Genomic DNA, 46,479 nt, shown 5'->3' on the forward strand with positions numbered 1-46,479 from the left:
CTTCGTGTCCGTGAGGCCGCACCACCGGGCCCCGCCGACGTTCCGGGCGGGGCCACGGTGTCGGCACGGCCTAGGGGCTGTCCCGCAATTCCCGGCGGGCGCACGACGACAGCTGCGGCACCTCGCCGCGTTGTCGAAACGCCCGAATACGTCCAGTATGCGGGCGCCTCTCCGCCTTGCGATGCACCGCATCTGACGCCGCGCGCTGATCCACCGGGAATTGCAAGACAGCCCTTAGGGGACGGGAAAGAACGCCCGGACGAAGCGTTCGAACATCCTGTCCCCGATGGTCCACCGCATCCGCGGCAGCAACCGGGACGGCATCCCGATCCGGTACCTGATCTTCGGGTTGTCGCTGGTCACCGCCTTCTCGATGACCTTCGCCACGGTCTCCGCGCGCACCGCCATCCGACCGCGGCCGCTCGGCTTGTCCGTCTCCCGGTAGGCGCCGTGCCAGTCGACGAAGTACCGCCAGAAGTCGTCGTACAGACCGCCGCGTTCCTGCCCGGACATCCCGAGGTCGGCGACCGACATCGGGACGAACCCGCCGAGCACCGGGGACGGCTCCACCAGCACGACCTTGATGCCGAACGCGTCCACCTCCAGGCGCAGCGAGTCGCTGATGGCCTCCAACGCGTGCTTGGTGGCCTGGTAGTAGCCGCGGCCCGGGGTGGCGAACTGACCGAAGATGGACGACATCATGATCACCCGGCCGCTGCCCCGCGCCCGCATGCCGGGCAGCACGAGCTGGGTGAGCCGGCACAGTCCGAAGAGGTTCGTTTCGAACTGGCTGCGGACCTCGTCCATCGGCGTCTCGCCGATGGTGCCGTTGAGGCTGTAGGCGGCGTTGTTGATCAGAGTGCCGACCGAGCCGTGCTCGGCGGTGATCTTGTCGACGACGGCCGTCATCGAATCCTCGTCGTTGACATCCAGCGGGAGGACCCGGATGCCCTCGGCCTCCAGCTCGGCCAGTGCCTCGGGCCGCCGAGCGGTCGCGTAGACCGGCCAGCCGGCGCGGTGAAGCCGCAGTGCCACGGTCTTTCCGGTGCCGGAGGACATGCCGGTGCTCGACGACGCCCCGGTCAGCAGGATCGCTCGCGAAGGGCTGCTCACCGGGGTTCTGCCAGCCGCTGCTCGGACACCGTGGCGTCCTCCGGCTGCGAGGCGATCCGGCTGCGGGCCACCGAATCGCCCAGGCCCAGGCCATCCACCAGGCGGTTGATGAAGGCGAACAGTGAAGCGGTGAACACCGCTTCCAGCATCTCCGCGTTGGTCCAGCCGGCGGCCTCGGTCCTGGCCCAGTCCTCGTCGGTGACCCGGAACGCGCCCGTGCAGATCTGGGTGACCAGGCGCATGAGTTCCTTGGTGCGCTCGTCGATCGGCAGGTCCTCCACCGAGGCGGAGCCGGCGATCGCGTCGGTGAGTTCCTGGTCGCCGCCGAACTGGGCCAGGAACCAGTTGTGAGTGCCCACGCAGTACGGGCAGCCGTTGACCTTGGAGCTCCAGGCGGAGATCATCTCGCGGGTCGCACGCGGCAGCACGCCGTCGTTGAACACGCCGCCGTAGCCGGCGATCACGACCTCCAGCAGGTCGGGCCGGCTGGACACCAGGCGGAACATGTCCGGCACGAAGGGAATGCCCATCCGGGACTTGATCGCCTCGTACAGCTCGGCGGTCCTGCCCTGGGCTTCGTCCTCCCCCACCAGAGGTACGCGGACCGTGCTCGGCACATTCGGATCGGTCATGGGTGAATCGCCTTTTCTTCCGATTGTGGCAGCCGCCCCGCGAACCAATTCAGAAAAACGGCAATATATCCGGGTCTGTTGTCCGGCGGGTAATTGCGGCGTTGTTTTCTCTCATAGTGGCAGTAAGGGTGACGGCGTCTCGTCTTTCAAATTGCCCTGCGTGCGCCGGCCGGCGGGCCCTGGGCCAGGACATACGGGCGGCCGTTCCGGCGCGGCAGGCGCCGGAACGGCCGTCGGGGGAGGCGGGTTCAGTTCACTCGGCGCGCAGCCAGTCCGCCAGCCGCTCACCGATCATGATCGAGGTGAGGTTGGTGTTGCAGTTGACGATGCTCGGCATCACCGAGGCGTCGGCCACGTACAGGCCCTCCACCCCGTGCACTCGCAGCTGTTCGTCCACCACGGCGCCTGTGTCGTCAGCGGTGCCCATACGGGCCGTGCCCACCGGGTGGTAGCCGCTGTCCAGGCTCACCTTCACGTACTGCTCGACCATCGCGTCGTTCTCGATGAGCTTGTCGTTCAGCACGATGAAGCCGTCGCCCCGCGACGCGATCCCCGGGTGGTTGGCCAGCTCCCAGCAGGTCCGGACGCCCTGGACCATCTTCTCCAGATCCCGTTCGGTGGAGAGGAAGTCGAGCTGGATGTCCGGCCCCGCCGCAGGGTCGGCCGAGGCCAGTCGAAGCCGGCCGACCGACTCCGGCTGCTGGTCCACCACCATCACGCCGAAGATCATCGAAGCGCCGGCCAGCATCTGGAGCTCGGGGAAGAGCTCCAGGTCGAAGTGGTTGACCATGTAGTACTGCATGTCGTTGAAGTCGGTCGACCCCTTGGCCGTGGTCCGCACCATGGACTGCAGGAACGGCACGTTCTCGTCCAGGGCCCCCTCCTCGGGCCGCATGAACACGCCGGTCCGCGGGTGGTCCATCAGGTGGGCGCCGACCCCGGGCCGGTCCAGCCGGACACCGATCCCGAGCCTGGTCAGGTCGTCGGCCGGGCCGATTCCCGAACGCATCAGCAGTGTCGGGGTGTTGACCGCGCCGGCCGACAGGACGACCTTGTGCGCCCGCAGTTCCTCCGGCTGGCCGGAACCGGCCGAGACCAGGACGCCGACGGCGCGGTCGCCCTCGAAGAGCACCTCGTGCACCAGCGTCCCGCTGCGGATGACCAGGTTCTCCCGCGCCCGTACCTCGCCCGTCAGGTACGCCATCGCCGTCGAGACCCGGAAGCGGGGGTCGCGCCGGTTGGACGGGATCGGGCCGATACCGGTCGCCTCGGGGTGGTTGTGGTCGGAGACCTCGGGGAATCCGGCCGCCAGGCTCGCCTCGGTGAAGGCGCGCTGCATGGTGGTCATCTCGTCCGGCCGGAACCTGCGGATCGGCACCGGGCCGCCCTTGCCGTGGTAGCGGCCCTCGAAGTCCAGGTCGTCCTCCAGCCGGCGGAAGTACGGCAGCACCCGCTCGTACGCCCATGCCGGGTTGCCCGCCGCCGCCCACTTGTCGTAGTTCTCGGGCACACCCCGCAGCGCGATGGTGGCGCCGACCGCGGACGAGCCGCCGGTGATCTTTCCTCGGGGGAAGAGGATGCGCCGGCCGTCCAGGATCTCCGCGCGGTAGTGCCAGTCGTGCTTGCTCATCGACATGGCGTTGCCATTGGTGATGTCGTGCGGGATGTCGGCCGGGTCGGGAAAGTCCGGGCCCGCTTCGATGAGGAGCACCGAACGGGCCGGATCCTCGCTCAGCCGGGTCGCGAGCGCCGCACCCGCGGAGCCCGACCCGACGATGATCGCGTCATACGTGTGCGTCATGGATTTAAACCTCGCCAGACTGTGATTCGACAGGGTCCGATCTCACCCGAGTTTTACAGGCCGCCCGCATCCGGTCTTCTCCGAGACTGCTCGATGACCCGGGCCGTGGATATTCCCCGCACTGAAGGCAAGTGCCCCCTTCGAACCGTGGCAACGTCAGAGAAGCAGCTCTTGCCGGGGTGGTAGATCCTCAAGTGCCAGGTACTGCGACAGTAATTCCGGAATTACCTGCGCAATGACCTCGGCCAGCCGTTCATTTCTCGTTCACGGGAGGGAATTGGGATGTCGTACCGACAGCGATTCCGCAGGCTCATACCAGGGGTGGTCACGATATTGGTGGCGACCTCGCTGTTCTTCGTCGTCCGTACATCGGTGTCCGTCGCGGGCGGCGACGAGGCTGCCGCGGCGTACAAGTTCAAGGAAATGCCGATCGCGATGCCGCCCGGATACGACTCGCAGCCGAAGAAGACGATCCGTGAGGTGAACCCCGCCTACGAGAAGATCCGCGCCTGGATCTCGTCGGTCGGCGCCAGCATCGCGGTCAACGATGTCACCGGCCACGGACTCGCCAACGGCATGTGCATCGTCGACACCCGTACCGACTCGGTCGTGGTCACCTACACCCCGACCGCGCCTGCCGCCGACCGGTTCACCCCGTTCCTGCTGGACGGCAAGCCGCTGCCGATGGACGACGCCATGGCACCCACCGGCTGCACCCCCGGCGATTTCAACGGCGACGGCCGCAACGACTTCCTGGTCACCTACTGGGGGCGCACCCCGGTGCTGTTCCTGGCGAAGTCCGACGCCAGGACCCCGTCCCCGTCCGCGTACGTCCCGCGCGAAGTCGTCGCCTCGCAGAGCCTCGACGGCAAGTACCACGGGCCGCGGTGGAACACCGACGCCGTCTACGTCGCCGACCTCGACGGCAGCGGCCACCCGTCGATGATCGTCGGGAACTACTTCCCGGACTCCGACGTGCTCGACCCGAAGGGCCTCAACAACGTCGAGATGAACGACTCGCTGTCCAGCGCGAAGAACGCAGGCGGTGACCACGTGCTGCGCTGGTACAAGGGCTCGGCCGGCACCAACCCGGACGTCTCCTTCGTCGAGGAGAAGGACGCCATCCCGTACGCCAACTCCACCGGCTGGACGCTGGCCATCTCCGGCGCCGACCTGACCGGCTCCGGGCTGCCCGACGTCTACATCGCCAACGACTTCGGCCACGGGCACCTGCTGCACAACCGCTCCACCCCCGGCAACATCCGCTTCACGGAGGCCAAGGGCAAGCGCACCGCGACGACCCCGAAGTCGTTCGTGCTCGGCAACGGCTCCTTCAAGGGCATGGGGGTCGACTTCGGTGACGTCGACGGCAACGGCAGTTTCGACATGATGGTCAGCAACATCACCGTCGCCTGGGGCCTGGAGGAGAGCAACTTCCTCTGGGTCAACCAGGCCGACAGCCCGGCCGCCGCGAAGGCCGAACTGCAGGACGGCATCGCCCCCTTCAAGCAGGAGGCGCAGAAGAACGGCGTCGCCTGGAGCGGCTGGGGCTGGGACGCCAAGATGGGCGACTTCCTCAACAACGGCCAGCAGAACATCCTGCAGGCCACCGGCTTCGTCAAGGGTGACATCGACCGCTGGCCGTGGCTCCAGGAACTGGCCATGACCAACGACAACCTGCTCTCCAACCCCGAGATGTGGCCGCACGTCGGCCCCGGTGACGACCTGGCCGGCGACGAGGTGATGGCGTTCTACGCCCGTACGAGCAGCGGCAAGTACGCGAACGTGAGCGAGCAGCTCGGCCTCGACGTCCCGATCCCGACCCGCGCGATCGCCACCGCCGACACGACCGGCACCGGCGCGCTGGACTTCGCGATAGCGCGCCAGTGGGGCCCTCCGGCCTTCTACGCCAACCAGGCCCCGAAGCTGGGCAAGGACCTGACACTGCGGCTGTACCGGCCCGCGCCGGACTCCACCGCCGGAGAGGGGCTGGCCGCGACCGGCTCGCCCGCGTACGGCACCACGGTGAGCATCACCACGCCGCAGGGGAAGCAGATCGCCCAGCTCGACGGCGGCGGCGGACACGGAGGCTTCCGCAGCTTCGAGGTGCGCTTCGGCCTCGACACCTACACCGGCCCGGTGGAGGCGCACTTCACGTGGCGCGACAGCGGGGGCGGCCTGCACACCAAGACCCAGCAGCTCTCCGCGGGCAGCCACACCCTCATGCTGACCGACGACATCCAGGAGGTGACGAGCCGATGACCGACAACAACCGTTCCCGGACTGTCAACGCGGCTCCGCACGCCGCCCAACCCCCCGCCGGGAAGAAGAAGCCCAACCGGGACCCCCGCTACCTGGCACTGCGCAACTTCGCCATCTCCATGAGCGTGTTCAACGTCCTGGGCTACACCCTGCTCGGTTTCGAGCAGCCCTGGCTGTGGCCGATCATCTGCGCGCCGTTCGCCTACGCGGTGGAGATGGTGCTGGAGGTGATCAGCGCCTGGGCCCAGAAGCGGCGTGCCCGCTTCCTGGGCGGCGGGTTCCGCAGGGTGTACGAGTTCCTGCTGCCCGCCCACATCACCGCGCTCGCGGTGAACATGCTGCTCTACGCCAACGACCTGCTGCTGCCCATCCTGCTCGGTGTCTTCATCGGCGTGGCCGGCAAGCACGTCCTCCAGGCACCGGTCAACGGCCGCATGCGGCACTACATGAACCCGTCCAACTTCGGCATCACCGTCTCGCTGCTCATGTTCGGCTCCTGGATCAGCATCGCCCCGCCGTACGAGTTCACCGAGAACGCGAACACGTTCTTCCGGGTCGGCATCCCGCTCGTCATCGCCACCGCCGGCACGGTCATCAACGCCATGCTGACCAAGCGGATCCCGCTGATCGTCGGCTGGCTCGGCGCCTTCGTCATCCAAGCGGTGCTGCGCCACTTCATATGGGACGTGGCGATCTGGTCCGCGCTCGGACCCATGAGCGGTGTCGCCTTCGTGCTCTTCACCAACTACATGATCACCGACCCCGGAACCACCCCCTCGAAGGGGCGCAACCAGTTCATGTTCGGCTCCTCGGTCGCCATGGTCTACGGGCTGCTGATGGTCTTCAACGTCGTGTACACCCTCTTTTTCGCCACCACGATCGTGTGTGCCGTCCGCGGTATCGGCTGGTGGGTCGCCCACGGCCTGCAACGGCGCCGGGGCAACGACGCGACCAGCGGCACGGTGGCGCAACCCGCAGAGCCACAGCGCCTGGCCGGCAACGAGGCGGTGGCGGCATGACCGCGAGCGAACCGAGGCCCGTGACCACGGCCGAGAACGACGAGCGGGCACCCTCCGGCCGCATCGCGGTGGTCGGCATCGCCTGCCGCTACCCCGACGCCGAGAACCCCGAACAGCTCTGGCAGAACGTGCTGGCGGGCCGCCGTGCCTTCCGGAAACTCCCCGACCAGCGGATGCGCGCCGAGGACTACTACTCACCCGATCCCGCCGCGCCCGACCGCTTCTACAGCGCCAAGGCGGCGGTGATCGAGGGATTCGAGTTCGACCGGGTCCGCTACCGGGTGGCGGGCAGCACCTTCCGCTCCACCGACATGACCCACTGGCTCGCCCTGGACACCGCGGCCCGCGCCCTGGAGGACGCCGGCTTCCCGTTCGGCGAGGGGCTGGCGGACGTCAACACCGGCGTCATCATCGGCAACACCCTCACCGGGGAGTTCAGCCGGGCCAATCTGATGCGGCTGCGCTGGCCGTACGTCCGTCGCACCGTCGGCGCCGCGCTGCGCGAGCAGGGCTGGGACGACAAGGCGCTCACCGCCTTCCTCGACAGCCTCGAACAGCGCTACAAGAGCGCCTTCCCGCCGATCGGCGAGGACACCCTGGCCGGCGGCCTCGCCAACACCATCGCCGGCCGCATCTGCAACCACTTCGACTTCAAGGGCGGCGGCTTCACCGTCGACGGCGCGTGCTCGTCCTCCCTGCTGTCGGTCTCCACCGCCTGCGACGCGCTGGCCCGCGGCACGATGGACGTGGCGGTGGCCGGTGGTGTGGACCTGAGCATCGACCCCTTCGAGGTGATCGGCTTCGCCAAGACCGGGGCGCTGGCCACCGGCGAGATGCGGGTCTACGACAAGGGCGCCAACGGCTTCTGGCCCGGCGAGGGCTGCGGCATGCTGGTCCTGATGCGGGACGAGGACGCCCGCGCGCAGGGCCGGTTCCGCTACGCCACCATCGCCGGCTGGGGCTACTCCTCCGACGGCAAGGGCGGCATCACCCGGCCCGAGGCCAGCGGCCACCGACTCGCCATACGACGCGCGTACCGCACGGCCGGCTTCGGCATGGAGACCATCGGGCTCCTGGAAGGCCACGGCACGGGTACGGCCGTCGGTGACGCCACCGAACTGCGCGCCTTCACCGAGGCCCGCCGCGCCTCCGGGGCTCTCGCCCCGGCCGCCCTGAGCACCGTCAAGGGCAACTTCGGCCACACCAAGGCGGCGGCCGGGGTCGCCGGGCTCCTCAAGGCGATCCTCGCGGTCCGCCACCAGGTGATCCCGCCCGCCACCAGCCACGTCGACCCGCATCCCGAACTCCTCGGCCCCGAGCCCGCGCTGCGGGTCCCGGACCGTGCCGAGCTGTGGCCCGAGGGCATGCCCATCCGGGCCGGTGTCTCCTCCATGGGCTTCGGCGGCATCAACGCCCACGTCGTGGTCGAGCACGCCGACGGCCTGCGGCGCAACGCCCTGCCGAGCGTCACCCGCAAACTGGTCGCCTCCCGGCAGGACGCCGAGCTGTTCCTGCTGGACGGCGCAGACCCGGAGGAACTGCGGGAGAAGGCGACCCGCCTCGCGGAGTTCTGCGCCCAGCTGTCGTACGCCGAACTCGGTGACCTGGCGGCCACGTTGCAGAGCACGCTGGACGGCCGGCCGTTGCGCGCCGCGGTGCTCGTCGCCTCGCCCGAACAGGCCACCGAGCGGCTCACCGAGCTGGCCGGGCAACTCGCCGCCGGGGCCCGCTCGCTGCTGGACACCCAGGGGGGCGTCTTCCTGGGCAGCGCCGGATCGGCCCCCCGGATCGCCTTCCTCTTCCCCGGCCAGGGCGCCGGAAGGCGGGGCGACGGAGGCGCGCTGCGCCGCAGGTTCGCCGCCGTGGACGAGTTGTACGACCGGCTCTCGCTGCCCACCGACGGCGACCTGGTCGCCACCGACGTCGCCCAGCCCCGGATCGTGGCCGCCTCGGTCGCGGGCCTGCGGATCCTGGACCACCTCGGCATCGAGGCGGTCCGGGGCACCGGACACAGCCTCGGGGAACTCACGGCCCTGCACTGGGCGGGCGCGATCGACGAGAAGACCGTGCTGAGCACGGCCGGCGCCCGCGGCCGGATCATGGCAGCGGCCGGCGACGGCGACGGCACGATGGCCGCGCTCGCGACCACCCCCGAACTCGCCGAGACCCTGACCGCCGGCGAGCCGGTGGTGATCGCCGGCTACAACAGCCCCCGGCAGACCGTGGTGTCCGGCCCGGTCGCGGCGGTCGAACGCGTCTGCGCACTGGCGGCCGGACAGGGCGTCGGCACGGCGAGGATCAATGTCTCCCACGCCTTCCACTCACCGGCCGTCGCCCCGGCTGCGGCCGGACTCGCCGAGCACCTGGCAACCGAGCGGTTCGGCCCGGTGGGCGAGGGCCTGGTCTCCACCGTCACCGGCGGGCTGCTGCCCGCCGACACCGACGTGGTGGACCTGCTCACCCGCCAGGTACTTCAACCGGTCCGGTTCACCGAGGCGCTCCAGGAGATGGACGGCGAGGTGGACCTGCTGATCGAGGTGGGACCGGGCCACGTACTGAAGTCACTGGCCGCCGAGATCCTGCCGGATGTCCCCGCGGTCGCCACCGAGGCGGACGCCCTGTCACTGACCGGGCTGCTCGGCACGGTCGCCGCCGCCTGGACGATGGGCGCGCCGGTCCGGCACAGCCGGCTCTTCGCCGGGCGCTTCACCCGGCCGCTGCCGCTGGACAAGGAGTTCTCGTTCTTCGCCAGTCCCTGCGAGTCCAACGGCGAGGACTTCGTGCTGGAGCAGTCGATGCCGGCCGCGCTGCCGGAGCTCACCGCTCTCGCGCCCACCGCCGGCACCACGGCGGCCGGCGGGGAGAACGCCTCCAGCCTGGACGTGCTGCTCCGGCTTGCCGCCGAGCGGGCCGAACTCCCGGTCGAAACGGTCGATCCGGCGGCCAACCCGCTCGACGAACTGCACCTCAGCTCCATCACCGTCGGCCAGATCATGAACCAGGCCGCCCAGGAGCTGGGCATCTCCGCCCCCATGGTCACCACCGCGTTCGCCACCTCCACGCTGGGGCAACTCGCCGAACTCCTGGACGAGCTGGCGGAGCAGTCGCCCGACGACCACCAGCCGTCCGCCGCCCCCGGCGTCGCGAGCTGGGTCCGCCCGTTCGTGGTCGATTCGACACCGGCCGAGCTGCCCGGCGGCCCGGTGGCCGGTCCCGGTGGCGACTGGGAGGTCTTCGCCTCCGACCGGCACCCGCTGGCCGGCCCGCTGGCCGGGAAGCTGCGCGCGACCGGGCCCGGCGCGGGCGTCCTGCTCGCCCTGCCCCGCGACTGCGGTCAGGAGCACATCGGCCTGATGCTCGACGCCGCCCGAGCCGCACTCGACCCGGAACGGCGTGCCACCGGCACCCGGCTGGTCGCCGTCGGCGACCGCAGGGGAGCGGCGGGCCTGGCCAAGACGCTGCACCTGGAGGCACCGGACATCCCGGTCACCGTCGTCACCCTGCCGTTGCCCGGGGACATGACGGCCGACGCCGCCGAACGGATCAGCGTCCGGATCACCGCGGACGTCCTGGCCACCACCGGATTCAGTGAGGTGCACTACGACTCCGAGGGCGTGCGGCGGGAGCCGGTCCTGCGGGCGGTGGAGCTCGCGACGGACTCCACCCACCAGGCGCTGGACGACGGCGACGTCCTGCTGATCACCGGCGGCGGCAAGGGCATCACCGCCGAGTGCGCCATCTCGCTGGCCGGGCCGAGCGGCGCGGCGATCGGGCTGATGGGCCGCTCCGACCCCGCTGAGGACGCCGAACTCGCGGACAACCTGGCCCGTATGAAGGCGGCGGGCGTCCGGGTGCACTACGCGCGGGCCGACGTCACCGACGTCGACCAGGTCAAGGCCGCGGTCGGGGAGATCACCAAGGCCCTCGGCCCGGTCACCGGGCTGCTGCACGGTGCGGGCCGCAACCAGCCGCAGGCACTCGCCAACCTGGACGAGGACTCGTTCCGCCGCACACTGGCCACCAAGATCGACGGCGTGGAGGCCGTGCTGGCCGCGATCGACCCGGCGGCGCTGCGGCTCTTCGTGACCTTCGGCAGCATCATCGGCCGGGCGGGACTGCGCGGTGAGGCGGACTACGCCACCGCCAACGACTGGCTCACCGAGCTGACCGTCCAGTTCCAGCAGGACTACCCCGACTGCCGCTGCCTGGCGCTGGAGTGGTCGGTCTGGTCCGGTGCCGGCATGGGGGAGCGGCTGGGCGTTCTGGAGGGGCTGGTCCGCGAAGGCATCGAGCCGATCCCCGCCGACCAGGGCGTGGAGCTGCTCGGCCGGCTGCTGGCCGACACCCGTGTCCCGCCCGCCCTGGTGGTGATGGGCCGGGCCGGCGGCCTGCCGACGCTCACCCTGGAGCAGCGCGAACCCCCGCTGCTGCGGTTCCTGGAACGCGTCCAGGTCCACTACCCCGGCATCGAACTGGTCGCGGACGCCGAACTCGGCGCCGGCGGCGACCTCTACCTGGCCGACCACCTGCTGGACGGCGACCTGCTCTTCCCCGCCGTCCTCGGCATGGAGGCCATGACCCAGGTCGCCACCGCGTTGACCGGTCACCGGGACACGCCGGTGCTGGAGGACATGCGGTTCCTGCGGCCCATCGTGGTCCCGGTGAACGGCACGACGACCCTGCGGGTGGCCGCCCTGGTCACCGGACCGGGCACCGTCGAGGCGGTCGTGCGCAGCAGTGAGACCGGCTTCCAGGCCGACCACTTCCGGGCCACCCTGCGCTTCGGCGGGCCGGAGCCGGCCGGTCAGCCGGAGCCGGTCGGCGACCAGGTGCCGAGGGTGCCGCTGGCCCCCGGTGAGCTGTACGGACCGGTGCTCTTCCAGGGCGACCGCTTCCAGCGGCTGCTCGGCTACCGGGACCTGGCCGCCAAGCACTGCCTGGCCGAGATCGACGACACCCCCCGGACCGACTGGTTCGCCGCCTACCACCCGGACGAACTGGTACTGGCCGATCCCGGTACGCGCGACGCGCTCATGCACTCCATCCAGGCGTGCGTGCCCGACGCCACGCTGCTGCCGGTGAGCGTGGAACGGCTGCGTCTCGCGGCCCGGCCGGCGCGACAGACCGGCCGACTGCTGTTCCTCGACGCTCGCGAGCGGTCCCGGGACGGCGACAGCTACCTCTACGACCTGGACGTCCGCGACGAGGAGGGCCGGCCGGTCGAGCGCTGGGAGGGACTGCTGCTGCGGGCGGTGCGCAAGCAGGACGGAGCCGGGCCCTGGCTCCCGGCCCTGCTCGGCCCCTTCCTGGAACGGCGCGCCGAGGCGGCGCTCGGCCACCCGCTGCGGTGTGTCGTGCTGCCCGGAGGCCCGATCGACGGGTCCTCGGTCGACGAGCGTCGGCAGCGCACCGCCCAGGCGGTGAGCTGGGCGCTGGGCCGTACCACCGAGGTGCACCACCGGCCCGACGGACGGCCCGAACTGGCCGACGGGCGACGGGTGTCCGCTTCGCACGCGGCGGGCGTCACCTTCGCCGTGGTCGCCGACCAGGCCGTCACCTGCGACGTCGAGGTGGCCGCCGAGCGGCCGGCCGAAGCGTGGGCGGCGCTGCTCGGCGCCGACGGCCTGGCGCTGGCGCGGCTGCTCGCCGAGGGGCGGGGCGAGGCGCTGAGCCTGGCCGCCACCCGGGTGTGGGGCGCGGTGGAGACACTGCGCAAGGCGGGCCACGCGGTGGCCGCGCTGAGTCTGGACGGCGACGAGGGACTGCCGGCCGGCTGGGTGGCCTTCCGCGGCGGCGCACACCGCATCACGTCCTTCGCGACCGCCTTGGAGGGCGTCGCCGATCCGGTGTCGTTCACCGTGCTGACCGAGGGGACCCGATGACGCAACCGGACTACTACGAGTACCGCCACCTGGTCGGCTTCGAGGAGACCAACCTCGTCGGCAACGTCTACTACGTCAACTACCTCCGCTGGCAGGGCCGCTGCCGGGAGATGTTCCTGCGTGACCGGGCCCCCGACGTGCTCGCCGACATCCGGGCCGACCTCAAGCTGTTCACCCTGAAGGTGGACTGCGAGTTCTTCGCCGAGATCACCGCCTTCGACGAACTGTCCATCCGGATGCGGCTGCTGGACCTCACACAGACCCAGGTCGCCTTCACCTTCGACTACGTGCGGCTCGGGCCCGACGGAAGCGAGACCCTGGTCGCGCGCGGGCAGCAGAGGATCGCCTGCATGCGCGGTCCCAACACCGACACCCGCCCGACCAGGGTCCCCGAGCCGCTGCGGCTCGCCCTGGTTCCTTACGGCGTCTCCGGTACGGCGTCCTCCCGGGCGCTCACCACTACTGCGGGGTGATCCACATGTCCATCGTCCCATCCGCCTCCGTTCCGCTGCCCGGTCCGCTCGACCTGCCGCCACTTCCGGCGGAGGCGCCCGAGGCGGACATCCACGACCGTCGCGCACTGCGCGGGGTGCTCGGGCGTTTCGCCACCGGGGTGACCGTACTGACCGCGGGACGCGACGCGCCGCGCGGCATGACCGCCAACTCCTTCACCTCCGTCTCCCTCGATCCGGCCCAGGTGCTGGTGTGCGTCGTGAAGTCGGCGGCCATCCACCAACTCGTGCTGGCCGAGCAGGCCTTCGCGGTCTCGGTGCTCAGCCGGGACCAGGAATGGGTGGCCCGCCACTTCGCCGACCACTCCCGCCCGCGCGGTGCGGCGGAGTTCGCCGGCATCGACCACGAACCCGGCCGGCACACCGGGGCCCCCGTGCTGGACCACGTCCAGGCCTGGCTGGAGTGCCGGCTCAGCGCCATCCACGACGGGGGTGACCACACCATCTTCGTGGGCTCGGTACTGGGTGCGGGCAATGCGTCGGGCGAGGATCCGCTGCTCTTCCTCGGCGGGGCCTTCCGCCGCGTCGCCGCCTGACCCCGGATCGCACAGGAAGCCCGGCCGGCTGCCCCGGCCGGGCTTCCCGCGTCGCCTGCCGCACCCGCGTCGCCGCCACGCCCCGCGGCGGACTCCGGAACGCGAACGGCCGCCCCGGGCCACTGCTGCCCGGGGCGGCCATCGGCGTGACCGATCTCTTCCCGCACACCGTCAGTTCCGCGCCTCCACGGTCATCGGCAGGCCGCCCTTGACCCGCAGGGTCAGCATCGGCTCGGCCCGTACCCTGTGGCCCGGCGGGACTGACAGCCGCAGCCGGCGCAGCAGGACGGCGAGCACCACCGTGGCCTCCATCATCCCCAGGCTGCTGCCGACACAGACCCGAGGTCCCGCACCGAAGGGTACGTAGCTGTACCGGTGCCGGTCCGCGGAGCGGCCCTTGGCGAACCGTTCCGGGTCGAACCGGTCCGGGTCCTCCCAGAAGTCCGGGTGCCGGTGCAGCGTGTAGGGGCACAGCACCACATCGGCGCCGGCCGGAACCCGGTAGCCGCCGATCTCGTCCGCCGCCAGCGCCCTGCGCGGCAGCAGCCACACCGCCGGGTACAGCCGCATCACCTCCTGGAGCACCATCGACGTGTACGTGAGCCGGTGGAAGTCCTCGATGGCCGGCAGCCGGTCGCCCAGCACCTCGTCGACCTCGGCGCGTACCCGGTCGCCCGCCTCGGGGTGCCGGTCCAAGAGGTACAGCGTCCAGTTGAGGGTGCTGGCGGTGGTGTCGTGCCCGGCGAGCAGCAGGGTGATCAGCTCGTCGCGCATCCGGTTCTGCCGGACCGTCGGATCCCGCTCGTCGGCCGTCGCGTCGATGAGGCGCGAGAGCACGTCGTCGCGGGTGCCGTCGGAAGCCGGGTGCTGTTCCCGCTCCTGGGCGAGCGCGGCCACGATGCGGTTCAGTTCGGCCCGCGCCCTGCGGAACCGCAGCTGCAGGGGCAGCGGTACCCAGGTGGGCACCGAACTCAGGCTCATCATCTCGAAGACGGCCTGGTCCTGGACGATCTCGAAGGCCTCGCCGATGGACTCGTACGCGCCCAGATCCGCGTCCAGCAGCGAGCGGCCGAGCACCCCGAGGGTGAGCCCGGTCATCTCCTGCCGGATGTCCACCGCTCCCGCGCCCGCCGACCGCCTCAGCCGGTCGGCCAGCAGCAGCGCCTCCTCGCCGATGGCCCCGACCTGCCGGTTGATCCGGCGCGGCTGGAACGCCGGCTGGATCACCTTGCGCTGGGCACGCCACAGCGGGCCCTCACTGGTCAGCAGGCCGTTGCCGAGCGCGCGGCGGGCGTGCACCAGACCGATGCCCTTGTGGTAGTTGGCGCTGTTGTCGGTCAGCACCCGGCGGATGTGGTCGGGGTGGTTGAAGAAGTACAGGGTCTTGGGGCCGAGCGGCAGCCGTACCGCGTCGCCGTAGGTGGCCGCCGCCTCGGTCATCACCGCCAGCCGGTCGGATGCCATGCGGGCCAGGAGCACCGGGGTGCCGGCCCGCGACGGCCCCGGTGGCCGACGCGGCCGGCCGCCGCCCGGCCGGGCCGGGGCCGGTACCGAGTCCACGCCGGTCATGCCCGTGCCTCGGGGGCGTCGCTGGAGACCCGCTCGGCGATCTCCCGGCGCCATACCTCGTACGCCGTCAGCCGGCCGTCCACGACGGGATCGGGCCGGGCCCGCGAGCAGACCTCGGTGACCTGCTGCGGGCTCATCCCGCAGAGCAGTTGCGCGGCCATCTCGGTGTGCGGTGTCAGCAGCCCGGACTCCACCCGGGTGGTCGAGGCGAAGGCCACGCCCTGGGCGAGTTGCGGCCGGTAGCGGCCGGCCCGTTCGAGCAGGTGCAGCAGCTCGGCCTGGTCGGCACCGCCGGCGTAGCAGGCGGCCAGGCCGACCCCGCTGTAGAGGTCGGCACGCCGGTCGGCCGCGAAGCTGTCCACCAGGTCGGAGACCACGGCCGGGTCGGTGCCGCCGATGAACCAGAGCGCCCGCCCGATGCCCTGGTCGACGGCGTGCCCGGCGTACCGCCGGGTCTCGTCGCCGGGCCACGGGAAGGACCGGTCCCGGTACTGCTCGCGCACATAGCGCTGGGTACGGAAGTAGGCCTGGTGGAATCCGTATCCGTCCAGGGCCAGCCAGCGCAGCAGGGGGTCGGCGGGCGCGATGGACGCCCACCGGAAGCGGGGCAGCCGGGCCATCGCCCAGCCGACCCCGACGTGCACCATGTAGTCGTGCGGGGCGCCGTGGCCCGCCAGGAAGGCCGCTATCCGGCCGTTGCCGGGTATCGGAAGTCCGTCCAGCATGGCCAGTCCCATCGCCGCGCCCTCGTAGGCGAAGCCGCGGAACCGCACCGGGACCTGTTCCAGCCGCTGGTGCGCCTCGTCCTGGTCGCGTGCCTCGACGGCGAACGCGTACCCGTCGAGGAAAGTCCCCCCGACCGTTTCGAGCGTCTCCCGCGCCTCGGGGCTCTTCTCGTGGAAGCCCCGGGTCGACAGCTTGGTCTCGTTGTGGCTCGGTGTCATCAGACGGCGCCTGACCGCTCGCCAGCTCGCGCTCATCGTTGCCCTCCAGCCCGCCGCGCGCCCGGACGGCCGCAGCTCCGGTTTCATGCTCCGGTTCCACGGCCCGCCGTACTACTTCTGCCGTGCCGGCCCCGGGCAATTCAGGAGTAGGCACGGAAGGGGTCGGGTCCCGACAATCAGTCGCGTCGCCCGCACGTCCCCACACCGAGGTCCCGCCATGCGGCCGTCCCGCACGTGAGCGGCCGCAAGCGAGACCTCGTGCACCGGTTCCGGCACCGCCCCAGCCCAGAGGAGACCTCACATGTCCGGTACCACCACCTCCGTTCCGGCCCCGACGGCACCGCCGCACGCCACGTCGCTCTTCGTCAACGGCCTGTTCCCACGCCGTCGGGTCCTGCTCCTCGTGCTCAGCCTGCTCGGCGGCTTACTGATCGCCTACGCATGGTCCTCGAAGCTGGCGGACGACGAGATCGGCTTCCGCACCGCGAGCCAACTCCTCGGTCATGACGCCAAGGACACGCCGCTGACGGGCATCGCCTCCGGGGTGCTCTTCGCCCTGGTGTCCGGGCTGGCCGGCTCCTTCACGGCCTGCAACGTGGCCGTGTTCGGAGCGGTGGGTCCGCTGGTCGGGCAGATCAGCCTGACCCGTCGTCAGCGGTTGGCACACGCGCTGCGGCCGCTGGGCTGGATGGCGGCCGGCATGCTGCCGGTCTCGGCCGCCTACGGGGTGCTGGTCGGTCTGGTCGGCACTCACATGCCGCAGTTCTCGATGGCGCAGACGCACGGCATCTCACCCCGGATCGCCCAGGCCATGATCGTGTACGGGGTGCTCGGCCTGTTCATGCTGGCGCTCGGGCTGGCCGCGGCCGGACTGGTCCCCGACCCGCTGGCAGCGGTCTCGCGCCGGCACCCGAACGCTCCGCTGGTGCTGATCGGCGCCATGGTCGGCGCCTTCCTGATCGGCCGCCCCTACCCGCTGTTCCGCAACCTGTTCCGGCAGGCCGCCGAGGAACACAACCCGCTCTACGGAGCAGTCGCCTTCTCGCTCCAGTCCATCGGCAACTTCGCGGTGATGGCGGTGCTCTTCCTGTTCCTGTCCTACACCCTCAGCCGGCCCGTCCAGCGCTGGCTGGCCACCAAGCCGGGCCGGGTGGCGGCACTGACCGCGTCCGCGTTCCTGGTGGCCGGCGCGTTCACGGTCATCTACTGGGACATCCGGATGCTGGGCAGGCTCGATTACATATGGTTCCCGACGGCTCCCTGGAACGCGTAGCGGGTCTCCCTCCACCCCGGCGGAACCACCAACGGCGGCTCCGGGCCCTACTGGGTCCGGAGCCGCCGTCGTGTGGCCCTGGCCAGGGACTCCTGGGCGCGCTGAGGGTCGTCCCCCGCGCCCAGGATCATTCCGCCCACCTGCGCCTCGAAGCAGACGTCCGCGGTGTTGGGCTCGACCAGGTAGCCGCCGAGGTCCAGGGTGACCAGCCCGTGCAGGGCGATCCACAGCTGGTGCGCGACCAGTTCGGGGTCGAAGGGGCGGAAGCGGCCGGTCGCGGCGCAGCGCTTGACCGCTCCGACGAGGATGTCCAGGGTGTAGCGGCCGTGCTGCCGGTCGGCGTCGGTGAGGGAGAAGCCGCTGAGGCCCGACCCGCCGAACATCACGTTGTACAGGTGCCAGTGCTCCCGGGCGTTGTCCCGGTACGCCCAGCCGAGTGCGAGCACGTCGGCGACCGGGTCGTCGCTCTCCTCGACCGCCCTCATCCGGTCGCCGAGCAGCCTGAACCCCTCGTGGACCATCGCGCGCACCAGGTCGTCCATTCCGCCGAAGTACGTGTAGACGGCCGTGGTCGAGGTGCCCACCATGGCTGCCAGCTTGCGGGTGGACAGTGCGGCCGGCCCCTCCTCGCCGAGCAGCTTCGCCGCGGCGTCGATGAGTTGGGGACGGAGATTCGGGTCAACGGGTCGTGGGCTCACCCTTGACAGTATGGCGGGGCGGCTGTGACGCTATTACGTGACAGTGTTACGTAACAATGGCACTCAACGGAGGAGGCGGCCATGCCTCGCACCACTGACCCTGCCCGCGGCACACTCCCGTACAGCACGGTGCACCTCCTCGGACGTGGCTACCAGCCGGTGCCGGCCGAGACCGACCACACCGGACTGACGGTGCGCGGCACGCTCCCGTCTCAGCTCGACGGAACCTTCCTGCGGATCGGGCCCAATACCCGGGGCACCCACGACCCCGCCGTCGACCACGCCCTGGGGGGTGACGGCATGGTGCACGCGATCCGGTTGGGCGGCGGCCGGGCGCTGTCGTACCGCAACCGCTGGCTGCGGACCGACTCGATCAGCGGTGCGCTCAACGAGCTGCCCACCCCCGGACCCCGTAACGGACCGGACGACAACGTCAACGCCAACCTGGTCCGGCACGCCGGCCGCACCCTGGCCGTGGCCGCCGCCACCGCCCTGCCGCTCGTCATCGACTCCGGGCTCGCCACCCGTGCCCGCACCGACTTCGACGGCACCCTCCCCGGCGGTTTCTGCGCGCACCCCCTCACCGACCCGGTCACCGGCGAACTCCTCGCGGTCGCGACCGACCACGCGAGGGACGAGGCGGTCCTGCTCACCGTCGACGTCGCGGGCCGGGTCCGCGAGACACTGCCGGTCCCGGTCAAGGGCCGCCCCTGGATGCACTCCTTCGCCCTCACCGAACGCCACGCGGTCCTCTTCGACCTGCCGGTGACCCACGACCCCGCCGAGGCACGGGCCGGCTCGCCCATGCCCTACTCCTGGCAGCACGACCACGGCGCCCGGATCGGAATCGTGCCCCGCGGCTGCGCGGAGGCGGCCGCTGTCTGGCTCGACGTCGCACCCTGCTTCGTCTTCCACCCGGTCAACGCCTACGAAGAGGGAGACGGCCGGATCACCGTGGACGTGATCCGCCACGAGCGGGCCTTCGACCGTGACCGGCTGCACGCCAGCGAGTCGGCGCCCACCCTGTGGCGCTGGACCCTCGATCCGCGTGAGAACGCCGTGACGGAGCGGCAACTGGACAGCTCGGCGCAGGAGTTCCCGCTGATCGACGAGCGGCACACGGGACTGCCGTACCGGTACGCCTTCACCGTCGAACTCGACGAGGGCCGGGGCGCCGCGCTCTGCGGCCCGGCACTGCTGCGGCACGATCTCGTCACCGGCCGTTCGGAACGTCATGCCTTCGCCGGCGGACGGCTGACCGGCGAACCCGTCTTCGTGCCGCGCGAGGCGCGAGCCGCGGAGGCCGACGGCTGGCTGCTGACCCTGGTGTACGACCCCGCCACCGACCGCAGTGAACTGGTGGTCCTGGACACCGCCGAATTCACCGGGCCGCCCGTCGCCGTGGTCCCGCTGCCGGTGCGGGTGCCGCACGGCTTCCACGCGCAGTGGGTGCCGGGGGAGCGGTGAACGGTGCGGAGGCCCACGAAGACCCCGCCAGGGACGGCCACCGGACCGTCAGCCGGGCCCGTCGGCATGAACGTGGCGGATCCGGCCCGAAACGCCACGGAGCCGCACTCGGCCGAGTGCGACTCCGTCAGGCCGGATGTCAGTCCAGCGGACGGGCCAGCGCCTCGTCCGCGGCCCCCGGATGCGGCGCGACCGCCGCCGGAGCGTCCGCGCCTCGGGCACGCAACCCCCACCAGATCAGGACCACGCTCGCCAGGGTCACCACGACGTTCACGATGAGCGCGCGGTGGAGGCCGTCCAGTTCCACCGCCTGGGTCGCGGCGACCGCGCTCAGGATCGGGATGCCGACCGTGACGGCCACCTGCTGGGTCATCGCGGTCATGCCCGTGGCCAGGCCCTGCTCCTCATTGGGGAGGCCCGAGGTTCCGGTCACGGTGTAGGCCACGATGGAGGTCACATGCCCGAAGAACGCGATGAACAGCGCGGGGATCACGACGGCGAGTGCCACCCGGTCGGTACCGAGGAAGATCAGCGGAACGATCGCCAGGCCCTGCACGGACAAGCCCACGGCCAGCACCTTCCGGCTGCCGTGGCGTCCGATCGAGCGCCCGGCGATGACCCCGGCGACCATGGCGGCCAGGCCCGGGACGCCGAATACCAGGCCGGTGACCAGCGGGGAGTAGTGCAGGACGTTCTGAAGGTAGAGGGTCATCAGGAAGATCATGGCGGTGCCCATGGAGAAGGTCACGAGACCCCCGTAGTTGCCCCACTTCACCGTCGGCCGCTTGAGGATGCGCACCGGGGCGAGCGGCGCGGCCGAACGCAGCTCGATCATCCAGAACAAGGCCAGCAGCACCGCGCCGATGACGGCCGAGTAGATGTTCGTCTCGATGATCGCGTAGATGACGGCCAGCAGACCGCCGGCCGCGGTCACCGCCCCGGGCACGTCCATCTTCACCCGGTCGGGGACGCTGCTCTCCCTGATCAGCGACGGGGTGAACGCCAGGATGACCAGCGCCACCGGGACGTTGATGAAGAACGCGGCTCGCCAGCTGAGCAGGCTGACCAGGACTCCGCCGACCAGCGCGCCCACCGTGAAGCCGCCGGAGAGCAGCGCACCGTTGAGGCCGAGGACCCGGTCTCGCTGCGCGCCTTCCGCGAAGGTGCTGGTGAGCAGGGACAGGGACGCGGGGATCGCCATCGCGGTGGCGAAGCCCTGCAGTGCGCGGGCGGTCAGCAGCACCTCGGCGTTCTGGGCGAATCCGCCGAGCAGTGAGGCCGCGCCGAGCAGCGCCAGCCCCGTGATGAAGAGCCGGCGGCGGCCGTAGAGGTCGCCCATCCGTCCGAAGAGGAGGGCGAAGCCCGCCGCGGGGAGGGCGTAGGCCGAGGTGATCCAGGGCAGCCCGGAGAGCCCCAGTCCGACGCCCGCGCCGACCTCGGGCAGCGCGACGTTGAGGATCGAGAAGTCGACGGACAGCATGAATCCGGAGCCGAGCAGGAGGAACAGGATCATCCGTTCCCTGCCGGTGAAACGTGGAGCTGAACTCGCTTCGCTCTTGCCTGCGTCGGTCGTCATGAGATGGTTCCCTCGATCGAGAGTCCGGTTTCGTGAACGGTCACCGCGTCGGCCGACCGTGCCGCCCGGCGGCACGCGTCACCGAGCGCCGGGCCGACGCCTGACAGGCCGTCGGTTCGGTGCCCCTGCCGGGGTGACCTGGAGCTGGGGGAGTGCTGAATACTGCCGCCCCGTTCCCGTCGTTCGCCCGGCGGGCAGGCCGGGCGAACGACGGGAACAGGACGACAGGGTCTAAGGGGTGTCTTGCCGTTCCGCTGCCTCGGCGATGTGCTTGATCTTCGCCAGACGCCTGTCCCAGTCGGCGGCGAGCATGGTCATCCACCGCGCCGTCGCGTCGAGGGTCGCCGGCTTCACCGCGTACCGCACCTCGCGTCCGACCCGGCTGCCGGAGACCAGTCCGGCGGCGTCCAGGACGGCGAGGTGTTTGGCCACCGCCTGTCGTGATATCGGAAGACTCTCGGCAAGCGTCGTCGCCGTGGCCTCGCCCTGTGCGGCGAGCAGTTGCAACAGCTCGCGTCGCGTGTTGTCGGCCAGCGCGACCAGCACGCTGTCCACCACCCCGACGGAGCCCTGGCGTTCGTCCGTCACACGGACGACGCCTCGACGCGCGTCTTGACCGCGTCGAGCACCTGGGGCCAGCCGTCGGCGTTGTCGCTGTGCGCCTTGGCACGCAGATCCTCGGACCCGGCCAGCGCCGCGAACCCGCTCTCGACGACGCGCAGCCGCGTCTTGTCACCCTCGGCGGTCAGCGTGAACTCCACCAGAGTGCTGTTGTCGTCGCTCAGCTCCTGACCGGGGAACGCGCTGGCCCAGCGGTACGCGACGTAGGTCTGCGGCTCCACCTTCTCCACTCGCACGGGGAAGCTGCCGTGCTCGGGGTTCTCGGCCACCGTTGATTCGCCCTCGACGGCCACGGTGCCGGACGCACTGGCCGGGTCGGCGACCCAGAACCCCGGCTCGGTCACCAGTGACCACACCCGGTCGACGGGGGCTGCGATCAGGGTTTCGCGTTCGATCAGCCGTTCGCTCATGAGGGACTCCTTCATTGGTGCTCTTGCCAGCAACCCGATGGTTGCACATCGGATCGTCAGGCGCAATCGAAAGGTTGCGTTCAGTGGGTGGGGCGCGGTAGTGCGGTGAAGCGAGGTGCTGCGCCAGGACTGGGCGCGCGGGAGCCGCGCTTTTGGTAGTGGGCGCGTGTCGCGCAAGAGTTGGGTTGCGTAAGGGTTGAGTTACGTGCAACACTTTGGTTGCGGAATCCGACGGGCCGGCCGCCGGGCAGGTCGGCTGGCCCTCGGCGACGGGCCGGGCGCGCGGTGAGGCAACCTGCGCCTTCCGGAACGGACGGCACCTTACGGTGGAGGTCTCCGGGTCGGCCGGTGCCATCGGGCGGTGGGCGTCGAGCGCGCCGCCGAGGCGGACGACTTCGCACAGCACCGAGAGGCGTGGCGTGGCGCCAGCCGCTGCCGCGACCTCGGATCACACATCAAGGAGATTCGACATGGCGACACTGAAGCCCGGAAGCATGCTGGTCGGCTCGACTCGTCCCGAGGAACTGCGGGCCTGGTACATCAAGGCGCTGGCTCCGGGGTTCACCGGCGAAGGCCCGATCGACCTGGGCGGCTTCCACCTGGTCGTCTGCGAGCGCGACGACATCGACGCGAAGAACGACCAGCCGGGTCGCTCCATCATCAACTTCCATGTCGACGACTTCGACGCGGTGGAGGCCCAGCTGAGCGCGGCCGGCGCGGAGTGGATCTCTGTCGATGACCGGGAGCCGGGCAAGTTCGGTACGTTCTCCGACCCCGACGGGAATTACCTCCAGATCATCCAGTGGAAGTAGGACGCCCGGGGCCGGGTGTTATCGCAGCCCCTCTTCCGGTCCGAAGCGGACCGGAAGAGGGGCTGCCCCGTGTGCGCCGCTCCCCGTCCCGCGTCCGCGCGAAGAACGCGGCGCTTCCCCCGGAGCCGTGCGGCGCCTGATCGCGCCGACGGCGGTGGAGGCCGCCGGGGCGCCCGGTCTCCGGCCGGCCTCAGTCCTGCTCCGCGCCGTAGGCGTGGGCGTAGTCCACCGTCCGCGGTGGCGGGAAGCGGGTGACGAAGTCGCACACGACGACATGCGTGGGGACGATGGTGATCACGGCCATCTCGCTGGTGCTCTCCCGTTTCACCCGCATCCACTCCTCCATCCGCGCCTCGTCGCCGATGTTCCGGCGGGACGCGTCGATGTGCTCCTGGGGGATTCCCTGCCGGATCTCGACCGAGGCCGTTCCGCGTACGTTCATGATCAGCGGTGTGTACGTGGTGGTGTCGACCGTGAAGGCGACCTGCGGGTGCGCCTTGAGCGCCTTGACCTTGTACGCTCCGGTCGGGGTGGCGAAGACGAAGGCCTTGCCGTTCCAGAGGTAGGAGACCGGCACCGCCCTCGGGTGGCCGTCCAGCCCCACGTAACCGAGCCGCATCGGGATCGGTGCCTCGATCAGCGTCCGGATCACCGGGTCGGTTTCCATCAGGTGCAGGATCTCGGCGTAGTTCATGGATACCGCTCCTTCTCGCCGGGCGGAACTCCTGGCCCGGTCTCTTGGGCGTCGTGGACGCCCGCTGTGGTCATCGTGCCCGGCCGCACGGAGGCGGGCCGCGGTCACGCGGTGGTTGCGGGCTTCGGTACCTGCGGGAGCCAGGACACGGCGTCGTCGCGGAAGTGCTGGTTCCGCGGAACGAACACACCGTCGTCGTCCAGGCTCATGATGGTCACGAAGACGGCGTCCGAGCCGTCGTCGAGCGCGCACACCCGGGAGCCGCAGTCGCCGCAGAACCCGCGCCCGGCGCCCGGCGAGGTCGCGTACCAGGTGGGCTCGCCGCCCGGACCGTCCCAGGCGAAGCCGGACAGGGGGAGGCCCACGAAGGCCATCATCGGGCCGCCGGAGAGCTTCCTGCAGTGCGAGCAGCTGCACACATGGGGGTAGAACGGCCGGCCTTTCGCGCTGTACCGGATCTTCCCGCACAGGCAGCCGCCGGTAAGGGTCTGCTGCTCGTCGATCTCGCTCATCGTGGTGTCCCCAGGCTCTCGGTGCGTCGGTTGTGCTCCGGGAAGCCCGCCGACGACGGCGGGCTTCCCGGTTCTCTCCGGGCGTCGGGGAGGAGTCAGAAGGTGCGCTCCGCCACCCGGACCCTCTCGACGTTCTCCAGTGCCGCCCGCAGCGCGGCGGCCGGCAGGGGAGCCCCGAGGGCTTCGGTCCGGTCCTCGAAGGCGGTGTTCTTGTCGGCCATGTAGAGCCAGGTGTACGCGGAGGTCTCCGGTTCGATGCGCCAGCTGTCCGCCAGCGAGCCCACGTCGACCGTGTCGAAGCCGATCGTGTGGATCAGCGCCGACGCTCCGGACTTCACGGAGGCGTCGTTGCCGGCGATGGCCACCGCGCTGCGCTCCGGATGGCCGGAGGGACGGGCGAGCTGCGTGATGTGGTGGGCCAGAATGCCGCTGAACGCCTTGACCAGGTGGACCCCGTCGAAGTGCTGCTGGATCAGCTCGCTGGTGGTCAGCTTCTCCGAGTCCAGCTCCTCGATGCGGCCGTCGCGGATCGGGTAGTAGTTGCTGGTGTCCAGCAGGGCCCGACCCCGCAACGGCGCCACCGGGACGGACCGGTAGGCGGTGACCGGCAGGGCCAACACGACGAAGTCACCGGCCTGTGAGGCCTGTTCGACGGTACCGGCCGTGGCCAGCGGGCCCAGGTCCGCGACGAGGCCGGCGAGGCTCTCGGGGCCGCGGGAGTTGGACATCACGACCGGAATGCCGTTCCTGACGGCGAGCCGAGCGATCACTGTGCCCATGACTCCGCTGCCGATGATTCCAAGGGTGGACATGACGACTCCTCAGGGTTTCTGGTGGACTCTCTCGTGCCGGGGACGGCTCGGCACCGGTCAGATGTAGTAGGTGTTGGGCTCCAGGCCGCAGAGGATCCGGCCGTAGGTCTCGGCGTTGACATCCGGATTCATCATCGCGTGCAGGCCGAAGGTCTGGAGGTCGTTGGCTATCTGCTGCACCGGCACCCTGGTGTAGGCGGCGGAGCCGCCGCTGGAGGAGGCGAGGATCTCCACCGCTTCCCGGGTCAGCCGCACGGCCGAGCCCTCGTCCGCGCGGCTGCGGCCGCGCTCGGACATCTCCCAGGGCTCCGCCGAGGCGCACTTGGCGTCCAGCTGGGCGGCCAGCCGGGTCGCGTGGAACTCGGCCTCGTCGAGCTTCATCGCCGCTTCGGCGACCCGCAGATGGGTCACCGGGGCCTCGCTCTGGCTCGGGTACTCGGTGTAGGTGATCTTGCGGCCGGGGAGCCGCTCGAAGAAGAGGTCCCGCACCGCCTTGCCCATGCCGACGGCGACCCCGACCGTGGACGCCGCCCCCACCATGATCAGCGGAGCGCGGTACATCGGCGACTCGGCGTTCAGCTTGGAGACCGACTGGCCACCGAGCACCATGGGCGCCGGCAGGATGCGTTCCTGCGGGATGAACAGGTCCTTCGCGGTCGTGGTGACGCTCCCCGTGCCGCGCAGGCCGCTGGTGTGCCAGTCGTCGACGATCTCGAGCTCCGACACCGGGACCGGGCCCATCACCGGGTACGGCTGCCCGTCCGGGTCCAGGAATATCGCCGCGACCTGCTGCCAGGTGCTGCTGAGAGCGCCGCTGATGAACGGCCACGAGCCGTTGACCAGGACGCCGCCGGGAACGGGGACGGCCGTCGCGGTCCCGGGCCCGATGGTGGCGCAGAGCCCTGTGCCGGACTCCGCGAACACCTCGTCCTGGACCTCGTCCGGGTACAGACCCACGCTCCAGCCGGCGACCCAGGAGCTGGCCACCACCCATGCGGCGGACCCGTCGGCCTTGGCTATCTCCTCGGCCACCGCCACCATGGTCTGCGCGTCGCTCTCGTACCCGCCGTAGCGCAGCGGGATACGCATCCGGAAGACACCCGCGTCGCGCAGGGCGTCCACCGAGTCAGGGTGCAGTCGGCGGTTCTCCGCCGACCACGCGGTGTTGGCCCGCAGCACGGGCGCGATCGCGGACACCTGCCGCACCAGCTGTTCCCGGGTCGGGATGACGGGAGTTGACATGACTTCTCCTCAACGGACTAGTGGGATCAGAGATCAGACGAAGAACGCGTTGAACGCGTCGATGACGGCCTGCGGCGCCTCCTCGACGAAGTAGTGGCCCGCGTCCGGTACCAGTACGACCCGCACGTCGCTCCCCTGGGTGGGCAGCGTCGCCTCCATCTGCTTGGCGAACATGCCGTCGGCGAGGTTGGAGACCAGGCCGAGCATGGGCGCGCTCACCTGCCCGTAGGTGCCGAGGTCGGCGATGTCCTGGCCGAACGTCTGGTACCAGCCGTTGCCACCGCGGATGCCGTCCGCCGTGTCGTAGGCCCGGGTGTAGACGGCCCGGTCCGCCGGGGTCACCGCGTCCGGGTCCAGCAGGAAGTTGTCGAAGACCCAGGAGATGAGGAAGTGGGCGCGTCCGGCCAGCAGTTGTTCGGGCAGGCCGACGACCTGGTTGAAGGCGAACCACCACGGGAAGAAGGGCAGGCCCGGGGCAGGCAGTACGGGGATCTGGTACATCGACGCGTCCGGGTGGAGCACATCGAGCAGGGCGACCCTGCGGGTGGCCTCCGGGTGGTTGACCGCGAAGCTGAAGGCGACCTGTGCGCCGACGTCGTGGCCCGCGATGTCCACCTGGTCGTAGCCGAGGGCGCGGACGAATCCGTGGACGACCCCGGCCATCGTCTTCTTGTCGTATCCGGTGGCGGGCTTGTCCGAGCCGCCCATGCCGGGGAGGTCGAGCACGATGACCCGGCGGCCGGCCGCGGCGAGGGCGGGCATCACCTTGCGGAATTCCCACCAGGTCTCCGGCCAGCCGGGCAGCAGGACCAGCGGAGTGCCCTCGCCCCCGGCGACGTAGTGGAGGCGGAGACCGTTCACGGTGGCGTATTCGCTGCTGAAGTCGCCGTCCAGGGAGCTCGCGAGTTCGGCATCGGTCGGGACGCCCGGGGCTTCCCCGGCGGTGTCCGGTGTGCTCGTACTGCTGCTGTTCGTCGTCACTGTTCCCACTCCTCGTCGTCGTGGCCGAAACAGGTGTGCGAAGGACCGGCCCACGGGCTCGGTGCTGCTCAGCCATCATCGAAGAAGGGAATCCCCCCGGCCTCTTCCTACGTGCCCTCCCTCGTTCCCGGGTGGGCGGACGGGTTCGGGGCATGCGTGCTCAACGGCTCGGCAGGCCGGTTCTCCTGCCCTGCCAAGCCGTATCCGGAAGGCGCGACGACGTACGGGGCAGGACCTCAGCGGCCCTGCCCCGTACCCATGACGTGGAACCGAGTCAGGGCAGCTTCTTCAGACCGGCCCCGGTCAGGAGATAGCCGGGCGCGACCGCGGTCGCCTCCGTCCCGACCAGTTCGACCATCGCCGAGCCGGCGATCTCCGGGGTCAGGAGCGGCCCCATCTGCTTCAGGTACTCCTCCTCGGACCGGCCCTCGCGCGCCGCGTACGCGCGGGCCGCCGACCTGCCCAGCTCGGTCACCGGAGTGATCCGGGGAAGCACCGCGGAGAACGTGATGTCCAGTCCGGCGCGCTTCGCCTCGTCCTGGGCGTATCCGGTGATGAAGCGCTGGGTGGCCTTGGCGCCGGCGTAGCCCCCGGAGAGCGGCGAACCCGCCATCGCGGCACCGCTGCTGACCACGATCACCCTGCTGCCGGGCCGCAGCGGAGTGAGCAGGGTCTCGCGCAGCCAGTGGAACGCGATCCTGACATCGGTCTGCCAGTTGACCGAGAAGGTCTCCCAGGTCTGGTGGTGCAGCGGACGCATGTGCGGGCTCGCGCCGGCCGCCAGGACGACGACCTCGGGCCGGTATCGGTCGAGGAGGCTGCCCGCCACTGTGGGGTCGCCGGCGTCGGCGAGTTCGGCAACGGTGCTGCCGACGGCGCCGGCCGGACCGGCGGTCGGCGCCGCGGTGCGCGAGACGGCGACCACTCGGGAACCGGCCTCGGCGAAGGCCGTGGCGATCCCGTGGCCCAGGCCGCGGCTCGCGCCGACGACGATGGTGGTCTTGCCGGACAGGTCGCTCATGATGTCCTCCAGGTGATGGGCGTGTCGGGTCGCGGACGGTCGAGAACTCCGGACCCGGGACCTGTCGCGGGGAGGCAGCAGGTCCCGGAGCCGGAGTCACGGGCCCTCCCGGCTGTCGCCGCGAGGGGGTCATCGACGCGCTACGACTTGAAGCGTGTCCCATTCCACCAGTTGGTGCCGGGCACGGCTGCGTCCTCGCTGTCGTAGCTGTCCTTGTAGCGCCACCAGTCCCAGGGGTGCTCCAGCTCGTCCTCCTGCCGGCCCAGGGCGGTGATGTCCAGGTAGTTGTAGAAGTTCTTGAAGATGTCCCCGCCCCGGTCGAAGACCGAGTAGGTGTGGAAGACGTCGTCGCCGTCACGGATGAACGCGCTCACCCCGGGCGACTCGCCCATCTCGCTGGCGGCCTCGAAGTCGTAGTTGAAGTCGCTGCCGAACGACGAGTACCAGGGGTAATTCCAGCCCATCCGGGCCTTGAAGGGTGCGAACTTCGCCAGCGGCGCCCGGGAGACCAGGGCGAAGCTGGTGTCCCGTGCCCACATGTGGGCGAGTTCACCGACGCTGTCCGTCTGCATGGAGCAGCCGATGCAGCCCTCGTCATCGTCCGGGCCGAACATGAAGTGCCGGACGATGAGCTGGCGGCGGCCCTCGAACAGGTCGAGCAGCGTCGCTGCGCCGTCCGGCCCTTCGAAGAGGTACTCCTTCTCCACCTTGACCATCGGCAGCTTCCGGCGCTCCGCGGCGATCATGTCGCGGGCGTTGGTGACCTCCTTCTCCTTCTCCAGGAGCGCCCTGCGGGCCTCCAGCCACTCCGATCGGGAAACTATCTTGGGAAGGTTCATCGGTTCTCCCTGGGTGGTCTGCTTCAGAGTTGCGATGATCGGCCGGTCCGCTCGCGGGCCAGAAGACTGCGGCGCTCGATCTTGCCGACCGGTGTGCGGGGGATCTGATCGATGAACTCGAGCCGCCGGATCTTCTTGTAGGGGGCGACCCGTGCTGCGACGAAGGCCATGATCTCCTTCGGCGTGACCGGCTCGCCGGTCACCACGAATCCCTTGGGGATCTCACTGGCCTCCTCGTCGGGCACGCCGATCACCGCCGCGTCCGCGACCTTCGGGTGCGACATCAGCACCGCTTCGAGTTCGACCGGGGACACCTGCTGGCCCTTGTACTTGATGAGTTCCTTGATGCGGTCGACGAGGAAGAGCTCTCCGTTCTCGTCCACATGGCCGAGGTCGCCGGTGTGCAGGAATCCGTCCGGTTCGAGCACCTCGGCGGTGGCCTCCGGGGCGTTGAGGTAGCCCTTCATCACATGCGGGCCGCGGATGAGGACCTCGCCGTCCTGGTCGGGCCCGAGTTCGTCGCCGGTGGTGATGTCGACGATCTTGCACTCGATGTTGGGGGAGTTGGGACCGACCGACCCGGATGCCACCGGGTCGGCGAGCTGCATGAAGGAGACCAGTGCCTCGGTGAGGCCGTATCCCTGGCCGATGCTCACGCCCAGGCGCCGACGGCAGAGCTCGGCGGTCCCGGGGTCGAGCGCGGCGCCGCCGGAGACGATCGAGCGGAGCGAGGAGAGGTCGTACCGGTCCACCAGCGGGCTCTTCGCGAGGAGGACGGCGATGGTCGGCACGACGTAGAGGCGTGTGACGCGGTGGTCCTGGATCGCGTTGAGGTAGGCCTCGGGGTCGAAGCGCGGCATCGTCACGAGTGTCGCGCCCTGGAGAAGACTGGCGTTCATCGTCATGATCAGGCCGAACGCGTGATGGAAGGGCGGGACGGCGAGCACCGTCTCGTGCTCATCGAGGGGGGCGACCAGACTGGTCTGGAGCACGTTGGCGATCATGTTCCGATGGGTCAGCAGCACCCCCTTGGGATAGCCGGTGCTACCGCTGGAGTGGAGCACGGCCACCACGTCGTCCGCCGGGTCGACGGCCGGCTCGGGCGGCACACCGTCGGTGAGCAGCGCGGAGAACGGCGTGGCGCCCTCCGCCTCACCGAACACGATGATCTCTTCGACCTTCGTTCGCGCGGTCACCGCCGCGGCCTTGACCACCTCGGACGGCATGGTCACCAGCAGGCGCGCGCCGGTGTCGTTCAGGTGGGCGGTGAGATCGTCCGCCGTGTCGAGGGGGTTGAGCACCACCACCGTGCCGCCGGCCAGGGCGGCGGCGTGGAACGCGATCGGATACGCGGGCACGTTCGGCGCGAGGAGGGCCAACACGTCGCCCTTGCCGAAGCCGCGGGCATGAAGCCCGGTGGCCGCGCGGCGCACCGCCGATGCGAGCTGGCCGTAGGTGTGACCGTTCTCCCCGTCGATGTCGACGATCGCCAGGCGGTCCGGGTACCGCTCCGCCTGGCGCAGTATGTAGTCGGTGAACGTGGTCTCGGGGACGTGGACGCGTGGACGTGGGCCGGTGAAGATCACGACGCGGCTTCCACCCGGCTGTACGTGCTCAGGCCGGGCTGGTAGTCGCGCCTTTCGAACTGCTTGAGCGCCACGTTGATCCACTCGTTGCCGCTGAGACGGGAGAGCTCCCAGAGCTTCGCCTGGTCGTAGTCGATCGACGCCGGGAGGTCCAGGGTCGTGGTGCGCTCATAGACCTGCTTCGCCAGTTCCAGGGTGATCGGGTTCTTGTTGACGATCCGTCCGACGATCCGGTCGGTCTCCGCATCCAGTTGATCCGCCGGTACGGCCTTGTTCACCAGCCCGTACGTCTCCGCCTGCCGCCCGGTGAGCGTGTCCCCGGTGAGGATGTAGTACAGCGCCTGCTTGCGCGGCAGGTTGTGCGTGGCCGCCCAGGTGGCTCCACCCGCCGGGAAGATGCCGAAGTTGATTTCGGAGAGTCCGAACTTCGCGGTCTCCGTCGTGATGGCCAGGTCGCAGATTCCCGCGACCAGGAACCCACCGCCGAAGGCGTACCCGTTCACCTTGGCGATGGTCACCGCGGGAAGGGCCTTCAGCCGCTTGAACCAATTGAGCGCCACCAGATTGGTGCGGTAGAACAACTGCGGGTCATCGAAAGGCTGCAGGAAGCACTCTTCGAGGTCCATCCCGGAGCTGAAACTGTCACCGCTGCCGGTCACGACGACCGCCTTCACGGTGCCGGCTGCCTCGATCGCGTCCAGGGCCTCATTCATATCCAGGTGCATCTGCGGATTCATCGCGTTCTTCTTGCCCGGCCGGTTCAGGTAGATCGTGGCCCTCGGTCCGTCGATCTCGACGTTCACCGTTTTCAGCGTGATCATTTTTTGCCCTCTTCTCCAGACGAAGTGCGCACGCGCACAGCAATTCACCAATCCACCGTCCGTGGCTCCGGCCACGGATATGAGCATCACACTTTCCCTATCGGGCCGACTTCTCCCAATGTGCTTTGCCGTGCATCGCTGCGGAGCCCCCGAGGCGGTGCCGGCGGCCAAGGCGCCTCTCCGGGATCGCACGCGGACGGAGGGCCTTGCCGCCGGCGAGATCCCGGCGCGCCGTGCCGGGACCCGAAGAGAGCAATGGGGAAGAGGCGAACCCGGCGGACCGGGGGCAGTCTGTTGCGGTACAGCCCTTGGGCGGGCCAGTTCCAGATCGTGAGCAGCGGGAGGGGGGCTGGTTCTGCTCGTGCCGGGGGAACCCAGAACGTGCTTTCTCGCTGGTCTCGGATTTCGGTCGCTGCCTCAGGGTGCTGCCGCACGCCGACAACTGCTTCTGTGCTCTCTCCGCACAGTCGGGAAACAATCAGGGAGGAACTTCGTATGGATCACTCCGGCATGCCTGGGATGGCACCCGCTGTTTCGACGGTGGACACCGTCGGCGCTGTTCTCTTCATCGGCTGGGCCGTCGCGATGTGGGCCGCCGTCGCCGTGCTCGCGGTCGGGAACCGGAAGGGGGTGAAGCCGTGGCTGTACAAACTCGCCGTAGGGCTTGTGGGCGTTGGTGTGGTGGGCCAGGTCGGCCACTTCCAGGAGCATGTCACACAGGCGGGCTACTGGATCGCCCATCCCTACGCCCCGGCGTGGATGACTCCGTGGGCTGACAGCTTCGCCCGTGGGATGGGCCAGGTCGACGCCGGCAAGCCCGCCCTCGGGATGGAGATCCTGCACCTGGTCGGCAACTTCATCTTCCTTGCCGGACTGGTCGGCATCGTGCAGATCACGCACCGGGTCGCCGGGCAGTTGAAGGCGCGCAAGTGGGCCAGGATGGGCGTCTGGATGCAGGGTATCCACGGCATCGAGCACGTCGTGCTGACGGCTTCCGTGGCTCTGGGCGCGAGCCGGGCCATCGGCCTGTCCACCTGGTTCGGTGCCATCGAACCGGGCCCGGCACTGGTGACTTACCGGGTGTGGTGGCACTTTGCGGCCAACGCGGTGGGCACGGTCATCCTCGGCATCGCCGTCTATCACCTCTGGAAGGAGAAGCGGGCGGTCAAGCAGAGTTTCGGTCTCCTGGGGAACGTGGAGACCGCGGCTGCCCCGGCCGGTTCCGAGGAGGGATCCGCGAGCGCGCTCGAACCTCTGGGGCGCCGCTGACGGGTGGTGGACCGCGGGCCCGGTCATCTCGCGAAGCGGGTGACCGGGCCCGTTCGAAGCCGGGCTTTCGCGGGACGATTCGTCCCGGCCGGGTTGGCCGCGCTCCTCGACGGGGCCCCGCCCCGTGAAGTCGGGTGCGTACGTCGGAAACCCTGCACGGGCGGTGGCCGCCCCTGTGGAGGGCGTTGAGCGTGACGGGGGGCCAACGGGGCGCCCGTGCTGATGGGTTGAGATGGCGAGCATCTCCCTCAATGGCACGGGCGCCCCGTGCGTGTGCGCCCCTCACCGCTGTCACCCGATCGGTAACCACTCCGAAAACGCTCACTCATGGGTGCGCTCCGGGTCCCTGCCCGTGAAAGCCGCGGCCCCAGTGGTTTGAGCACTTCAGCGATTGCATGCCGCGCATTCTCGGCGTCGCCGGGAGAGCCGTGCACAGGCACCACGAGCCGTGCGCGTTGAGCGTGGGCGGGGGGTCGTGGAGATACGGCGGGACCACGAGAACCGCCGGCCGACGCGTACGACGTCGGGCGGAGCGCCGACGTGGCTGCGTCGAACAGCGGCGGAGACAGGCCACCGCACCGTGGCGTTCCGGTGCCGATAGGAGCTCCGGCCTCAACTTCGTTCGGAATTCCGGGCTTGAGGAACCACCTGATCACGGCCACGACGCCGAGGTGGTGCTCGGAGCCGGGGGCGCGTGGTCGCGTCCCGGCGCCGCCGGGCCCTCTCGAACACCCGCGACAGCCCCCCGGCCCCACCAGCAGGTTGAGCCGGTGAAACCCGTTCGGGGCCGAGATTTATTCCGCATCGCGCTGAGCACCGTCATCCGGAAGCGGTACCGTAAACGCGATTTTCGGCCATCTTCCCTCGGCACCCATCTCAAACCGCAATTTTGAAGATGCGGAAGGTTTCGAACAGTTAAACGATATTCGTCGGCCGTACTCGGCCGCCACTGCATAGGCCCGGTTCGACACGTTCGGGAAGGTGTACCGCCACATGAGGGAGCCACCGCGCGACCGGTACAGAACGAGCAGGCAACCCAAGGCGAAGCCGCCGACCTGCAAAGTAACTCGCTGTAATGAACGCGTCGGCGGGCCGGCGTGCGCTGCGACCGCTCGCCGGAACGCTTCCGAACGGGATTCCGAAATTCCCGACAGGCAATTGGTGATCTCATGCACATCCACATGCATTATCAGCATCCAAAGTCGGGGGATACGGATGGTCGCAGAGGCGGCGATAGAGCGCAGTATAAGAGCTATGTGGAATCACCACGCCGACCCGCTCTCCCTGGGACAACTGGCGGAAACCGCCTTTTACAGCAAGTTCCACTATTCACGGATGTTCAACGAGGTGACCGGGACGTCGCCGGGCCGGTTCCTGGCCGCGATCAGACTGTTCATGGCCAAGCGGCACCTGCTGGAGACCGCGGCCAGCGTCTCGGACATCACCCACCGGGTGGGCTACAACAGCCTGGGCACGTTCACCAGCCGCTTCACCCGCAGCGTCGGCATCGCGCCGACCAGGTACAGGTTCCTGGCTCGCTCCGGCATGCCACCGCTCACCCTGCCGGCCGCCCAGGCCCGTCACGGCTTGTCCACGGTGGCCGGGCGACTGCACTTCCCGGCAGACGTCGGCCCGGTCCGGGTCTATGTGGGTGCGTTCAGCACCCCGATCATGGAGGGACTGCCGCGCTCCTGTGATGTTCTGGACGATTGCCGTCCGTTCCGTCTGAACGTCCCCGACGGGCTGTGGTTCATCCGGGCGGCCGCCGTGGTGCTGCACGACGGTGCGCCCGGCCCCCAGGTCCGCCTGCCGAGGCTGATAGGCTCGGGGTGGGCGGTCCGCGCCCGCGGAGGACGCATGTACAACGCCGATGTGCAATTGCGGGCGGCCACCCAGCTCGACCTGCCGATCCTGCTGGCTCTGCCGGAACTGGACGGCCCGTACCACCAGCCGCTGCACGCCGCCCCGTCCGGCGAGGCCGTGGTCGCCGACAGCGGGTTCGGCAGGGCTCCCTGCGTGGGCGACTGGCAGGCGGATCCGTGGGGCCGGGCCGGAGCGCCCCGGTTGCGGGCCGTGCAGGAGGGCTCACCCTAGGCGGAACCCGCGCCCGGCCCCTGGGAAACGGGCACAAAGGATGCGAGCCGGCCGGGCGGCCCGGCACCCGGTCCGGCGAGAGAGCGGCGGCCTCGCCGGACCGGGTGCCGCCGCACGGACCCCCGCCGGACGCGTTGCCGGCTCCCGGTGGGGGGCCGGCCGCGGCGGCCACCGCCGTACCGGGCGCTCGTCCAGCCGGAGTCACGACCGGAGGATCACCTGCCGGAGTTCGGCTGTGCACATCATGTAGCCGTCCGGGGTCGGCAGCTGCTCCAGGTAGTGGCCGAGGTCCGCCCCCAGCGCGAACACCCTCACCGGGGTGCCCGCGGCGCGCGCCGACTCCACCACCCTCCTCATGCCGTCGATGACGGCCGGGTGCCGGGTCTGATAGGACCCGGCCACCAGGTGGTTGCCCCGGTCCGCCGCGAGGTAGAACTGCACCAGGTCCTTCGTGCCGACGAAGAGTTCGCTGGCACCCGAGGCACAGATCGCCGCGGTGGCGTGCACCGCCGCGGGCGTCTCGATGAACGCGGACACCGGCACGCCGGCCGGCAGTTCCAGGTGCCTGATCAGCGTGGCGAACTCCTCCGCGTCGTTGACGAAGGGAACCGAGAGGTGCACCCGGCCCGCCTCGTCACCGAGCCGCTCGCGCAGGGATCCGAGCACCGCGTGCAGCGCATCCCGGTACGCCTTCGACCCCAGCAGCCAGCGGGCGCCGTGCAGGCCCAGCTCGGGGTTCGGTTCGACCGCGACCCGGGCCAGTTCGGTGACCCGGGCAGCGTGGTCCGAGCGGAGGTCCAGCAACCGCAGGACGAGCCGCTGCCCGGGCAGGAGAGCCTCGACGAACCCGCACAGCCGGTCCGCGACGGCCCGCCCGTACGCCGTGACGTCGGCCGGGCTGCCGCTCACCGAGTCGAGTGGACGCAGGCCCGCCGCGAGGCAGAGGAACTCCTCCCGGATGAAGAAGGAGTCGACCCGCTTCGCGTCCGGTCCGCACGCGTTGATCGTGGCGATGTCCTGCAGGTCCGCGATGACCGCGCAGGCCGAGCCCAGAGCGGCCAGTGACGGTTCCCCCGCTGCCGGGCGCGCAGCCCGGGAGACCGTGTCGGACTCGACGATGATCGACTGGCTCTCCAGATGCAGTGTCACCTCGCCGGTGACGCCCGCCAGATCGCTCTCGTCGACTCGGAGCACGGGTATACCCCTGCCGCGGCAGATGGACTGCATGTGCCCGGTCAGTCCGCCCGCGCCGCAGACGACCGCACGTGCGGCCACCATCGCGTCGTAAAGGCTCGCTTCGAGGGAACTGGCGACGAGGATGGACCCCTGAAGCGGGTTCCTTGTGCGGTTACAAGTGCCTTGCAGCACCTTCTCGGTTCCGTCGCTCAACAGGAACCCTTGAATTCGTCGCCCGCTCAACTGGTCCTCCGCGTCCTAGGAGTTCGCTATCCCGAGTTGTCTGCGCAGTTGCTTCGGCGTCACTGAGATGTCGGTGAGCCGTTCAACGGCTGCCCGGTTGACGACAGCCCTCATCAGGCGGACGCGCCGGGACGCGTCCATCGAAAAGTCCGGCAGTTCTCCCGCAGCCCGGATGCAGGCATCCAGACGGGAATCGTTGATTTCTCGATCACTTCGGGTACGTGTGGCCAGCCTCCTTACTTCCAGAGTCACAGCTTCCTCGAATTCGACCCGCTCCACTTCCTTGATATTGCTGGAACGGGCATAGTATGTGGCCAAGCTCTCGGCCAGGACGTCTCCGTCCGTTTCCAGTGTCTCGATGACATGCGCGGCAACCGCGATCGAGTGGTTCTTGATGGCCGCGAGATTGAAGGTGAACGCACCGGTCCGGCCGTTCCGGACGATCTCGTCGCCCTCTCTCAGCACACCGACCGCGAAGAGGGGGCCGACCGCCTCCCCGCCGGGGCCGAGCAGAGCCCCCCGTCCGTCGACCTCCAGGCCGCGCCCGGTGCGCCTGTGAGGGACCGCCATGCCCCGGCGCAGAAGGTTCTTCCACAGCGGCTGTCCGACCCTGCCGTAGTCCGACTCCCTGCTGAAGTTGGAAATCACCAGGTCGGTCTCGATGGAGCGCGTCCCGTCTCCGGCGTCGACGGAGACGGCCAGCCGCCCGGACTCCGTCGGTTTGATCGCGGCGACCTTGCCGACCACCAGTCGCACCGTCCCGTCCGCCGGGCGCATGGCGCGCTCGATGACCTCCATCGTGTACTCCACCGCACCCACCCGGAAGGCTGCGATCGCGGTACCGAACTCGTCGAGCAGCCCCCGCAGTTCTGCGGAGGGAATCAACTCGATGGCCTTCGGCAGATGCGGCTCCCACGCCTTGGCCACCCGTTCCGCGACCACGGTCGGATGGATGCCGGGGTGCTCGCGGACGACGGTCGAGCACGCGGCCTCCCACGCGCTCCGGACCCGGGCCAGGAACTCCTGACGATCGAGGTACGGCTCCAGCAGTGTCTTCGGGCAGGGCAGCCGCACCACCTCGTGTTCATGGTCGGCGGGGTAGGTACGGAACACCGTCCCGGTCCTGGAGACCAGATGGATCTTCCCCGTGTGGCCCTGGCGCAGCAGCAGGCCCGCCGAGTCGTACGCGCTCAGCACGGATCCGACGATCGCGACGGTCGCCCCGGGCGGGAGTTCCATCAGCTTCCGGACGCCGGCCTCGGAGTAGGGGTTGCGCACGAAGGACTCGTGATCGAGCACGTCCGCGGCGTACGACGGCTCCCTGAGCTCCAGGCCGGTCGCGAGGACGACGCGGTCCGCGAAGAGCACCGTCGCCTCCCGGCTCTGCTCCCCTCGGGAACCCTCGTCCGCACTGCGCGGGACAAGATGACGCACTGTCACATCGACGCCGCCCGATCGGACTTCCATATCGACGGCCTCGCCGTCCGCCTCGACGAGCGCGACGCCGGGACAGGCTTCCCGCCTGGCCTCGGCCAGGCGGTCGGTCAGGTAGTCCTGGAAGATCCGCCGGGGTGCCGGTCCCTCCTCGGTGAACGTCGTCCCGGCCCAGGGATCGGGCCAGTCCCCGCGGTCCGCCTCGGAGTTGGCCCAGCGGACGAAGTCGTGGACGTCCTCCCGGAAGGCAGACATCCGACCCGCCTGGATGTTGAACACATGGCCCCAGGGGTTGCCGTCCCGGTGGTAGGCGACACCCGCGCACCGGTAGTCGGAACGCCGCTCGAGCAGGACGATTTCCAGCGGGCTGCGCGCGAAACGGAGTAACCGCATAGCGGTGGCGGCGCCGGCCAGGCCCGATCCGACAATGAGCACTCTTGGGCATGAAGCTAAACGAAGTATGGTGAACCTCCCCGAAGAGGATGGGACTGCGGCTCTGCCGACCCATACCGGCCTCGGGCTTTCGCGAAGCGGGCTGTCCGGCAGTCGGGCAGAGGAGCAGAGAGTGCCTTGACCGGCAAGAACGGGACCTGACGAGGTCCTTGTTCCCCCCATGGCGCGAGGGCGCTTCCCGGGTGAAGTACTCTATCGAGCCCACCCGCCTTTCGTATGAGGACGTTTATCGGTCCAGTGCCGGGTTTCGGGGGCGCTGGGCCGGTCCGTGTCAACTCCGCGGTGGATCAAGCACAGTGGCGATGTCTCCCGCTGCCCCCGTCCCGGCCGGCAGCTCGGCGTCGAGACCCGAGGAGCGGGACGGCCGTCCCGGTCTCCTGCCGGAAGCCGTCTGCCCGACCCTCGGTGTCACGGTCCAGCCGGTCGGAGGCACCCCTTCGGCCACAAGCTCTCCAGGTCCGGGCGTCCATGGCTCGGGCCCCGGGCGTCGGCGGACGCGGATGCGCCGGGCCGCCCCCGGAACCGCGTACGGGCCACCCGCCTGCCCCGCCGCGAGGCAGGGCAGGCGGACGGCGCCCCGGAAGCGGTTCCGGGGCGCCACAGGAGGGTCAGACGCCGAACGCGGCGGGGTACTGGATGGTGCCCGTCGGGGTCGGGAGGGTGTCGTCCAGGACCATGGCCATCATGGCCTCGTCCGGGACGTCGAAGGGGGCCCGGATACCGAAGCCGGAGGCCGGCGTGAAGCCGAACCGGGGGTAGTACGCGGCGTGGCCCAGGACCAGGACGAGGTTCTCCCCCCTTGCTCGGGCGGCGGCCAGTGCCGCGCGGATGGCCGCCGAGCCGGCACCGGAGCGCTGGGCCGAGGGCAGGACCGCGCACGGAGCCAGGGCGAGGGCGGGTTCGCCGTCGACGTGGCAGCGGGTCAGCAGCGCGAGCGCCACCGGGGTGTTGTCGGGACCTGTCGCGACCAGGGAGAGGCCGTCGATCCATGCCTTCGGGTCGGCGCGCAGGGCCTCGACGATGTCGGCTTCCTGGGGGGTCGGGAAGGCCGCCAGGTTGATCTCGCGGATGGCGGGGATGTCGTCGGGCGTCTCGGGACGGGTGGTCCAGGTGGTCATGGTCGTTCCGTTCTCGGAGGAGAGTGGGGCGGGGCCGGCGGCGGTGCGGTGGTCGTGGCTCACCGTTGGCGGTCCCGGAACCGGTAGGTCGCGCGCAGATGCTGTGTGATGTCCTTCTTGGCGGCCTCGCGGCCGGCCCGCAGACGGGCGTCGGTGCGCGAGGCCGCGTAGGCGTTCTCCCTCAGCAGCCGGTGGTAGCTGTCCAGCCGTCGCCGGGGGATCTCCCCGGTCTCGACGGCGGCCAGCACCGCGCAGCCCGGCTCGCTGCCGTGCCCGCAGTCGGTGAACCGGCATTGCCGCGCGAGGAGTTCGATCTCAGCGAAGGTCTGCTCAAGCCCCGTCTGAGCATCGTGCAGACCGATCGCCCGCAGACCGGGGGTGTCCAGCAGAACCCCGCCGTTCGGCAGCGGGACCAACTCCCGCCACGCGGTGGTGTGCCGGCCCTTCCCGTCCGCGTCGCGCACGGCGCCGGTCGCCAGCCGCTCCTCGCCGAGGAGTCGGTTCCCCAGAGTGGATTTGCCCGCCCCGGACGGGCCGAGCAGCACGATGGTGCCGTTCACGACGGCCGTCAGAGTGTCCAGGCCCTCCCCGGTCACGGCGCTGGTGACGAGCACGTCCGCGCCGGGTGCGACCTCGGCCACCTCGGCCGCGGCCTGCTGCGGGTCGGGGCACCGGTCGGCCTTGGTGAGCACGACGACCGGCTGGGCGCCGCTCTCCCAGGCCAGGGCGAGCATGCGTTCCGTCCTGCCGTGCTTCCGCGGCACGGCCAGCGACACCGCCACCACGACGGTGTCGACGTTCGCGGCCAGGACCTGCCCCTGGGAGGTACGCGAAGCGGTGGACCGCACGAGCGAGGTGCGCCGCTCCAGAACCGAATGCAGCACCGGTCCGCGACTCGTGGTGGCGGGAGACAGGGCGGCCCAGTCACCCGTGGTGGGCGGTACCTGCCGCCCACCGCCGGGGACCTCCGCATGCAGGATTCCGGCGTCGGTCACCGCTTCGCACGAGCCGTGTTCGGCGCGCACGACGCGGGCCGGGGCCAGTCCGGCCTCGCGATAGGAGGAGAAGGCGTGATCCCACGCCTCGTCCCAGCCGTAATCCACGAGGGAGTACGGACGGGCATGATGGTGATGCGAGAATTGAGACAACGTAAAGACCCTTGAACGAGGGCCCCGTGGAGGAGCGTGAAGCTCAGGTCAGACCGGGGCCCGGGACGTGAGGATGGTCCGGAGGGCGCTGCGTGCGGCAGCCGTCTCTACGGCAGTCATCAATCTCACCTCCCACTTCGTCCTGCATCGACCCAGTTGTCTCTGCGGCATGCACCATAACACGGTTCAGACGAACCGGAGTGCCTCCGCTCACGGGTCCGCACGGCCTCGGCCCTGCTCCCGCGCTCGACGATTTCCGGGATCGTCAAGATCGGGGAGGCGCGCACCGGAGTCGTTCGAGTGGTTCCGCCCCCGACCGCGGAGGCGCGGCCGCCCGTGCGGCGCGGCTGCTTCGGGCCCCCGGAAGCGGCGCCGTACGCGGCGACCGCCCCCGACGCCGGACAGGCGCGGTTTCGCGCGTCCATAGAGTTGTGGCGAGGAGGGAGAGACAGGGCGGACGCCCAGCCGGTTCGCGCGCTGCCTCCTTCATCTCACGGCCGCCAGTAGGGACGTGGCGCCGGTCGTCCACCGAATCGGGAGTTCGTACGTGACGCCTCAGTGCTCCGACACGCGTCAGACCGCCGCGCAGCGCCGGGCGGGCGCCCGGGCCAGAGCCGGTGGACACACCCGGCCCGAGCCATCCGCGCTGCGTGCCGCGCTCGCCGCCGCGTCCGAGGACACCCTGGTGTACGACCTGGACGGCATCGGGCGGCAATACGCCGCCGTCCGCGCCGAACTGCCGGGCGTGCACGTACGGTTCGCGATGAAGGCGTGTCCGGTGGACGAAGTGCTCGGCCATCTCGCCCGGCTCGGGTCCGGCTTCGACGCGGCCGGCCCGCAGGAGATCGCGCAGGCGCTCCGCACCGGAGCGCGGCCCGGGCTGATCCACTACGGCAACACCGTCAAGTCCGACCGCGACATCGCCGAGGCGTACCGGCTGGGCGTAAGCGACTTCGCCACCGACAGCCGCGAGGACGTGGCGGCGATCGCGCGGCACGCGCCCGGGGCGCGGGTCTTCTGCCGGGTCTCCACCACGGGGAGCGGTGCGCTGTGGGGGCTCAGCCACAAGTTCGGCTGCTCGCCCGAGGACGCCCTGCGCGTGCTCGGAGCGGCCCGGGCCGCCGGCCTTGTGCCGTCCGGGCTGTCGGTGCACGTCGGCTCCCAGCAGATGACGGCGGAGGCGTGGGGTGAGGCGATCGAGACGCTGACCGCCCTGGTGACCGCGCTCAACCGGACCGGCATCGTGCCGGACCGGATCAACCTCGGCGGGGGGCTGCCGGCGCTCGGCGTGCTCGACCGGTACGGACGGCCGCTGGAACCTCCGATGGACAAGATCTTCCGGGTGATCCGCGACGGCATGGAACGGCTGAGCGCCGTCAACGCGGGGCCCCTGCGCTTCCTGCTGGAACCCGGCCGGCACCTGGTCGCGGACCACGGCGCGATCCGGGCCCACGTCGCCCGGCTCACCTCCCGTCAACGGCTCGACGGCACCCGCGAGGACTGGCTCTTCCTCAGCTGCGGGAAGTTCAACGGCCTCTACGAGATGGACCAGTTGCGGTACCGGCTGGAGTTCCCCTCCCATTCCGACGGCCGGTTCGTCGAGGCCCTGGTGGCCGGACCGACCTGCGACAGCGACGACGCGTACGCGCGGGAGGGCGGCCCGGTCCGCGTTCCGCGCGCGGTTGCCTCCGGCGACCCGGTCTGGGTCCACTCCTGCGGCGCGTACGCCACCGCCTACACCACCCGGGGCTTCAACGGCTTCGCGCCCCTGCCCTACACCTGTGTCGGTGGCGCATGACGGATTCGGGGAAGATCCGCCCGCTCCGGGAAGAGGACTGGGACGAGGTGGTCGCCCTGGAGCGACGCGCCTATGCGGCAAGCGGTCTGTCCGAGGGCGAGGAGGCGCTGCGGTCCCGGCACCGCGCATCGCCGTCCACGTGCTTCGCGCTGGAGTACGAGGGCGCTCTCGCCGGCTACCTGCTCGCCCTGCCGTACCCGCTCGGCAGCTGCCCGGACCTGAGCCTGCTCGAACAGGCGGGGCCGGCGGCGACCAACCTGCACGCACACGACCTGGTGATCGCCGAGTGGGCGCGCGGCCGGGGCCTGGCCTCCCGGATGCTACGGCACCTGGAGGCCGCCGGGCGCGCGAGCGGATACCGGACCCTCTCCCTGGTGGCCGTGCACGGCACAGAGGAGAAGTGGGCCGCGCTGGGCTACCGCGCCCGGCCCGGGACCCCGCTGCCAGCGAGCTACGGCCCGAACGCGGTCCCCATGGCGCGGAGGCTGGACGAGCCAAGCTGACGCCCTGTCAGTACCGCCAGCGCGTCGCCTCGATCACCTCCGCGTCCGAGAGTCCGGCGAACAGCTCCGCCTCCGCCCGCCGCACCGCCAGCACCGCCTCGTACAGCTCGCGTCCGAGTGCCTGTCGCAGCAGCGCGGACTTCTCGAACGCGTCGGCCGCCTCGGACAGGCTGACCGGGAGGCGCTCGGCGGAGGCGGCCACGGCCGGGTCGCCCCGGGTCTCGGGCGGAAGCGGCAGTCCGGCGTCGAGGCCGGCGAGGCCGGCGGCCAGCACACCGCCCACCGCGAGATACGGGTTGGCGGCGGCGTCGAAGCACTTGAACTCGGCGTTCGCCTGCCCGGCGGCGGAGCCCGTGACCAGGCGCAGCGCCGCCTCGCGGTTCTCCAGCCCCCAGCACCGGTACGCCCCGGCGAAGTGCGCCGGGACCAGGCGCAGATAGGAGGCGACGCCCGGCGCGCCGAGGGCGAGCAGCGCGGGCAGTTGCGCCAGCGCGCCCGAGAGGAAGTGCTCCGCCTCGGGGTGCAGCCCGTGCGGCCCCGAGCCGCCGTGGCCGAGGTTGCGGCCCTCCCGCCAGAGGCTGAGGTGGAGGTGGCCGCCGTTGCCGAGCGCGCCCTCGGTGAAGACGGGGGCGTACGAGACGCGCAGGCCGTGCCGGGCGGAGACGGCCCGGATGGTGTGGCGGATCAGCATCGTCGTGTCGGCCGCCCCGAGCGGATCGTCGGCGGCCACGGAGACCTCGAACTGCCCGGCGGCGTACTCGGGGTGGAGCTGCGCCACGGCGAGCCCCTGCGCGGTGAGGGCGCGCAGCACGTCCCGGAGGTAGTCGGAGTGCTCGATGAAGCGGGTCATGCCGTACCCCGGCCCGGTCGTCGCCGGATCGCCGGCGGCGTCGGCCACCGTCCACTCGACCTCGATCCCGGCGCGCACGGACAGTCCGCGCCGCTCCACGGCCTCCGCGGCCCGGCGGGCGAAGCCGCGCTGACAGCCGGCGTACGGGGCGCCGTCCTGCGTGTGGCGATCGGCCGGGGCCCAGGCCCAGCCGGGCTGGGCCGCGAGGGGGGTGAGTCGGTCGAGATCCGGGACGAGGCGCAGGTCGCCCACCGCGCCCGTACTGGAGGGGGCGGAGGTGAAGGAGTCGTCCACCAGGGCGACGTCGAAGCAGGGCGGGGCACCGACTCCGAACTCGGCGGCGTGCACCAGCTGGCCCAGGGGCACCGACTTCACCCGGGTGAGCCCGGCGTTGTCGACCCAGCCGAACACCACCCCGTCGATTCCGTCGGTGGCGAGCTGGGCTTCGGCCGCCCGGGCCTGGGCGGCCCGATCGGCCCCGGAACGCGTGATGATCATGAGCCCATGCTGTCGTCCGCGGTGGACGGTGCGCCACGCTACGGCAGGCAGTTCACTCGTCCGTGGAGGCCCCGCAGGACACGCTGACTCAGGCGTGACGCAGGCAGAGGCTTCCCCACTGGAAGCCCGCGCCGATGCCGGAGAGCACATAGACGTCCCCCGGAAGCAGAGCGCCCTCGGTCACCGAGGTGTGCAACGCGGTGAACACACCCGCCGAACCGGTGTTGCCCAGCCGGTCGATGGTGACGGTGGCGCGGTCACGGGGGACGTCGAGCGCGCTCAGGGTCTCGTTGAGGATGTTCAGGTTGGCCTGGTGCAGGAAGAAGTGCCGGACCCGGTCCACCGGCACGCCGGCCCGGTGCGCGGCGCCGCGGATGCTTTCGGGGAGCCGTGTCGTCGCGGTGTCCCACACGGCACGCCCGTCCATGTGCAGGTAGTGCTCCCCGGCGGCGACGGTGGTGGCGCTCGCAGGCAGCCGGGAGCCGCCGGCGGGGATCTGGACGTCGTACGAGAGCTGGGAGCCCAGGTCGTACGAGAGCAGACCGGCTCCGGGCGTCTCGCTCCGGGTGAGGACGACCGCCGCCGCGGCGTCCCCGAAGAAGACGCGCGTGGTGCGGTCGGCGGGGTCGGTGATCCTGGACGCGCAGTCGGCCGCGAGGAGCAGGACCGTGCCGATGGAGGGGTTCTGAAGGAGGTGCGCGGCGATCAGCATGGCCTGGATGCCGGACGCGCACGCGGCCTGGGTGACGTCGAGCGACAGGGCGCGGTGGGCGCCGAGGGCATCCTTGACGATCAGCGCGGTCGACACGAGCGGCTGGTCGCCCGTGTAGCTGGCCACGATGATCGCGTCCAGCCCGGCCGCCTCGACCCCGGCCGCCTCCAACGCCGGGAGCGCGGCGGCGACACACATGTCCGAGGTCGCCAAGTGCGGAGCCAGACAGCGGCGTTCGCGGATGCCGGTCCGGCTCGTGATCCACGCGTCGCTGGTGTCCAGGGTGCGCGTCAGCTCCTGATTGGTGACGACCTCGGGCGGGAGATGCATCCCGGTCCCGGCGACGGCGAACGGCACGGACAGGCCGGCCCCGGTCTGGTGGGACGGGCTCCGGTGGGACAGGGGCTGGCCGGGCGCGAGAACTGCCATGCTCGGTACCTTTCGAAAGCGGTTCGAGAAAGGCCCCGTCGCATTCCGAAGCCGCCGCATCGTCTCACGGAAGACTCGCGCGAAAAGTGCGCGGTAATCCGTGCGCGTGAGGAATCGAGCGGCGGCTTGACAGTGGAATGGCGTGAATGCGTTCCTCGCGGTCACTCGGTCATTTCCCCCGGCGGACGAGCGCGCAAGGACGGTACCGATGCGAGCAGTGTCCGGGTGTACGGATGGGCCGGTGCGCTCAGAAGCGTTCCGGTGGGGGCGGTCTCCACGATCCGGCCGTGTCGCATGACCGCCACCACGTCGGAGACATGGCAGACCGCCGGCAGGTTGTGGCCGATGAACAGCATCGACAGACCGAGCTCCCGCTGAAGCCGGCCGACCGTGTTCAGGACGGACGCCTGCACCGAGACGTCGAGCGCCGAAGTGATCTCGTCGGCGATCAGCAGGCCCGGCTCGACGGCCAGCGCACGGGCCAGGGCGACCCGCTGCCGTTGCCCCCCGGACAGCTGCCGGGGCAGGCGGTCGGCGAGCCCGGCGTCCAGGCCGACCAGGTCCAGCAGCTCGGCGACGCGCTCCGCGCGCCCCGCCCGGTCGAGCCGGCGGAACACCGTGGCCGCCTCGGCCAGCGTCCGACGGACGGTCATACGGGGATCGAGCGCGGTGTCCGGGTCCTGGAACACCACCTGCACCCGGCGGGCCAGCCGGCGCCGGTCCCGGACGGTGCGGGTGCGTACCTCCTCCCCGTCGACCAGGATCCGGCCGCCCCGCACCGGCACCAGCCCGACGATCGCGCCCGCCAGCGTGGACTTCCCGGAGCCCGACTCCCCGACGAGGCCCAGCGTCGTGCCGGGCGCGATCTCCAGCGAGACCCCGTCCACGGCGGCGAAGGAGCCACGGGGGCCGGTGCGCCGGACGGTGACGCCGTCCACCCGGAGCGCCGTCATGACGCGGTCACCGCCTCCGGGGCCGCCGGCACCGGCAGCGGGTACCAGCAGGCGACCCGGTGGCCGGATCCCAGGTCGTCCAGCGGCGGCGCCTGCTCGGCGCAGCGGTCCCGGCGGCGCGGGCAGCGGGCCTCGAACGCACAGCCCGGCGGGGGCGCGTGCGGAT

The 46,479-nt window shown here is 70.6% G+C and carries 38 protein-coding genes; 12 read left to right on the forward strand and 26 right to left on the reverse strand.

Annotation, left to right across the window (positions count from 1 at the left end; genetic code table 11):
- Positions 1–234 precede the first annotated feature (234 nt).
- The 3 genes from G3I41_RS19265 to G3I41_RS19275 all read right to left on the reverse strand — a co-directional run bounded on the left by G3I41_RS19265 (position 235) and on the right by G3I41_RS19275 (position 3,546).
- Positions 235–1,113: an SDR family NAD(P)-dependent oxidoreductase gene (locus G3I41_RS19265; RefSeq protein ID WP_164401469.1), complete on the reverse strand. Its 879-nt coding sequence runs from the start codon at positions 1,111–1,113 to the stop codon at positions 235–237.
- Positions 1,110–1,745 (reverse strand): peroxidase-related enzyme, encoded by a 636-nt coding sequence (locus G3I41_RS19270; RefSeq protein ID WP_164401471.1) that lies wholly within the window; start codon positions 1,743–1,745, stop codon positions 1,110–1,112. The genes G3I41_RS19265 and G3I41_RS19270 overlap by 4 nt, the downstream gene beginning before the upstream one ends.
- A gap of 253 nt (positions 1,746–1,998) precedes the next feature.
- Complete coding sequence (locus tag G3I41_RS19275) at positions 1,999–3,546, reverse strand: GMC family oxidoreductase N-terminal domain-containing protein (RefSeq protein ID WP_164401473.1); 1,548 nt, start codon at positions 3,544–3,546, stop codon at positions 1,999–2,001.
- 321 nt (positions 3,547–3,867) lie between these two features.
- Here G3I41_RS19275 and G3I41_RS19280 point away from each other — a divergent pair, with 321 nt between their 5' ends.
- The 5 genes from G3I41_RS19280 to G3I41_RS19300 are packed head-to-tail and all read left to right on the forward strand — an operon-like array spanning position 3,868 to position 13,757.
- Entirely contained in the window at positions 3,868–5,808 is a 1,941-nt protein-coding gene (locus tag G3I41_RS19280; protein WP_343242170.1) for a VCBS repeat-containing protein, read from the forward strand.
- Positions 5,805–6,827 carry an enediyne biosynthesis protein gene (locus tag G3I41_RS19285; protein WP_164401477.1) on the forward strand — a complete coding sequence of 341 codons (1,023 nt, stop codon included), beginning with the start codon at positions 5,805–5,807 and terminating at the stop codon, positions 6,825–6,827. Before G3I41_RS19280 ends, G3I41_RS19285 begins: the two co-directional genes overlap by 4 nt.
- Complete coding sequence (locus G3I41_RS19290; RefSeq protein ID WP_203601310.1) at positions 6,824–12,709, forward strand: type I polyketide synthase; 5,886 nt, start codon at positions 6,824–6,826, stop codon at positions 12,707–12,709. Before G3I41_RS19285 ends, G3I41_RS19290 begins: the two co-directional genes overlap by 4 nt.
- A complete protein-coding gene (locus tag G3I41_RS19295; RefSeq protein WP_164401479.1) occupies positions 12,706–13,182 on the forward strand; it encodes an acyl-CoA thioesterase in 477 nt (158 codons plus the stop codon). The genes G3I41_RS19290 and G3I41_RS19295 overlap by 4 nt, the downstream gene beginning before the upstream one ends.
- Positions 13,179–13,757, forward strand: a complete 579-nt coding sequence (locus G3I41_RS19300) for a flavin reductase family protein (RefSeq protein ID WP_343242171.1) — start codon at positions 13,179–13,181, stop codon at positions 13,755–13,757. Before G3I41_RS19295 ends, G3I41_RS19300 begins: the two co-directional genes overlap by 4 nt.
- Positions 13,758–13,928: 171 nt before the next feature.
- Here G3I41_RS19300 and G3I41_RS19305 read toward each other — a convergent pair whose 3' ends face one another.
- Positions 13,929–15,326, reverse strand: coding sequence for a cytochrome P450 (locus G3I41_RS19305; protein WP_164401481.1), 1,398 nt, complete (start codon positions 15,324–15,326; stop codon positions 13,929–13,931).
- Entirely contained in the window at positions 15,323–16,306 is a 984-nt protein-coding gene (locus G3I41_RS19310) for a DUF1702 family protein (RefSeq protein WP_164401483.1), read from the reverse strand. The genes G3I41_RS19305 and G3I41_RS19310 overlap by 4 nt, the downstream gene beginning before the upstream one ends.
- 265 nt (positions 16,307–16,571) lie before the next feature.
- On the opposite strand from G3I41_RS19310, the gene G3I41_RS19315 reads away from it, so the two are divergent.
- Entirely contained in the window at positions 16,572–17,543 is a 972-nt protein-coding gene (locus tag G3I41_RS19315; protein ID WP_203601311.1) for a hypothetical protein, read from the forward strand.
- Between the two features lie 47 nt (positions 17,544–17,590).
- On the opposite strand, the gene G3I41_RS19320 is transcribed toward G3I41_RS19315, so the two are convergent.
- Entirely contained in the window at positions 17,591–18,241 is a 651-nt protein-coding gene (locus tag G3I41_RS19320; RefSeq protein ID WP_164401485.1) for a TetR/AcrR family transcriptional regulator, read from the reverse strand.
- A gap of 81 nt (positions 18,242–18,322) precedes the next feature.
- Here G3I41_RS19320 and G3I41_RS19325 point away from each other — a divergent pair, with 81 nt between their 5' ends.
- Positions 18,323–19,708, forward strand: coding sequence for a carotenoid oxygenase family protein (locus G3I41_RS19325; protein ID WP_164401487.1), 1,386 nt, complete (start codon positions 18,323–18,325; stop codon positions 19,706–19,708).
- Between the two features lie 139 nt (positions 19,709–19,847).
- Here the strand turns inward: G3I41_RS19325 and G3I41_RS19330 are convergent, their stop codons facing one another.
- From G3I41_RS19330 to G3I41_RS19340, 3 genes are all read right to left on the reverse strand, one after another.
- Positions 19,848–21,284: an MFS transporter gene (locus G3I41_RS19330; RefSeq protein ID WP_239081714.1), complete on the reverse strand. Its 1,437-nt coding sequence runs from the start codon at positions 21,282–21,284 to the stop codon at positions 19,848–19,850.
- 231 nt (positions 21,285–21,515) lie between these two features.
- Positions 21,516–21,872 carry a metalloregulator ArsR/SmtB family transcription factor gene (locus tag G3I41_RS19335; RefSeq protein WP_096627470.1) on the reverse strand — a complete coding sequence of 119 codons (357 nt, stop codon included), beginning with the start codon at positions 21,870–21,872 and terminating at the stop codon, positions 21,516–21,518.
- Positions 21,869–22,315, reverse strand: a complete 447-nt coding sequence (locus G3I41_RS19340) for an SRPBCC domain-containing protein (protein WP_164401488.1) — start codon at positions 22,313–22,315, stop codon at positions 21,869–21,871. The genes G3I41_RS19335 and G3I41_RS19340 overlap by 4 nt, the downstream gene beginning before the upstream one ends.
- Positions 22,316–22,785: 470 nt before the next feature.
- Here G3I41_RS19340 and G3I41_RS19345 point away from each other — a divergent pair, with 470 nt between their 5' ends.
- The gene (locus G3I41_RS19345; protein ID WP_164401490.1) at positions 22,786–23,127 is read left to right on the forward strand and encodes a VOC family protein; all 342 of its coding nucleotides are present in this window, start codon (positions 22,786–22,788) and stop codon (positions 23,125–23,127) included.
- Between the two features lie 190 nt (positions 23,128–23,317).
- Here the strand turns inward: G3I41_RS19345 and G3I41_RS19350 are convergent, their stop codons facing one another.
- The 9 genes from G3I41_RS19350 to G3I41_RS19390 all read right to left on the reverse strand — a co-directional run bounded on the left by G3I41_RS19350 (position 23,318) and on the right by G3I41_RS19390 (position 31,710).
- Positions 23,318–23,821: a pyridoxamine 5'-phosphate oxidase family protein gene (locus tag G3I41_RS19350; RefSeq protein ID WP_164401492.1), complete on the reverse strand. Its 504-nt coding sequence runs from the start codon at positions 23,819–23,821 to the stop codon at positions 23,318–23,320.
- A gap of 104 nt (positions 23,822–23,925) precedes the next feature.
- Positions 23,926–24,333, reverse strand: a complete 408-nt coding sequence (locus G3I41_RS19355) for a GFA family protein (protein WP_164401494.1) — start codon at positions 24,331–24,333, stop codon at positions 23,926–23,928.
- A 95-nt stretch (positions 24,334–24,428) separates the two neighbouring features.
- Positions 24,429–25,145 carry an NAD(P)-binding domain-containing protein gene (locus G3I41_RS19360; RefSeq protein ID WP_164401496.1) on the reverse strand — a complete coding sequence of 239 codons (717 nt, stop codon included), beginning with the start codon at positions 25,143–25,145 and terminating at the stop codon, positions 24,429–24,431.
- Between the two features lie 57 nt (positions 25,146–25,202).
- Positions 25,203–26,387 (reverse strand): acyl-CoA dehydrogenase family protein, encoded by a 1,185-nt coding sequence (locus tag G3I41_RS19365; RefSeq protein WP_164401498.1) that lies wholly within the window; start codon positions 26,385–26,387, stop codon positions 25,203–25,205.
- Between the two features lie 33 nt (positions 26,388–26,420).
- Positions 26,421–27,368, reverse strand: a complete 948-nt coding sequence (locus G3I41_RS19370; protein WP_164401499.1) for an alpha/beta hydrolase — start codon at positions 27,366–27,368, stop codon at positions 26,421–26,423.
- A 274-nt stretch (positions 27,369–27,642) separates the two neighbouring features.
- The gene (locus G3I41_RS19375; RefSeq protein ID WP_164401500.1) at positions 27,643–28,389 is read right to left on the reverse strand and encodes an SDR family oxidoreductase; all 747 of its coding nucleotides are present in this window, start codon (positions 28,387–28,389) and stop codon (positions 27,643–27,645) included.
- 140 nt (positions 28,390–28,529) lie between these two features.
- Positions 28,530–29,228 carry a DUF899 domain-containing protein gene (locus G3I41_RS19380; RefSeq protein WP_164401501.1) on the reverse strand — a complete coding sequence of 233 codons (699 nt, stop codon included), beginning with the start codon at positions 29,226–29,228 and terminating at the stop codon, positions 28,530–28,532.
- 23 nt (positions 29,229–29,251) lie between these two features.
- Complete coding sequence (locus G3I41_RS19385; protein WP_164401502.1) at positions 29,252–30,814, reverse strand: AMP-binding protein; 1,563 nt, start codon at positions 30,812–30,814, stop codon at positions 29,252–29,254.
- Complete coding sequence (locus G3I41_RS19390; RefSeq protein ID WP_343242172.1) at positions 30,811–31,710, reverse strand: p-hydroxycinnamoyl CoA hydratase/lyase; 900 nt, start codon at positions 31,708–31,710, stop codon at positions 30,811–30,813. The genes G3I41_RS19385 and G3I41_RS19390 overlap by 4 nt, the downstream gene beginning before the upstream one ends.
- Positions 31,711–32,130: 420 nt before the next feature.
- Between G3I41_RS19390 and G3I41_RS19395 the strand changes: the two genes are divergently transcribed.
- Positions 32,131–32,904: a DUF6008 family protein gene (locus G3I41_RS19395; protein ID WP_239081715.1), complete on the forward strand. Its 774-nt coding sequence runs from the start codon at positions 32,131–32,133 to the stop codon at positions 32,902–32,904.
- Positions 32,905–34,158: 1,254 nt separating this feature from the next.
- Positions 34,159–34,998: a helix-turn-helix transcriptional regulator gene (locus G3I41_RS19400; protein WP_203601312.1), complete on the forward strand. Its 840-nt coding sequence runs from the start codon at positions 34,159–34,161 to the stop codon at positions 34,996–34,998.
- Positions 34,999–35,199: 201 nt separating this feature from the next.
- Here the strand turns inward: G3I41_RS19400 and G3I41_RS19405 are convergent, their stop codons facing one another.
- The 4 genes from G3I41_RS19405 to rsgA all read right to left on the reverse strand — a co-directional run bounded on the left by G3I41_RS19405 (position 35,200) and on the right by rsgA (position 40,525).
- On the reverse strand, positions 35,200–36,387 hold the full coding sequence (locus G3I41_RS19405; protein ID WP_239081716.1) for a putative PEP-binding protein: 1,188 nt from the start codon (positions 36,385–36,387) through the stop codon (positions 35,200–35,202).
- A 45-nt stretch (positions 36,388–36,432) separates the two neighbouring features.
- Entirely contained in the window at positions 36,433–38,313 is a 1,881-nt protein-coding gene (locus G3I41_RS19410; RefSeq protein ID WP_343242175.1) for an FAD/NAD(P)-binding protein, read from the reverse strand.
- A gap of 599 nt (positions 38,314–38,912) precedes the next feature.
- On the reverse strand, positions 38,913–39,422 hold the full coding sequence (locus G3I41_RS19415; RefSeq protein ID WP_164401508.1) for an N-acetyltransferase: 510 nt from the start codon (positions 39,420–39,422) through the stop codon (positions 38,913–38,915).
- Positions 39,423–39,481: 59 nt separating this feature from the next.
- Positions 39,482–40,525, reverse strand: coding sequence for a ribosome small subunit-dependent GTPase A (gene rsgA / locus G3I41_RS19420; protein ID WP_343242173.1), 1,044 nt, complete (start codon positions 40,523–40,525; stop codon positions 39,482–39,484).
- A 691-nt stretch (positions 40,526–41,216) separates the two neighbouring features.
- On the opposite strand from rsgA, the gene G3I41_RS19425 reads away from it, so the two are divergent.
- Both G3I41_RS19425 and G3I41_RS19430 read left to right on the forward strand, forming a co-directional pair.
- The gene (locus G3I41_RS19425) at positions 41,217–42,368 is read left to right on the forward strand and encodes a type III PLP-dependent enzyme (protein ID WP_203601329.1); all 1,152 of its coding nucleotides are present in this window, start codon (positions 41,217–41,219) and stop codon (positions 42,366–42,368) included.
- Complete coding sequence (locus G3I41_RS19430) at positions 42,365–42,871, forward strand: GNAT family N-acetyltransferase (protein ID WP_164401514.1); 507 nt, start codon at positions 42,365–42,367, stop codon at positions 42,869–42,871. Before G3I41_RS19425 ends, G3I41_RS19430 begins: the two co-directional genes overlap by 4 nt.
- A gap of 7 nt (positions 42,872–42,878) precedes the next feature.
- Here G3I41_RS19430 and G3I41_RS19435 read toward each other — a convergent pair whose 3' ends face one another.
- From G3I41_RS19435 to G3I41_RS37465, 4 genes are all read right to left on the reverse strand, one after another.
- The gene (locus G3I41_RS19435; protein ID WP_164401516.1) at positions 42,879–44,219 is read right to left on the reverse strand and encodes a glutamine synthetase family protein; all 1,341 of its coding nucleotides are present in this window, start codon (positions 44,217–44,219) and stop codon (positions 42,879–42,881) included.
- An 88-nt stretch (positions 44,220–44,307) separates the two neighbouring features.
- Positions 44,308–45,360 (reverse strand): beta-ketoacyl-ACP synthase 3, encoded by a 1,053-nt coding sequence (locus G3I41_RS19440; RefSeq protein ID WP_164401518.1) that lies wholly within the window; start codon positions 45,358–45,360, stop codon positions 44,308–44,310.
- A 161-nt stretch (positions 45,361–45,521) separates the two neighbouring features.
- Positions 45,522–46,313, reverse strand: a complete 792-nt coding sequence (locus G3I41_RS19445) for an ATP-binding cassette domain-containing protein (protein WP_164401520.1) — start codon at positions 46,311–46,313, stop codon at positions 45,522–45,524.
- On the reverse strand, positions 46,310–46,479 hold a 170-nt coding region (locus G3I41_RS37465), incomplete at its 5' end, for an oligopeptide/dipeptide ABC transporter ATP-binding protein (protein WP_343242176.1). The genes G3I41_RS37465 and G3I41_RS19445, both read right to left, overlap by 4 nt.

Source organism: Streptomyces sp. SID9727 (assembly GCF_010550605.1).
GTDB lineage: Bacteria > Actinomycetota > Actinomycetes > Streptomycetales > Streptomycetaceae > Streptomyces.

Bases quoted from the DNA above. Each gene is read 5' to 3' on its own strand.
- G3I41_RS19270 (WP_164401471.1), bottom strand. From the start codon at position 1,745: ATGACCGATCCGAATGTGCCGAGCACGGTCCGCGTACCTCTGGTGGGG.
- G3I41_RS19275 (WP_164401473.1), bottom strand. From the start codon at position 3,546: ATGACGCACACGTATGACGCGATCATCGTCGGGTCGGGCTCCGCGGGT.
- G3I41_RS19285 (WP_164401477.1), top strand. From the start codon at position 5,805: ATGACCGACAACAACCGTTCCCGGACTGTCAACGCGGCTCCGCACGCC.
- G3I41_RS19290 (WP_203601310.1), top strand. From the start codon at position 6,824: ATGACCGCGAGCGAACCGAGGCCCGTGACCACGGCCGAGAACGACGAG.
- G3I41_RS19295 (WP_164401479.1), top strand. From the start codon at position 12,706: ATGACGCAACCGGACTACTACGAGTACCGCCACCTGGTCGGCTTCGAG.
- G3I41_RS19305 (WP_164401481.1), bottom strand. From the start codon at position 15,326: ATGACCGGCGTGGACTCGGTACCGGCCCCGGCCCGGCCGGGCGGCGGC.
- G3I41_RS19310 (WP_164401483.1), bottom strand. From the start codon at position 16,306: ATGAGCGCGAGCTGGCGAGCGGTCAGGCGCCGTCTGATGACACCGAGC.
- G3I41_RS19315 (WP_203601311.1), top strand. From the start codon at position 16,572: ATGTCCGGTACCACCACCTCCGTTCCGGCCCCGACGGCACCGCCGCAC.
- G3I41_RS19325 (WP_164401487.1), top strand. From the start codon at position 18,323: ATGCCTCGCACCACTGACCCTGCCCGCGGCACACTCCCGTACAGCACG.
- G3I41_RS19330 (WP_239081714.1), bottom strand. From the start codon at position 21,284: ATGACGACCGACGCAGGCAAGAGCGAAGCGAGTTCAGCTCCACGTTTC.
- G3I41_RS19340 (WP_164401488.1), bottom strand. From the start codon at position 22,315: ATGAGCGAACGGCTGATCGAACGCGAAACCCTGATCGCAGCCCCCGTC.
- G3I41_RS19345 (WP_164401490.1), top strand. From the start codon at position 22,786: ATGGCGACACTGAAGCCCGGAAGCATGCTGGTCGGCTCGACTCGTCCC.
- G3I41_RS19350 (WP_164401492.1), bottom strand. From the start codon at position 23,821: ATGAACTACGCCGAGATCCTGCACCTGATGGAAACCGACCCGGTGATC.
- G3I41_RS19355 (WP_164401494.1), bottom strand. From the start codon at position 24,333: ATGAGCGAGATCGACGAGCAGCAGACCCTTACCGGCGGCTGCCTGTGC.
- G3I41_RS19360 (WP_164401496.1), bottom strand. From the start codon at position 25,145: ATGTCCACCCTTGGAATCATCGGCAGCGGAGTCATGGGCACAGTGATC.
- G3I41_RS19365 (WP_164401498.1), bottom strand. From the start codon at position 26,387: ATGTCAACTCCCGTCATCCCGACCCGGGAACAGCTGGTGCGGCAGGTG.
- G3I41_RS19375 (WP_164401500.1), bottom strand. From the start codon at position 28,389: ATGAGCGACCTGTCCGGCAAGACCACCATCGTCGTCGGCGCGAGCCGC.
- G3I41_RS19380 (WP_164401501.1), bottom strand. From the start codon at position 29,228: ATGAACCTTCCCAAGATAGTTTCCCGATCGGAGTGGCTGGAGGCCCGC.
- G3I41_RS19395 (WP_239081715.1), top strand. From the start codon at position 32,131: ATGGATCACTCCGGCATGCCTGGGATGGCACCCGCTGTTTCGACGGTG.
- G3I41_RS19400 (WP_203601312.1), top strand. From the start codon at position 34,159: ATGTGGAATCACCACGCCGACCCGCTCTCCCTGGGACAACTGGCGGAA.
- G3I41_RS19415 (WP_164401508.1), bottom strand. From the start codon at position 39,422: ATGACCACCTGGACCACCCGTCCCGAGACGCCCGACGACATCCCCGCC.
- G3I41_RS19430 (WP_164401514.1), top strand. From the start codon at position 42,365: ATGACGGATTCGGGGAAGATCCGCCCGCTCCGGGAAGAGGACTGGGAC.
- G3I41_RS19435 (WP_164401516.1), bottom strand. From the start codon at position 44,219: ATGATCATCACGCGTTCCGGGGCCGATCGGGCCGCCCAGGCCCGGGCG.
- G3I41_RS19440 (WP_164401518.1), bottom strand. From the start codon at position 45,360: ATGGCAGTTCTCGCGCCCGGCCAGCCCCTGTCCCACCGGAGCCCGTCC.
- G3I41_RS19445 (WP_164401520.1), bottom strand. From the start codon at position 46,313: ATGACGGCGCTCCGGGTGGACGGCGTCACCGTCCGGCGCACCGGCCCC.